Raw genomic sequence first — 57,671 nt, 5'->3', positions numbered from 1 at the left:
CGTAGTGCACGTCCGCGGTCAGCCAGATCGTGTTGCGGACCTTGCGCCGCTTGAACTGGCTCAGCACCCAGGCGATCTCGTGCTCACGGCCGCCGGGCGCGCCGCTGACGCCGTTCGCGACGGCCTCGATCAGCGTGCCGTCCGGAACCAGCAGGCCGAGCGGCATGTCGCTGGCGATCACCTTCCAGGTCGCCTTCGACGCCGCCGCCTCGCGGACCAGCCACGCGGCCTGCTCGGCACCGAGCATCGCGACCGGGCCGACGGTGTCGGGTGTCGGGTTCGCGCCGCGGTACGTCCGCATGTCCAGGCAGAACACGTCGAGCAGCGGGCCGTAGCTCACCTTGCGGTAGATCCGGTTCCGGCCGGCCGGGTGCACCATCGGCAGGTATTCGAGGAACGCCTTCCGGGCTCGGGCCGCCAGGACGTCGACCCGCTTCTCGGTGTAGCGGTCGTCGGTCAGGATCTCACCGGGGTACCAGTTGTTCAGCGTCTCGTGGTCGTCCCACTGGCTGACGATCGGAACGTCGGCGTACAGCGCCCGGACGTTGTCGTCGAGCAGGTTGTACTTGTACCGGCCGCGGTACTCGGCCAGCGTCTCGGCGACCTTGGAGACCTCCTCGGTCACCACGTTCTTCCAGACGGTGCCGTCGGCAACCTTCAGCTCGGCCTCGATCGGGCCGTCGGCATAGATGTTGTCGCCGGAGTGCAGGAAGAAGTCCGGCCGGGTCTGGTGCATGGCCTTGTACGCCGCCATGCCGCCGATCTCCGGGTTGATCCCGTACCCCTGCCCGGCGGTGTCGCCGGTCCACACGAACGACAGTCCGCGGTTGCGGCCCGGCGTACCGAACGACCCCTCGAGGGTTTCGCCGCGGTGGCCCCAGGAGTCCTCGAACGCGATCCGGTAGTCGTAGCGCTGGCCCGGGCGCAGGCCCTTCAGCGGCAGCTGAGCGGTGAAGTCGTCGTCGGGTCCGGTGATCGGGCCACGCAACCGGATAGCGGTGTCGAAGCGGCCGTTGCTGGTCAGGTCGACGACCAGCCGGGCGCGGCGGTCGGTCCGGGACCAGACGACGGCGGAGTTCTCGGTGACGTCGCCCGACATGATCCCGGACGGCAACGCGGGCCGGTCACGACGTACGACGTTGGGGGCCGCGGTAGCCACGCTGGACTGGATTCCGGGGACAGCCAGGGAGGCACCGGCGACGGTGGATGCGGCCAAGAGCTGGCGGCGGCTCAAGTTCATGCCCGCCAGCTTCCTACGCACCGGTGACGACCGGGTGAACCCCGGATGATCAGCGCCCGGTCTCACATTGACACCGCCGGTTGCGTCAGGTCCGTGTCCGTGGTTCCGTGGTGGTACCAGCCACAGATACGTGGCGCTGCCCCAGACCCGGTAGCGCATCGCGATCGATGCACTCCCGGAGCGGGGCGTTTCTCATGTCGCAACTCGTCGAGGATGACGACCATCCGCAGCAGCGGTACGCAAGCCTCTATACCGAGCTGTCCCGCACCGTGCGCGAGCTCGGGCTGCTGAAGCGGCGCCACAGCTACTACTGGATCCGGATCGCCCTGGTGACGATCGCGTTCGCGGCCGTCTGGGCCGGAGTCGCCCTGCTCGGCAACTCGTGGCTGGTACTCCTCCTGGCCGGCGGGCTGGCGCTCGTGCTGACCCAGGTCGCGTTCCTCAGCCACGACGGCGCCCATCGGCAGATCTTCGACTCGAACCGATGGAACGACTGGACCACGCGCCTGCTGGCCGCCGTACTGGTCGGGATGAGCTCCGGCTGGTGGCACTCCAAGCACAGCCGCCACCACGCCGCGCCCAACCAGCTCGACCGCGACCCTGACATCGGCCCAGGAGTCATCGCCTTCACGCCCGAAGTCTTTGCCCAGCGCAAGGGTCTGCGCGGCTGGCTGACCCGGCGTCAGGGCTGGCTGTTCTTCCCGCTGCTCACCTTGGAGGGCCTGAGCCTCTACGTGGCCAGCCTGCGCCACCTGCTCCGGCGTACGGCGACCTCGGTAGAGCGCATCGAAGCCGCGATCGTGCTGACCCGGCTGGCCGGGTCGGTGGCGGTGCTGCTGATCCTGCTGCCGGTCGGCAAGGCCGGAGCGTTCTTCGGGCTGCAGCTGGCCGTGTTCGGGATCTGCCTCGGCGGGTCGTTCGCGCCGAATCACAAGGGCATGCCGCTCGTCCCGGCGACGATGAAACTCGACTTCCTCCGCCGCCAGGTGATGATGTCGCGCAACATCCGGGGCGGGATGATCGTGGACTTCGCGCTCGGCGGGCTCAACTACCAGATCGAGCATCACCTGTTCCCGAGCATGCCGCGGCCGACGCTGCGCCAGGTCCAGCCGATCGTTCGCGAGTACTGCGACCTGCACGGGGTGAAGTACACCGAGGTCGGGCTGTTCACGTCGTACGGGATCGTCGTCGACTATCTGAACAACGTCGGGCTGAGGGCACGGGACCCGTTCCAGTGCCCGCTGGCCGCACAGTTGCGCTAGCCGGCACTTTGCCAACCGGACATCCGACCACGCGCTCACCTTCATGGCCGTTTGGCCGCGATGCTGGATGATGCACGAATGCGCACCCAGCAGCGGTACGTCAGCCTCTACACCGACCTCCTGCAGAACGTTCAGGAGCTCGGTCTCCTTCGACGCCGTCAGGGCTACTACCTCACGCGGATCAGTCTGGTCCTGATCGCCTTGCTGGCGGTGGCAGTGGGCGTCGTACTGCTCGGCGACTCCTGGTTCCAGTTGTTGCTGGCCGGTGCGTTGGCGCTCGTGCTGGTGCAGGTGGCGTTCCTCAGCCACGACAGCGCCCACCGGCAGATCTTCCACTCGGCGGCGCGGAACGACTGGACCTCACGAGTCCTGGCCGGCTGCATCGCGGGGATGAGCGTGACCTGGTGGCGGAGCAAGCACAACCGGCACCACGCCGCACCGAACCAGGTGGACAAGGATCCCGACGTACAGCTCGATGTGATCGCCTTCACGCCGTACGCCGTTGCGAAGCGCGGGCGACTCGGTCAATGGATCGCAGCGCGGCAGGGCTGGCTGTTCTTCCCGCTCCTGACGCTGGAAGGAATCGGCCTGCACTCGTCGAGCGTGCGGCACCTCCTGCGCCGCGACGCGAACCGGCTGGACCGGATCGAGGCCGTGGTTGTGATGTCCAGGATCGCGGGCTACGTGGCCGCGCTGTATCTGCTGCTCCCGATGGGCAAGGCCAGCGCCTTCCTGGGTCTGCAGCTCGCGGTGTTCGGCGTCTGCCTCGGTGCCGCGTTCGCGCCGAACCACAAGGGCATGCCCCTCGTCCCGGCCGGGATGAAGCTCGACTTCCTCCGCCGCCAGGTACTGATGTCCCGCAACATCCGCGGCGGTACCCTGACCGACTTCGCGCTGGGCGGGCTGAACTACCAGATCGAGCACCACCTGTTCCCGAGCATGCCGCGGCCGACGCTGCGCCAGGTCCAGCCGATCGTTCGCGAGTACTGCGCCCTGCACGGCGTCGCGTACACCGAGGTCGGCCTGTTCGAGTCGTACCGGATCGTCGTCGACTACCTGAACAACGTCGGGCTCAGAGCACGGGACCCGTTCCAGTGCCCGCTGGCGGCGGAACTCCGCTCAGCCGGTGGGCGGGATCTCGCCTGAGCCGCGGATCGTCAGCTTCACCGGGACGCGGACCGTGCGGCCCGGCCGGTGCGGCTCGGGCAGGCGCTCGGTCATCAACTGGATCGCGGTCCGCGCCATCACGTCGGCCGACTGCGCCACCGCCGTCAACCCGGGGCTGAGCAGGTCGCCGAGCGCGAGGTCGTCGAACGACACCAACGCGACCTTGTCCCGCCGGCCGGCCAGTCCACGGAGCACCTCGGCGGTGGTCATGTTGTTTGCCGACAGCAACGCCGTAGCCGGCTCTGCCCGGTCCAGTACGGCGGACAGCGTGATGCCGATGCCCTCCGTGGTGGGCTCGGACAGGTGGACCAGGTCCTCGTCCACGTCGATCCGGTGCCGGGACATCGCGGCCCGGTAGGCGACCACGCGCTCGCGGGCGGTGAAGATCCGCTCGTCGTCACCGAGGTACGCGATCCGCCGGTGCCCCTGCCGGACCAGGTGGTCGATCGCCTGGTCGATGCCGCCGGCATTGTCGGCCAGCACCGCGTCGGCCTCGATCCCGTGCGCCGGCCGGTCGATCGTGACGACGGCCATCCCGGCGTCGACGTGCGGGGCCAGGTAGTCCTGGGTCTCCCCGATCGGCGCCATGATCAGCGCGTCCGGTCGGCGGGCGACGAACTCCAGGCAGACTTCCCGCTCCCGCTCGGGGTCCTCGTCGGTCAGGCCGATCATCACGACCGAACCGCTCGAGCGGGCCCACAGCTCGACGGCGCGGCCGAGCGAGGCGAAGAACGGGTCGCCGATGTCGCGGATGACCACCGCGATCGTCCCGGTCTTGCCGCGGCGCAGCATCCGGGCGCTCTCGTTCGGGGTGTAGTTGAGCTCCTTGATCGCCGCCTGGACCTTCGCGGTCAGCTCGGGGCTGACGTTCGGCTCCTCGTTCACCACCCGGGAGACCGTCTTCAGCGCGACGCCCGCCCGGGCCGCGACCTCCTTCATCGTGGGCCGGCGCTGCCCCGTGCCGTTCACCCCGCTGATGCTCACCCGCCGGCCCACCCTTTCCTGTCTGCTCAGCTCTCGACGACGACCGGGATGATCATCGGGCGGCGGCGGTGGGTGTCACTGACCCACTTGCCCACCACCCGCCGGATCACCTGCTGCAGCTGGTACATGTCGTCCACACCGCCGCCGATCGCCTTCTCGATCTCCGCCTCGATCCGCGGCTTCAGGTCGTCGAAGACACTGTCGTCCTCGACGAACCCGCGCGCCTGGATCTCCGGCCCGGCAGTCAGTTTGCCGGTGACCGAGTCCATCACGGCGATCACCGAGATGAAACCCTCGTCGCCGAGGATCCGGCGGTCCTTCAACGAGGTCTCGGTGACGTCGCCGACGGTCGAGCCGTCGACGAAGACGTACCCGCAGTCGACCTTGCCGGCCACGACGGCCCTGCGGTCGATCAGGTCGACCACGACGCCGTCCTCGACCACGACCACGTTCTCCCGCGGTACGCCGGTCTGGATCGCGAGGTCGGCGTTCGCGTGCAGGTGCCGGATCTCGCCGTGCACAGGCATCACGTTGCGCGGCTTGACGATGTTGTAGCAGTAGAGCAGCTCGCCGGCGCTGGCGTGACCGGACACGTGCACCAGCGCGTTGCCCTTGTGGATCACGTTCGCCCCGTGCCGGGTCAGGCCGTTGATCACGCGGTAGACCGAGTTCTCGTTGCCCGGGATCAGGGACGACGCCAGTACGACGGTGTCCCCCGGCTGGATCTGGACCACGTGGTGGTCGTTGGCCGCGATCCGCGACAGCGCCGACATCGGCTCACCCTGCGAACCGGTCGAGACCAGCACGACCTGTTCCGGCGGGTAGTTGTCCAGCTCGCGCATGTCGATCAGCGTGTCACCGGGCACGTTCAGGAAGCCGAGGTCACGGGCCACACCCATGTTGCGCACCATCGAGCGGCCGACGTACGCGACCTTGCGGCGGTGCTTCACCGCCGCGTCCATCACCTGCTGGACGCGGTGCACGTGCGAGGCGAAACAGGCGACGATGATGCGCTGGTTCCTCGCGTTGGTGAAGACCCGGTCCAGCACCGGCGCGATGTCGCGCTCGTGCGTGGTGAAGCCGGGCACCTCGGAGTTGGTGGAGTCGACGCAGAACAGGTCCACGCCCTCCTCGCCGAGCCGCGCGAACGCACGCAGGTCGGTGATCCGGTTGTCCAGCGGCAGCTGGTCCATCTTGAAGTCGCCGGTGTGCAGGACCATGCCGGCCGGCGTCCGGATCGCCACCGCGAGCGCGTCCGGGATCGAGTGGTTGACCGCGATGAACTCGCAGACGAACGGGCCGATCTGGAGCTTCTCGCCTTCGACCACGGTCTGCTGCGGCACGTTGCGGTGCCGGTGCTCCTTGAGCTTGCCCTCCAGCAACGCGAGCGTGAGCTGTGAACCGATGACCGGGATGTCACCCCGCTCACGCAGCAGGTAGGGCAAGCCGCCGATGTGGTCCTCGTGGCCGTGGGTCAGAACCACCGCGACGATGTCGTCGAGGCGATCCCGGATCGGCTGGAAGTCCGGCAGGATCAGGTCCACGCCGGGCTGGTTCTCGTCCGGGAACAGTACGCCGCAGTCGACGACCAGCAGCTTCCCGTCGTACTCGAAGACCGTCATGTTCCGGCCGACCTCGCCGAGGCCGCCGAGCGGGATGACCCGCAAAGCGCCCGGCGTCAGAGGTCCGGGCGCGTCGAGATCTGGGTGGGGATGGCTCATGCAATCAGTCCTGCCGTCTTGAGGTCGGTGGTGAGCCAGTCCACTTGCTCCGCGGTCGCCTCAATCAACGGCGACCGGAGTGTCGCGTGCTCGATGACGCCGGCCAGCTTGAGCGCGGCCTTCACCATGATGGCGCCCTGGGTCCTGGTCATGATCGCCTCGACGGCAGGCACCACCCGTCGGTCGATCTCTCGTGCGGTGGCGAGGTCGCCGGCCACCACGGCGTCGATCAGTTGCCGGTACGGCTCACTCGCGACATGCGCGACGACGCTGGCGATACCCACCGCGCCGATCGCGAGCCAGGCGAGATTCAGCTCGTCCGCACCGCAGTAGTAGAACAGATCGGTGTTCGCCAGCACCTTGGTGGCCCCGGCCACGTCGCCCTTGGCGTCCTTCACCGCAACGATCCGCGGGTGCTCGGCGAGCGCGATCAGCGTCTCGGTCTTCACCTCCACGCCGGCCCGGCCGGGGATGTCGTAGACCATGTTCGGAAGGCCGGTGGCGTCGGCGACCGCGGTGAAGTGCGCGCGCAGCCCGTCCTGCGGAGGCTTGTTGTAGTACGGCGTGACGACCAGGAGCCCGTCGGCGCCCGCGGCCTCGGCCTGCTTCGCGCACTCGATCGTGTGCGCGGTGTCGTTGGTGCCGACCCCGGCGATCACCTTGGCCCGGTCACCGACCGCGTCGAGCACCGCCTTGACGAGCTGGACCTTCTCCGCGTCGGAGGTGGTCGGCGCCTCGCCGGTGGTCCCATTGATCACCAGCGCGTCGTTGCCGCGGTCGACCAGATAGGTGGCCACCTTCTGCGCGGCCTCGAGATCGAGCGCCCCATCGGGCCGGAACGGGGTGACCATGGCCGTCGTCAGGCGGCCGAAGGGCGGCGCCGACGAGGCAGAAGAATCTGGCGAGGACATGGGGCTCAGATTACCGCTCCGAAGCCTCGGGGAAATGAGTAGGCCTGATAGCTGTCCGCTCGGGGGTCCGGGCAGCTACCAGGCTCACTCGTCCTATCGGGCCGGGCCCAGCAGTCGTTACAGCTTCGACCAAAAAAGTCCGGAAAAATTTCTGCGAGTACTCTCGGTAGTTTCAGGCTTGCGCACCGTCGAGGATTCATCATCGACCGGCCAGCCAGATCGAGGTGGCGTCGAAGAGTCGCTCCACTGCTTGGACCGCGCCAGGGAGCAGCAGTACGCCGCCGGCCAGGAGCAACGGCGCAATGAGGATGCGCTCGACCCAGCCGCCGGTGCGGAAGCGCAGTGGACGCGGGAGCCGGATCTCGTACCAGGTCTCGCCGCGGATCGGCAGCGGCCACAACCACGGGCAACCGGAGCGGGTCAGGCTGTCACCAAGGCAATGCGTGAACATGCCGAGCGACACCGCGACACCGATCCACCCGCCGATCCCGGTCAGACCCGCTTGTACGGCGTCCGCGGTCGACGTACCGGGGACCGCCGTACCCAGGACTGACCAGCCGACGGCTGCGAGGACCGCGATGATCAGCCAGTCGCCCAGCACGTGGGCAGCCAGGAGGAGTCCGGTCGCGGCGATGGCGAGCACAGCCCACTTCCCGCGGTCGCCGAGGCTTGCCGCGAGTACGCCGAGCAGGATCGCGGCAGCCAGGGTGTGCGTGGCGTGGCGGTGCTTCCCGGTGCTGTCCTCGTCCCGTGGTCCCTTGGTGAGGTTGTAGAGCAGACCCGAGAACGTGCGGATCATCGCGGACACCAGTCCGGTCACGGGACCGAGCAGCCGGGACGCGCTCGCACCTGGGTGATCGAGGTCGGGGACGAGCGCGTAGCCGGCCGTGGCCGCCGCGAACGGCACCACCTCCGCCACCGACGTCAGACCCACCAGCGGTGCGACCGCCAGTCCCAGGCACCACCCCGACAGGGCATGCGACCGACCCATCACGTGCGCCTCACCACTCCCTCACTACGGCAACGACCCATCCTTTCAATGCGGATCCCGCCCGCCCGGGAGGCTCGCCCACGACGCCGTTTTGCATAATCATGCAGAGGGGTGCATACTTTTCCTGTGTCCAAGGTGCTTACGTCATTGCCGGTTGGTGAGCGGGTCGGGATCGCGTTCTCGGGAGGTCTCGACACGTCCGTCGCGGTCGCGTGGATGCGCGACAAGGGAGCGGTGCCCTGCACATACACCGCCGACCTCGGTCAGTACGACGAGCCCGACATCGCCTCGGTCCCCGGCCGAGCTGCGGCGTACGGCGCGGAGATCACCCGCCTGGTCGACTGCCGGGCGGCGCTGGTCGAGGAAGGGCTGGCCGCGCTGGCCTGCGGTGCGTTCCACATCCGGTCGGCCGGGCGGACGTACTTCAACACCACCCCGATCGGGCGGGCCGTCACCGGCACGCTGCTGGTCCGGGCGATGCTTGACGACGACGTCCAGATCTGGGGCGACGGGTCGACGTTCAAGGGCAACGACATCGAGCGGTTCTACCGCTACGGCCTGCTGGCGAACCCGCAGCTGCGGATCTACAAGCCGTGGCTGGACGCGCAGTTCGTGCATGAGCTGGGCGGGCGCAAGGAGATGTCGGAGTGGCTGGTCAAGCACCAGCTGCCGTACCGGGACAGCACCGACAAGGCCTACTCCACCGACGCCAACATCTGGGGCGCCACCCACGAGGCGAAGACGCTGGAGCACCTCGACACCGGGATCGAGAACGTCGACCCGATCATGGGTGTGAAGCACTGGGATCCGGAGGTCGAGATCCTGCCTGAGGAGGTCTCGATCGGCTTCGAGCAGGGCCGGCCGGTGACCATCAACGGCAAGGAGTTCGGCTCCGCGGTCGACCTGGTGCTGGAGGCGAACGCGATCGGCGGCCGGCACGGTCTGGGGATGTCGGACCAGATCGAGAACCGGGTGATCGAGGCGAAGAGCCGGGGCATCTACGAGGCTCCCGGGATGGCGCTGCTGCACGCCGGGTACGAACGGCTCGTCAACGCGATCCACAACGAGGACACGCTGGCGAACTACCAGAACGAGGGACGGCGGCTCGGCCGGCTGATGTACGAAGGCCGCTGGCTTGACCCGCAGTCGCTGATGCTGCGGGAGTCCCTGCAGCGGTGGGTCGGTACGGCGGTGACCGGTGAGGTCACGCTGCGGCTCCGGCGGGGCGAGGACTACTCGATCCTCGACACCACCGGCCCGGCGCTCAGCTACCACCCGGACAAGCTGTCGATGGAGCGGATCGAGGACTCGGCCTTCGGCCCGGTCGACCGGATCGGCCAGCTGACGATGCGGAACCTGGACATCGCCGACTCCCGCTCCAAGCTCGAGCAGTACGCCGGCCTCGGCATGTTCGGCAGCTCGAACCCGGCGCTGGCCTCCTCCACCGACCTCATCGGCGCCATGCCCACCGGCGGAGCCGAAGCCATCGCCTCCCGAGGCGAAGCCACCGAAGAAGACGAGCTCCTCGACCGCGCCGCCATGGAATCCGGCACCGACTGACTCGATCCCGTACCGCCGTCTGATGGGCTGACCCACCAGACCGCCTGACCGCTGCACCGCCGTCTGATGGGCTGACCCACCAGACCGTGGGTTCACCCACCGCACGCGGCCGGCCAACCCACCGGCGCATGGGCTGACCCACCACACCGTGGGTTCACCCACGACAGGCGGCTGGCCAACCCACCGGCGCATGGGCTGACCCACCAGAGCGCGGGTTCACCCACGCACGCGGCCGGCCAACCCACCGGCGCATGGGCTGACCCACCAGAGCACGGGTCCACCCACCACACGCGGCTGGCCAACCCACCGGCGCATGGGCTGACCCACCAGAGCGCGGGTTCACCCACCGCAGGCGGCTGGCCGACCCACGGGCGCGTGGGCTGACCCACCAGACGGCGCGCTCCCTGCATTTGGGTGGTCAGGTGGGGTGGTGGGTGGTGACGGCGTTCAGGAACTCGGTGGGTCGGGTTTGGTGGACGACGTGGCCGGCGCCTTCGATGGTGGTGAGGGTGGCGTTGGGGATGCGGCGGGCGACTTCGGGGAGCACGTGTGGCGGGACGGGGCTGGTCGAGCCGCCACTGATGACCAGGGTCGGGGCGGAGATGCTCGGCAGGTCTGCCCACCAGGCGGGATCCGGGTCGGCGAGCTGACGGAAGATCGCCACGAAGCAGTCCCAGTCGTAGTCGAGCTCGCCGTCGGGTCGCGGAGGCACGGTCCAGTCGCCCTCGCCGTCCGGCGGCGGGCTGTCGACCAGGACCAGCCCTGTGAGCCGTTCGGAGTGCTGCTCGGCGAAGATCGCCGCGACGCTGCCACCCATCGAATGACCGACCAGCAGGAACTTGTGCAGCCCGAGCCGGTCCACGAACTCGAGCACGTCGTCGCGCATCGCCTCGAACGAGTACTCCGTTGTCCGCGCACTCGCTCCGTGCCCGCGCTGATCCAGCGCGAAAACCCGCCACCGCTCGGCCAACCCTGGCGTCACCGGCTCCCAGGTCGCCGCACTGGACCGCAGGCCATGCAGCAGCACCATCGGTGGTGCCGACGAATCGCCGGTCTCGACGTACTCGAATTCACCTGCGGACAGAGCGACTCGCATGCCGTCATCCAAACCCGGCGGAGGGTCAGGCGTCGTAGTCGAGGGTGACGGTGGGGGTGGTGGGGTGGGATTGGCAGGTCAGGACGTAGCCGGCGCGGATCTCGTCGGGTTCCAGGGCCCAGTTGGTGTCCATGCGGACGGAGCCCCCGAGGACCTTGGCGCGGCAGGTGCCGCAGACGCCGCCTTTGCAGGCGAAGGGGGCGTCGGAACGGACGGCGAGGGTTGCGTCGAGGACTGCCTTCGAGTGCTCGGCCAGGGCGAACGTCGATCGACGGCCGTCGAGGATGACCGTTACCTGAGCCGCGTTCTCGTCGGTCGGAGCCTCCTCGACCGGAGCCGCCGGAGCCTCATCGCCGACATGGAAGAGCTCGGCGTGGACGTGCTCGCGCGCCACGCCCTCCCCCAGCAACAACTCCTGCGCGCCGACGACCATCGCGTACGGACCGCAGAGGAACCACTCGTCCACGGACTCCAGCGGCAGGATCGTCGCGAACATCCGTCCCAGCCTGTCCGCGTCGATCCGCCCGCTGAACAGCTCCACCTCGGTCGACTCGCGCGACAACACGTGCACCAGATGGAACCGCTCGGCGTACCGATCCTTGAGGTCGGCGAGTTCGTCCGCGAACATCACCGATCCTGCGGTCCGATTGCCGTAAAGCAGAGTCACGCGCGACGACGATTCGACCGACAAGATCGTCGCGACCAGCGAGAGCACCGGCGTGATTCCACTGCCCGCGGCCACGAAGGCGTAGTGCTTCGCGTTCGCCGGATCGAGCGTCGTACCGAACCGGCCGAGCGGTGTCATCACCTCGAGCTCGTCGCCGACCTTCAACCCGTTCGCCGCGTACGCCGAGAACTCGCCCCCGGGGATCCGCTTCACGCCGATCCGCAACACGCCCGAACCGGCCGGCGAGCAGATCGAGTAGCTGCGGCGTACCTCCTCACCAGCACGGCGGATGGTGAGATGCTGCCCGGCACTGAACTCGTACTCCTCCGCCAACTCCGGCGGCACCTCGAACGTGATCGCCACCGAGTCGTCGGTGATCGCCTCGATCGCCGCCACCTTCAACGGGTGGAAGACGGCCCGTCGGCGCGGCGCCACAGTCGTCGTCATCTAGATCGCCTTGAAGTGATCGAAGGGTTCGCGGCACGAGTTGCACCGCCACAACGACTTGCACGAGGTCGACCCGAAGTGGCTCAACTCGGTCGTGTCCGGCGACCCGCACAACGGGCACCGCACAGTCAGACTCAGCATCACGGGACCGCCAACGGCGCGGCGGCCGGTCGGTGGGGCGATGCCGTACTCGGTGAGCTTCGCCTTGCCCGACTCACTCATCCAGTCCGTAGTCCAGGCCGGCGACAACACGGTCTCGACCCGGCCGTCCACCTGCAGCGCCTGAAGCGTGAGCTCCACCTCGTGCCGGATCAGATCCATCGCCGGACAGCCGGAGTACGTCGGTGTGATCGTGACGACGACACCCTCGCCCTCGTGCCGCACACCCCGCAGCACACCGAGGTCAGCGATCGTCAGCACCGGTACCTCAGGATCGGCGACCTCGCCCACTGCTTCGAGGATCGCGGTGTCGGTCACCATGTCGCCCCCGGGTGCGAGCGAGCCACATGCTGCAGTTCCGCGAGCAGATATCCCAGATGCTCCGCGTGCCGACCCTGACGGCCGCCACTGTGCTGGTACGACGCGTCCGGCCGGCTGCACGTCGATTCGTCGACGACAGCCATCACCCGGCGCGTCCACTCGTCCTGCAGCGTCGCCGGATCCACTGCGACCGCGAGACGACGTACGAGCTCGTCGGACTCGAACATCTCGGCGGTGTAAGGCCAGAGTGCGTCCAGCGCCTGCTCCATCCGGCGGTGGCTCTCCTCGGTGCCGTCGCCGAGGCGCAGCACCCACTGGGTCGCGTGGTCGACGTGGTACGCGACCTCCTTGACCGCCTTACCGGCCACACCGGCCAACTGCTCGTCGTCACAGCTCCGAAGCTCGTCGTACAGCAGGTGCTGGTACGTCGCGAAGTACAGCAACCGCGCCATCGCGTAGGCGAAGTCGCCGTTCGGCAGCTCGCACATCTGCAGGTTGAGGAAGTCGCGCTCGTCCCGGAGGTACGCGAGATCGTCCTCCGAGCGTCCGGCACCCTCGACCGTACCGGCGTACTGCAGCAGGGACCGGGCCTGGCCGAGCTGGTCCAGCCCGATGTTGCCGAGGGCAACGTCTTCCTCGAGCTGCGGCGCGGCCGCGATCCACTCGGCAGTGCGCTGCGCGGAGATCAGCGCGTCGTCGCCGAGGCGGAGCGTGTAGACGAAGAGGTCGTTCACAGATGCTCGACGCCTTCCGGGACCTGGTAGAAGGTCGGGTGCCGGTAGACCTTGTCGCCGGCCGGGTCGAAGAACTCGTCCTTCTCGTCCGGGCTGGACGCGGTGATGTCGGCGGCCCGCACCACCCAGATCGACACGCCTTCCTGGCGGCGGGTGTAGACGTCGCGCGCGTTCCGCAGCGCCATCGTCGCGTCAGGAGCGTGCAGACTGCCCACGTGTGTGTGCGACAGCCCACGACGAGACCTGACGAACACCTCCCACAGTGGCTCGATCATGCCGCCCGCACCGCCTTCTTGGTCGCGTACGCCGCAGCCGCCTCACGGACCCAGGCGCCGTCCTCGTGCGCCTTGACCCGGTGCGCGAGCCGCTGCTCGTTGCACGGACCGTTGCCCTTCACCACGTCGTACAACTCGGTGTAGTCCGGCTCGCTGAAGCGGTAGTGCCCGGACTCCTCGTCGTACGACAGTCCGTCGTCAGGCACGCGAATCCCCAGTACGTCGGCCTGCGGGACGGTCATGTCGACGAAGCGCTGGCGCAGTTCGTCGTTGCTGTGCCGCTTGATCCCCCACGCCATCGACTGCTCCGAGTGCGTCGACGCGGAGTCCGGCGGCCCGAACATCATCAGCGACGGCCACCACCAGCGGTCCAACGCGTCCTGGGCCATCGCCTTCTGCCCATCGGTGCCGTTGCACAGCGTGTGCAGGATCTCGAACCCCTGCCGCTGGTGGAACGACTCCTCCTTGCAGACCCGCACCATGGCCCGCGCGTACGGCCCGTACGAGCAGCGGCACAGCGGCACCTGGTTGACGATCGCGGCACCGTCGACGAGCCAGCCGATCGCGCCGATGTCGGCCCAGGTCAGCGTCGGGTAGTTGAAGATGCTGGAGTACTTCTGCTTCCCGCTGTGCAGCAGGTCGAGCAGGTCGGCCCGGTCCACGCCGAGGGTCTCGGCGGCGGCGTACAGGTAGAGACCGTGGCCGGCCTCGTCCTGCACCTTGGCCATCAGGATCGCCTTGCGGCGCAGCGACGGCGCGCGACTGATCCAGTTGCCCTCCGGCTGCATGCCGATGATCTCGGAGTGCGCATGCTGCGCGATCTGCCGGATCAGGGTCTTGCGATACCCCTCCGGCATCGCGTCCCGCGGCTCGATCCGGCCGTCGGCGTCGATGGTCGCCTGGAAGCTGTCCATGCCGGTCAGCATAGCCGAGATGTGACACTTTCTCGCCAGATCAACGTTAAGTGTCACAAAGTCGGACGCGGTGGTGCTAGGTCCACCCCGGGAAGTGGTGACAACGCGCTGGGTGCGGCCGTCGCGGCAGGCGAGGATTTCGAGTAACAGCTCAAGGACTACACAGTTTCTCGAAAGGGTGTCCCCGTGACTACGCAGACTCTCCCGGCCGTCGATCACCGCGGACCGGTCTCCGGCAAGGAGCGCGCCCTCGCGCCCGACCTGATCCGCGGCGCGATGCTGCTGCTGATCGGGCTCGCCAACGCCGCCAACTTCGCCTTCGCCGGCCAGCCCGGTGTGGAAAGCGCGCCGCACGGCCTCGAGCGGCTGCTGAACTTCGTCAAGCTCACCTTCGTGGACGCCCGGGCCTACCCGGTGTTCGCGGTGATGTTCGGCTACGGCCTCGTCCAACTCGCCCGGCGCCAGCGCTCTTCCGGCGCGACCACCGGCGCCGTCCGGCGGATCCTGCTGAAGCGGAACACGTGGCTGGTCGTCTTCGGCCTGATGCACGCGACGCTGCTGTACTTCGGCGACTTCCTCGGCGCGTACGGCATCGTCGGGATCATCTGCACGCTGTCCCTGCTCAACCGCGGCGACAAGTTCCACCGGATCGTCCTCGGCATCTGGGTCTTCGAGGCCCTCTATGTGTTGACCACCGCGGTCCAGGCCGTGATCGCCGGACTGAACAGCTCTGGCCCGGCGCACGCGCTGACCAACGAGCCGAACCCGTCGCTGGCCGCGGCGTCGTACGGCGCCGGCCTGGTCGACCGGCTGCACGAGTACCCGCTGCACACCGCCAGCGTGGTCGGATTCATCATCGTCGTCTGGCTGGGCATCTGGGCCGCCCGGAAGCAGATCCTGGAGAACCCGGCCGCGCACCGCACCCTGCTGACCCGTGTCGCCGCCGTCTGCATGGGCTTCACGATCCTCGGCGGCCTGCCGCTCGCTCTGGTCGGCGCCGGCTGGCTGCACGTCGACAAGGCCGCGGTCGACGCCATGAGCAACCTCTCCCACGTCAGCGGCATGTTCGGCGGTCCCGGGTACGTCGCTCTGTTCGGTCTGCTGGTCTCGCGCATCACCACGCTGTCGCTGCCGGTCCGGGCGATCTCCTCGCTGGGTCAGCGGTCGCTGTCGGGCTACCTGTTCCAGTCGGTCTCGTGGATGGTGCTGCTGGCGCCCTTCACCCTGGACCTCGGTCACCGCTTCGGCAGCACGGCGTACACCGCCTTCGGGTGCGCGGTCGCGGTGTGGATCGTGTCGGTGCTCGGCGCCTACGCGATGACGAAGCGGTCCTACCGTGGGCCGGCGGAGAACTTGCTGCGGCGGCTCGTGTACTGACCCCTCACCTGTTGCCGGCCGGACCTGGTGTCCGGCCGGCAACACTGTCTTGCGAGGATTGTGGATATGAGTGACTTCGGCGTACCGGAACCCGCCAACCTGTCGGAGCTGTCCGGTGAGAGCCCGGTGGCGGAGACGAGCGTGCGGCTGGCCCTTCCGGCCGAGGCCAACGAGATCGGCGAGATCCAGGTCGCCGCCTGGCGTGCGTCGTACGCCGGTCTGCTGCCGGCCGACGTGCTGGCCGACCTCAACCCCGCGCAGTTCGCCGCTCAGTGGCGGGCCGCGCTGCTCGCTCCGGGCGAGGCGCGCAACCGGGTGATGGTCGCGCTGGCCGGCCGGACGCTCGTCGGCTTCGCCGCGATCACTCCGTCGGACGACCCGGACGCGGACCCACAGCGCGATGCGTTGATCGCCGAACTCGCCGTCCAGCCGGACGCGACCCGCACCGGCCACGGCTCCCGGCTGCTGAACGCGGTCGTCGACACCATCCGCGCCGACGGCTTCGGTCGCGTCACGGTTTGGGTCAACTCCACCGACGACGTCCTGCGCGCCTTCTACACCGAGGCCGGCTGGGCCCCCGACGGCGCCCACCGCGAGCTGGACCTGTACGGCGACGAGTCGGTCCGCATCAAGCAGATCCGCCTCCACACCGACCCCGGCCCCACCGACTGAGCGTCACGCCAGACAGAACTCGTTCCTCAAACGCGGGCATGGCGGTTGCTCCCCACCTGGGCGCGGAACAGGTCGCGGAGCAGGCAGATCTCGGCACCGTGGTGCAGGACCTCGCGGTTGATGTGCGTGATCAGGCCGAGCATCGGGTCGTCGGCGAAGTACGCACCCTTCGGGCCCAGCGGGCTCCACAACGCGTCCTTGTCGAGACCGCGAATCGAGTCGTGCCAGCGCCCGTACCAATGCCGCAGGAACTCGAGTCCGTCGGCCGCGGTCGCGGGGATCTCGGCCGGGATGTGCCGCGGGTCGAACATGTCGGCGTCGTCCGGACCATCACCGAAGAACGCATTCACGCGGATCGCGAAACAGCCGACCCCGATGTGCACCATCCGCCAGGCGATCGTGGTCATCGGAGGTGGATCCGGCACCGGGTTCGTCAGCTCGTAGACCATCTGCCCGTCGTCGTCCGGCCGCACGGACCACATCCCGTCCACCGGCTCCCAGAGGTACTCCTCGTCGGTCAACCCCTGCAATCGCGGCCAGAGGTGGACGTCCCAGTAGAACTCCAGCTGTCCGATCAGTAGGTCACCACAACCGGCCATCGACGTCTCCTCGTCTCTCGTGGGCAGAACCCTAGAAGCCCGCACCGACAGTCCCGAGCCTCGATCCGTGGATCCTGGCAGCAGCGAGCAGGTGCTCGGCGGAGTGCAGCGCAAGGCGGAGGGCGAGGCTCGGAGTGGGGTTCTCCGTGCCTTGTCCTCCAACGCCGCGATGTGCCCGCCGAGTGCCGCGCAGCGCGTCAGGATCCACGGATCGAGGCTTAGCACGTCGCGGATCCGCGACGTGCCGGGGGTGGTGCTCGACCGGGAACGGCGGGCATGACAGATTGCGACGGTCCGATTACGCAAGGCCATTCGCTGGAGTTTCCATGAAGTACCTCGCCCTGGCCGTCGGTCTGGGGATGTCCGCTGCCGCCGTTCTCGTCATCCCCGGATCGGGGGCGACCGCCTCGACCGAAGCCACGACGGCGGTCGACCGGCCGCATCCCGTGGCCAACAAGTACCTGAAGCAGAGACCGGCCTGGAAGCAGTGCGGCGAGCCGTCGCTGCGGACGTACTGCGCGAAGATCACCGCGCCACGCGACTGGGCGAATCAGTACTCGGGCAACGACATCCAGCTCGCGGTCAGCAAGGTCGCGCCGGCCAAGGGAAAGCCCAGCCGGGTCGTGTTCGGCAACCCGGGCGGCCCGGGTGGCGCCGGCCTCGGCATGGCGCCGTACCTGGCCGGTCAGGCGCCGCTGCAGAAGGACTTCCTCGCCGTGGGCTTCGATCCGCGCGGCACTGGCGACAGCACCAACGTCACCTGCCAGGGCGCGCCCGGCTACACGATGGACGCCCGCGACCGGGACCCCGCCAACCTCGCTCTGGTCGCCGCGGCGTCGCAGCTCAGCCAGTCGTACTGCGACCGGCAGTCGCGCGGCCTGCTGCCGTACGTGAACACCGCGCAGACCGTGCAGGACCTCGATCTGATCCGCCAACTGCTCGGCTTCGACAAGATCGACTTCGTCGGGTACTCCGGTGGGACCTGGATGGGCGCGTACTACCAGACCTACTACCCCGAGCACGTCGGCCGGTTCGTGCTGGACTCGAACACCGACTTCACCCGGCCGTGGCTGGACACGTTCGCTGCCCAGCCACAGGCCTTCGAACGCCGGTTCCGCGAGGACTTCGCGACCTGGGCCGCGAAGTACGACTCCAAGCTGCACCTGGGCAGCTCGGCCGGTGCGGTCCTGCGGACCTACGAACACCTCCGGCGGGACCTGAAAAAGCAGCCGGCGGTCGAGGAGTTCCTGGACGGCACAGTGAAGATCAGTTATGACCAGAACACCCTTGACCAGATCGTCTCCGGGGACATGTATACAAAAATTGATTTCTATTCGTTGGCCATCGATCTGGCATTTCTGCGCGACCTTTCCGGAGCGCAGGCAAAGGGCGGCCCACGCGCGGCACAAAATCAGGTCGACGCTCTCTCCTTGACCCGCCAGCACGAACTGGTACGACGGGCCGCCCGGGGAACCGTCGGCCTGCCACCGATGGGTCGCGTCGTCGGTGAGGACGACGCCGAGGACGCGACCTTCACGGCAGTCACGTGCAACGACACCCCCTGGCCGCACGGTCGCGAGTACGGCGATCAACTGGCGGCGCGACTCGGCCCGCACTATCCGTTGGTCGGCTGGACGATGAACCAGAACCCGTGCTTCTTCTGGAACCGCCCGAATCTGACCATGCCGCAACCAACCGGCAAAGGCTTGCCCACAACGCTGATGGTGCAGTCGATCCACGACCCGGCGACCAGCTACGAGCTCGCGGTCTCCGCCCACCAGCGGTACGCCGGCTCGCGGCTCGTCACCGTCACGCACGAGGGCGACCACGGGGTGTACGGCGGTGTGAACGCGTGCGCCGACACGATCGTCAACACGTTCCTCACCACCGGCAAGGCGCCGGCCGAGGACGTCACCTGCGCCGGCCACGGCATCCCGGCACCGTCGATGCCGACCCCTGGCGACGAGACCGGCGCCGGACAGCCGGAGTACGGCGACAACGCGCCGCTGCGCCGGATCGCGGGATTCACCAAAGCGGTCTCCGGATATCTGCACTGATCGCGACGAGCGTTTGAGTGCTGCCCGATGAGACAAAGAAATGCGCTGAATTCCGCGGAATTTCCCTTACCCACGGGCAGTTTCCGGTCACCGTCGGCGAAATCCGGCCGGGACTTTCGTTGTCATGACATATTTGTCAGGGCGATGTCAGGGTTCCGTCCCTGTGCGACACAGCGTGATTTCGACAACCTTGAGTCAGCGCGGAGGAACGGGGCGTCGACCGGGAGGGCTCGACGGCACGGACGTTCGCCACACGGCTTCGGCCGGCTGTGAGGTGGGGGGACTGCCTGGGGGGTCAGACAGAGACACAGCCGGCCGGGTCCGTATCCCGCGCCCCTAGATCCCTCGCGGGGTACCGTCGATCCCCCAGGTCGTGGTGCTCCGCGAGGCAACCTTCCGATCAGCAGACCTGGTGGACTGCTGATCGGTTCGTTTTGCCCGGCCGGATCAGAGCCCGATCAGGGTCCGATCAGAGTCACAGCCGGCCGCTGTGGTCCGGGCTGGAGGCCGATCCCGGTGGCGGATAGCCGTCCGCCACGGCGGCGAGCGGTGCGGCCCGGCCGGCCGACCACGCGGTCCTGAAGGCCCGCCGCTCCAGCGACTCCTCGATCGCCGCCCGGGTCGAGGAGTAGTCGGGCTTCTCGATCTCCGGAATCGGTGCGCCGATCACTTCCCGCACCCCGTCCGCGGCACCGAGGAGGAAGGCGGCGTACTCGCTCCTCCCCCGTTGCTGGGCGACGGACGCGAGTTCCTCGAGCACACTGGCCGACCGCCACCGATCACCCAGGTCGCGATGCTCGGCCAGACTCTCGTCGAGGAGATGGACCGCGCGCTCGGTGACACCGCGGCGCCGTTCGATGATGCCGAGCTGGTTCAGCGACCACGCGACCCCTTCGCGGTATCCGAGCCGCTGCGACAGCGCCAGACTCTCCTGCAGCAGGTCCTCGGCCCCGGTCAGGTCGCCGCGGTACTGCGCGATCGTCCCCAAGCTGATCAGTGACCACGCCAGCCCCTCACCGTCACCCAGCATCCGGAAGCTGTCCCGTGCCCGCTGGCACCGCCGGGCGCCGATGTCCAGATCACCGCGTAGCCAAGCCACGAAACCGAGGTAGTTGTGCGCCCACGCCATCCCCGACCGGTCGCCGAGACTCTCGTAGAGGTCGTAACTCTGGCAGTGCAGGTCCTCCGCGGCCTCGTAGTCACCGCGTTCCCGCGCGACACCGCCCAGGCGCTGCATCACCAGCGCCGTACCGGCCGTGTCGTCGAGATCCTTGTACTGCGTCAGTGCGGTCTCCAGCCGGGCCGTCGCTGCGTCGTACTCACACTGCAGGAACGCGAGCATGCCGGCGCCAAGGTTCGCCTTCGCACAGAACGGCCCCAGTCCGTCGAGCTCGGAGGTCGGCACGTTGTGCGCAAGGGTCAGCGCACGCTCCAGCCACTGACTGCCCTCGGCGTAGTGGCCCCGTAGGTAGCAGAACGTCCACAGCGCACCGGACAGCCGCAGCGCTTCGCGGACCGAACTGGTGGCCAGCGACCAGGCCATGGCGGCACGCAGATTGCCCAGCTCGGCGTCGAGCCGTTCGAGCCACTCCTCCTGGTTCGGACCGCGCAACTGCCCTTCCGACTCTTCGGCCAGAGCGACGTAGAACTGCGCGTGCCGCTGCTTGGCTTCCTCTGCCACGCCGTCAGCGGCGAGGCGATCCGCGGCGAACTCACGGATCACAGCGAGCATGTAGTACCGCGCGACGTTGTGCCGCCGGATCACGCGGATCAGCGACTTGTCCACCAGGCGTCCGGTGACGTCGAGTGCCTCGGCGCGCTCCTGCGGACCCGGCGAGGCCCGGCCCGACATGACCGTCGCCGCGGCGGGCAACGTCCATCCGCCGACGAACACCGACAGCCGGGCGAACACCTCGCGCTCGGTCGGCGTGAGCAGATCGTGGCTCCACTCGATCGCGCCGCGCATCGACTGCTGCCGCGGCGACGCCGTCCGTGAACCACCGGCGAGGATGCCGAACGAGGTCTCCAACTCGGCAGCCAGTTCCTCGATGGTCATCACGTTCGTCCGGGCCGCGGCGAGTTCGATGGCCAGCGGCATGCCCTCCAGGCGCCGGACCACCCGGGCGACCTGGTCGAGTTCGCCGTCCGGGTCGTAGCCCCGCGCGACGGCCCGCTCGACGAACAACCGCACCGCCGCCGACGACTCGATCTGGTCCTGGTCATGCGGCAGTGCCAGCGCCGGCACGACGTACACGCTCTCGCCGGGGACCCGCAGCAACTCCCGGCTGGACGCGAGGATCGACAGGTTCGGGCAGTTCTCGAGCAACACCGCACAGACCTGGCCGACGGCCGCGACGACATGGGAGCAGTTGTCGAAGACCAGCAACATCTGGTTCCGGCCGATCTGCTCGGCGATCTCCTCCGCCAGCCGGCTGCCGTCCATCGGGTGCAGTCCGGCAGACGCGGCGACCGCCGGAATGACGGCGGCAGGGTCGGTCAGTGTCGCCAGCGGCACCCAACAGACCCCGTCCTGGAAGCTGTCAGTCAGCTCATTCGCCAGGGCGGCGGTGATGCGGGTCTTGCCGACTCCGCCGGGACCGGTCAGCGTCAGCAGGCGGGTGAGGCGCTGATCCAGCAAACGTTTGGTTGCGGTCATTTCGGTGGTGCGGCCGATCAGGTTGTTCGGCGGCGCGGGCGGCTGACGCATCGGCGGCCGGGGCGACTCGGTGTCGCGGCGCGCGGCCGCGGTGAGTTGCGCGCGCTCCGGATCCTCGAGCCGCAACGCATCCGCGAGCAGCCGCAACGTATGTGCTCGCGGCGCACGCCGACGTCCCCGCTCCAAGGCCGCGATCGCATCGACACTCAGACCGGCACGCTCGGCCAGTCCCTCCTGGGACAGCCCGGCCTCTCGCCGATGCCGTCGCAGCAAACCGCCGAACCCTGCGCTCTGCATGTCGTCCGAGCCGCGGCGAGACCCGTCTGATGGCACAGGACGGCTCCACCCAGTCTCCGACCTGTGCGTGGCGGTTGCCACGCACTTCCCCTGAAAGTATCCCGTTCCACACCGCGTTGTCAGTTACCGCGCTGTCCTTCACAGCCAACTCCCAGGTAACTCCCGGTCAGTTCACCGGCTTTTCATGCCCTTCATGCTGTGCGATCGCGGTCCGCATGGTGGCGCGGGCGCGCCTGCGATCACCTGCCGCGTCGTACGCCGTCGACAGTCGGAACCACACCCGCCAGTCCCCCGGCGCAGCCTCCGCCTCGGCCTTGTACTTCTCGAACGCCTCGTCCGCGGCCGCCCGGTCGATCCGCCCGGACGGACGGCGCGGGAGGTCGTCGACCGGCAGCCCACCGGCCGCCTCCAGCTCACGCGCCAAGACCTCGGTACGACGGCCGAACTGCAACTCCCGCCAGACCAGGAACGCACCGAGCACCGGGATCACCAGGACCGCGATCCCGAGTCCGACCGCGATCGGGTCGCCGGTGCCGATCAGCAACACCCCGCGCCAGCCGAGCAGAGCGGCGTACACGACGAAGACCGCCGCGATCACGATCGCCGCACGCTTGGCGTTCACCTAGTCGAGGTCCATGAAGTGTTCGAGCCCCACGGTCAGCCCGGGCGTGCCGCCGACGCGCCGGACACCGAGCAGTACGCCGGCCATGAACGAGACCCGCGCCATCGAGTCGTGCCGGATCGTCAGCGTCTCGCCGGTGTCGCCGAACAGGACCTCCTGGTGCGCGACCAGGCCGCGCAGCCGAATGCCGTGCACCCGGATCCCGTCGACGTCCGCGCCGCGGGCACCGTCCAGCGAGGTCGTGGTCGCATCCGGGATCGGGCCGGCGTTGGCCTCACGCCGCGCGGCGCCGATCAGCTCGGCGGTACGCCGTGCCGTCCCCGAGGGAGCGTCGACCTTGTCCGGGTGGTGCAACTCGATGATCTCGACAGACTCGTAGTACCGCGCGGCCTTGGCGGCGAACTGCATCATCAGCACAGCGCCGATGGAGAAGTTCGGCGCGATCAGTACGCCGGTGCCCGGGTTCTTCTCGAGCAGTCCGCGGAGCGTGGCCAGCCGCTCGTCGTCGAACCCGGTGGTGCCGACGACCGCATTGACCCCGTGTTCGATGCACCAGGCCAGGTTGTCCATCACCACCTCGGGCCGGGTGAAGTCGACCACCACCTCGGCGCCGGCCGCGGTCAGCTGCTCGAGCTCGTCGCCCAGGTCGAGCCGCGCGACCAGCTCGCAGTCCTCGGCCTCCTCCACCGCGAGGCACGTCTGAGCGCCCATCTTGCCCTTGGCCCCCAGCACACCGACCTTGATCATCCGCACCCTCTCAGCTGTGTGGTCGAAGGGCTACAGGATCTCATCCGGTCCCGGCGAGGCCATCACGGTGTCTTGACGAGGCGCTCGCGGCGCGGGACGTAGACCTGCAGATTCATGGTGTCCTTGGCGGGCGCGAGCAGCTCGTAGTCGGCCCGGAAGTCCAGCAAGCACGCTTGCAGGGCAGTGATCTCGACGTCGGAGATGCGGCGGTTGAGGATAACGATCGGCGGCCGGCCAGGGCTCCAGGGCTGGCCGTTCTGGCAGACCTCCTCGATACCGGCGGCCGTCCGCGGCCGTTCCTTCGGCGCGACCCAGGCCTCGCCGACCGGCTTGCCGCCCAGCATCAGGACCAGCCCGGCCATCTTGTCGAATGCCAGCATCGGTCGTCCGGCAGGTTTCAGGTACGGCTTGAGTTGGGCCTCGAGCGCGGTGTAGTTCTGCGCCGCGGTCTCGTCCAGGTAGAGGCCCTTCAGCGGCGGCATGGTCGCCGCCACGGTCAGGTCGGCGTGACCCTTCGACCGGTACGGGTACAGGAACAGGCCGGTGTACGAGAGCGATGCGACGGCGACCAGCGACGCGACCGTGACGAGCCCGACGAGCAGCCGTGCGGTGATCGGCGTCACCCAGATCCCGGTCACCACCGCGATCATCACCGCGGCCCACGCGGCGAAGGCGTTGAACCCGATGACGTAGAGCGGGTTGTTCGTCCCGAACGCCTGCACCATCGGCAACACCGCGAGCAGCGCGAGCACAACCCACCCTGATGCGTTCTCGCGGCTCAGCACCGACCGCCCTGTGAGCCGCACTCGTCCGGCGATTAACGCCGCGACGGCAACCACCAGTGCCACCAGTACGGCGGCCAGCAGGGTCACCGGGTAGTCGAACACATGCGCCGAGCCGCCGATCGCAGCGTCGTCGACGACAACCCGACGTACCGAGAGGACCAAGGCGGCCACGGCAAGGACCGCAGCGACAGCCTGGAGCCAGCGCCGGCGGGCGATCACCGCGATCACGGCGGCGACCAGGAGCGGCCAGTGGTCGCGGAGAGTCTGGCCGAGAAGGTCGACAGCAGTGGACCAATACATGTGCAACAGCTCAGTCGGCGAGTACGACGTTCCCGCGATGAACCTGTTCACGGTCATGATCCCGGGCACCGCGACGTTCAGCTTGATCACGAACAGTTGCACGACGAGGGCGGTGAGTGCGACCCCGGCGACAGCGAAACCGATGCCTCTGGCAACGGCTTTCACACCCTGCCCGGCCAGTACGACCAGCGCGGCGATCACGGTCAGGCCGATCACTACGACTGATGTCCACTTCGCCAGCAGCATCGCGGCAATGATCACACCGGCGACCATCAGCACCCAGAACGGCACCGGCTTACCGCGGTCGACTGCGGTCGCCATCCACAGCACACACGAGACCAGCGCGAGCGCGCCGATCAGGATCACGTCGTTGTAGCCGGGCGACTGTGGCATCCAGGTGTAGGACACCCCACCCGCGGCGAGGATGACGGCCATCCCGGCCAGCTCCCACAGCTTCGTCGGCGCCGCGTTCGGCCGGCGGCCGCGCAACCAGCGCATGAAGCTGTAGCCGAACAGAAGGTGGACCACGACCAGCGTCAGCAACCGGAACAGCCGCAGGCTGACGATGTCGTACCCGAGCCACTGGAACACCGGCCCGTAGAGGTACTGCACCCCGGTCAACGCCAGCGGATTCTGGGCCCACCACCGATACGACAGCAGGTAGTAGCCCTCATCGGTGATGTCGAACCCCTCGTTCGCGGCCCGGACCGCGGTCAGGATCCACCACGCGGCCAACGCTCCCGCCACCACGACCACGCCGGCGAGCACCACGGACCGCCCCGGCGGCGCACCCGTTGGGTCGCTCGTCCTTCCCCTCACGGCGGCCACCCTAGGCCATCGCAGTCAGGTAAGCCGTTTCGCGTAGCACCGCGCCAGCGGATCGTGAACGTACCTCCCGTACGGCGAGGTCGCCTGGTAACCGAGCGATTCGTACAGGGCGACCGCCTCCGGCTGGCGGGTGCCTGTGGCGAGGCGGAGCGCCGTCGCACCCCGGTGCCTGGCCACCGCCTCGATCGACGCCACCAACCGCCGGGCAATCCCGCGGCCGCGGTGGTGCTCGTGCACGAACATCCGCTTGATCTCGCCGACCCCGTCCTGCACCGGCATCAGTCCGATGCAGCCGAGCCCCTCACCGTCTTCCAGCGCGACGAGGAAACTGGTGGCTGGATCGACCCAATGGGTCGAGGGGCTGTCCGGGTAGCGGGTGAACAGCTCCTTCAGGGCGAGGTCCAGCAGCAAGGTCAGCGCCGGATCGTCCGACGGCCGGGGGTCGATCAGCATCAGACCGAGGCCGCAGAGGCGTAGGTGGATTGAGCTTCCTCGGCGAAGTGGCAGGCGACGGTCTGGCCGGAGGTGAGGTCCCGCAGTTGTGGTTCCTCAGTGCTACAGCGTGACTGCGCACGGAGACAGCGAGTGTGGAAGCGGCAGCCCGATGGCGGCAGGACCGGGGACGGCGGATCGCCGGCCAGGACGATGCGCTGGCGGCCCTGCCGAGCCAGGCCGGGCTCTGCGGACAGCAGCGCTTGCGTGTACGGATGCGCGGGTACGTCGTACACCTGCTGGTGCTCGCCCAGCTCGGCGACACGGCCCAGGTACATGACCGCGACCCGGTCCGAGACGTGCCGGACCACGGACAGGTCGTGGGCGACGAAGATGATGCTGAGACCGAGCTCACGCTGCAGCCGCATCAGCAGGTTCACCACCTGCGCCTGGACCGACAGGTCCAGCGCGGACACCGGCTCGTCGCACAGCAGCACGTCCGGGTTGAGCGCGATCGCCCGCGCGATCCCGATCCGCTGCCGCTGCCCGCCGGAGAACTGGTGCGGGAACTTCGACTCGTCCTCGGCCCGCAGGCCGACCAGGTCGAGCAACTCCCGCACCCGGGCCCGGATGTCGATGCCCCTCGAGACGTCGGGGTGAACCTCCAGCGGCTCGGCCACGATCTCACCGACGCGCATTCGCGGGTTCAGGCTCGAGTACGGATCCTGGAACACAACCTGCACGTTCTGGCGCCACCGGCGCAGTTGCCTGCCGCGCAGTCTGCTCACGTCGACACCGTTGTACTCGATCTGGCCCGAGGTCGGCTTCTCCAGGGCGGCGAGCAGCCGGACCAGCGTCGACTTGCCACAGCCGGACTCGCCGACGATGCCGAGCGACTCGCCCTTGCGCAGCGTCAGATCCACGCCGTCGACGGCTCGGACCAGTGTCTTGGCGCCGAAGGACAGCGCCGGGCTGATGTCGTAGTGCTTGACCAGATCCGTTGCCACCAGCAACTCTTCGGCCATCAGACCGCCTCCCGCTCGGAGATGGACGTACGAAGGATGCACGCGGCGTCTCGTCCTGGTGCGACGGTGAGCAACGGCGGGACCTCCTTGGCACAGTCGTCGATCGCCATCGGGCACCGGGTCCGGAACGCGCAGCCGGACGGGATCGCCCGCAGCGACGGCGGCGTACCGGGGATCGTCGGCAACTCTTGGCCCTTCAGGTCCGCCGACGGCATCGAGCCGAGCAGACCTTCGGTGTACGGATGCACGGGATGGTCCAGCGCTTCCGCGGTCGATGCCCGCTCGACGACATGGCCGGCGTACATCACCACCACGTTGTCCGCGACGTCCGACACCACGCCGAGGTCGTGGGTGATCAGCACGACGCCCATGTCCCGCTCGGCCTGCAGGTCCGCGATCAGCTCCAGGATCTGGGCCTGCACGGTCACGTCGAGCGCGGTCGTCGGCTCGTCCGCGATCAGTACATCGGGATCCAGCGCGAGCGCCATCGCCAGCATCACCCGCTGCCGCATGCCGCCGGAGAACTCGTGCGGGTAGTCGCGCACCCGTCGCGCCGCGGCCGGGATCCGTACCTGGTCGAGCATCTCGGCCGCCCGCTTCAGCGCGTCCGACTTCGACAGGCCGCGGTGCACCCGGTAGCACTCGGCGATCTGGGTCCCGACCGACTGCACCGGGTTCAGTGCCGACAGCGAGTCCTGGAACACCATCGTGATCCGGTCGCCGACAATCTTGCGGCGTTCCTTCATGGTCATCGCGATCAGGTCGGCGCCGCGGTACTCCGCCGTACCCGACACGATCCGGCCGGGCGGCATCTCCAGGATCCCGGTCAGCGCCTGGGTCGAGACGCTCTTGCCCGAGCCGGACTCCCCCAGGATCGCGAGCGTCTCGCCGGCCCGGACCTGCCAGGACACTCCGTCGACGGCCCGGACCGGGCCGTGCGGAGTGTCGAACTCCACGGTCAGGTCCTCGACCTTCAGCAGTACTTCACCAGTTGTCGTCATCTCAGCAGCTTCGGGTCCAGGGCGTCGCGGATCGAGTCGCCGATGATCATGAACGAGATCGTCATCGTCGAGATGAACAACGCCGGCCAGAGGAACAGGTGTGGGGATTCCCGGTACGACGAGGCCACGCCGAACTGCGACCCCCAGGAGATCGACGGCGGTTGCAGGCCGACGCCGAGGAAGGTCAGCACGGCCTCCAGCCCGATCAGGCCGCCGATGCCGAGCGTGGTCATCGCGAGCAGCGGCGCCATCGCGTTCGGGAACACGTGTTTGCGCAGGATCCGCAGTGGTGGCACGCCGACCGACCGAGCCGCCAGCACGTACTCGCGGTTGCGGACCGAGAAGACCGTGGAGCGCATCACCCGCATCCCCTGCGGCCACCCGGTCACCAGGATGATCGCGACGATGATCCAGATGCTGCGGTTCGGCACCGAGTTCAGGATCACGATCAGCGCGATCAGGCCCGGCAGCGCGAACAACACGTCCGCGACCCGCGAGATCGCGGTGTCCACCAGTCCCGGGAAGTAGCCGGCCAGCAGGCCGAGGATGCCGGCCACCACGAACCCGCCGATCCCGGCGACCAGGCTGACCAGCACCGACGGCCGGGCACCATAGATCACGTTGGCGAAGTAGTCGCAGCCCTGGATGTCGAAGCCGAACGGGTGCCCCGGCTCGCGGCTGTGTGCGCTCTTGGCGAGCGCACAGAAGCGCGGGTCGACCGAGGTGAACAGCCGCGGCACCGCGGCCATCAGGAAGAACGTCAGCACCAGCACCAGGCAGATGACGAACTGCGGTTTGCGCAGCAACGCCCGGAGCAGCTGGGTGTTCGACAGGGTCCGGCCTTCGAGGTCCTGCGTCTCGGCCCCGAAGACCTGCGAGGTCTCAGACATTGCGCACCCTCGGATCGATCGCGCCGTAGATGACGTCGACGGCCAGGTTGATCAGGATGAACATGAGGAACGCGAGTGTGGACAGCAGCACCACCACGCCACCCTCCTTCAGCTTGATCGCCTGGAACATGAACTGGCCGAGCCCGGGCAGGTTGAAGATGCTCTCCGCCAGCACCGCGCCGGCGAAGATGCCGGCGAAGTCGATGCCCATCAGCGTCACCACCGGCAGCAGGGCGTTCGGCAGCACGTGCCGCCACAGGATTCGCTGCTCGCCGAGACCCTTGGCCCGGGCGGTCTTGACGAAGTCGGAGTTCGCGGTGTCGACGATCGACGTCCGGGTCAGCCGGGCCAGCCCGGCGAACCCGGTGATGCCGATGCAGATCGCCGGCAGCAGGTACGACATCGGCCAGCCGTCGCGGGTGCCGGAGACCGGCAGCCACTTCAGCTCGACGCCGAACAGGTACTGACCGGTGAAGTACAGCACCAGACCCGGCACCGCGAGCACCACGAGTGTTGCCAGCAGCAACAACCGGTCCATCACGCCGTTGCGCTTGAAGCCGGCGTACAGGCCGAACAGCAGGCCCGCGATCCACTGGAAGACCAGGCCCAGGGTGGCCAGCTTCAGCGTGACCGGGATCCGCAGCCGCAACTGGTCGGCGATGTCCGCACCGGCGAACGTCGTACCGAAGTTGCCGGTGAACATGTCCTTCATGCTCAGCAGGTACTGGACGATGAAGGGATCGTCGAGGTGGTACTGGGCCCGCTTGGCCGCCAGGACGGCGGCCGGGATCGGTTTGTCGCCGGCCAGTTCCCGCAGGGGGTCCCCGGGCATCGCGAAGACGAGCGCGAAGACCCCCAGCGTGACGATCAGTCCGATCGGAATCGCCGCCAGGATGCGGCGCAGGATGAACCGGATCACTTGAACGTGGCGTAGAGGGCCGACACCCCGACGTACTTCGAGACGCGCGGCTCGATCTTGGCCGAGTGCAGGTACGCGTTCGACTTGGTGTACAGCGGGATCAGCGGCATGTCCTCGAGCGCGATGTCCTCGGCCTGCTGGTAGATCTTGATCGCCTTCTCCTGGTCCGGCTCGGCGTCACCCTTGGCCAGCAGGGCGTCCAGCGCCGGGTTGTTGTAGCCGGCGAAGTTCGCGTCACCGTTGGACTTGAACATCGGCGTCAGGTAGTCCTCGATCGACGGGTAGTCGTGACCCCAGCCGCTGAACCGCAGGCCGTCCAGCTTGCGGGTGTCGGCCAGCGTGGTGATGTCCGAGCCCGCCTTGCCGGCGTACTTCACGGTCAGGCCCAGGTTCTGCCGCAGCATGTTGCCGATCGCCTCGGCGAAGATCTGGCCGGTCGCCGACGTGGTGTTGTAGCTGATCATGACCGGGTCGGAGAACCCGCCGGCCTCCTGCAGCAACTGCTTGGCCTTGGCCGGGTCGTAGTCGCAGTACTTGCAGGCGTTGTCGCGGTACCCGTCGATGTCGGGCGCGATCAGGCCCTTGGCCGGGTCGGACAGCCCGACCAGGTCCGCGAACGCCTTCCGGTCGATCGCCATCGAGAACGCGTGCCGCAGCTTCGGGTTCTTGTACCGCGCGTCCCAGGCCGGGATGACCAGGTAGTTGGCGCCGGAGCTGACCGCCGTGACCCAGCCGTCGGGGGCGTCGGTCTTGAAGGTCTTCACCTTGGTCGGGGGTACGTCGACGAAGTCCACGTTGCCGGCCAGGAACTCGTTGTACGCCGTGTCCGCGTTCGGGATGAAGCGGTAGGTGATGGACTGCGCCTCGGGCGCGTTCGGGCCCTTGTAGCCGTCCCACTTGGCCAGCTTGATGTCGTCACCGGCGTTCCAGTCGGCCGCCATCTTGTAGGGGCCGTTGCCGATCGGCTTGCGCTTGTAGGCGTCAGGGTTCTTGCGGACCTCCTCCGGCAGCGGCGCCAGGCCGAAGTACTGCAGGGTCAGCCCGAACTGCGAGAACGGCACCTTGAGCTTGACCGTGAAGGTCAGGTCGTCGACCTGCTTGAGTCCGCTCAGCGTCTTCACCGAGGTCGGCTTCGGGGTGGCGCCGTCCGGGGTCGGCGGGTTCAGCGCGTCGTACCCGTCGACCTTGGAGAAGAACCCGTTGTTCTTCCAGGCGTTCGAGCCCTGCGCGGTCATGTTCCAGCTGTCGACGTAGTCCTTGGCGGTCAGCGCCTGGCCGTTCTGGAACGTGTTCCCGGGCTTCAGCTTGATCGTCCAGGTCTGGCTGGTCTTGTCAGGCGTGATCGAGTCCGCCATCACGTTCAGCAGCTTGCCCGTGTTCGGATCCGTGGTCACCAGCGGCGCGAACACCGCCATTGCGACCTGGATCCCCGGGCTGCCATTCTCGTTCAGCGGGTTGATGTACTCCAGCGGATCGGCGGCGATCGCGATGATCTCGCTCTTGTCTCCGGAACCAGAGCCACTGCTGCTCTTACCGTCACCACAGGAGGACAGCAACAGCGCAAGGCCGACTGTCACCCCCACAACCCCAGTCAGACGTCGCACGGTAGAACCAACTTCCTCGGCAAAGCGCCGCTAGGCGGGCGGATCAAGCGTCATGCTCTCTGGTCGAAACTGCGCATGTCAACGTTGTCAGGCACAAAGCGGCGGCGCGTAACGCAGGCGTTACTTTCCCAAGACCTCAGACGACCAGTGATCCGATGGGCAAGCCCGGGCTACCTTAATCCGATAAGCGCGACGAGTCATCAGACGTCACGTCAGATCTCGGCCAAAACCTCAGGTGCTCACAAATGCTCAGTCACCGCCTGCGGCCCATCCGGTCACGTGTGCACTGAGTGTTCGTCCGCACGCATGCTGTGGTGGAGCACCGAACCCGCGCACCAGAGCAGCTGGCCCGCTCACTCCGGTTGTCTTGCGAACAGCCGCGCGAAGCGGTCGTTCGGTTGGGCCATCAGCTCCGGATACGTCCCCTTCTGGACCACCGAGCCGGCGTCGATGACGTAGATGCGGTCCATCTCCATCAGGGTCCAGGCGCGGTGCGAGACGACGATCGTGATCCGGCTGTGGCTGCTGCGCCGGAGTTCGGCGAAGATCTCCCGCTCGGCCTCCGCGTCGATCGCCGACGTGGGCTCGTCGAGGATCCACACGCCCGCGTTCCGCAGCCGAATCCGCGCCAGTGCGAGCCGCTGCCACTGCCCGCCGGAGATTCCGGTGCCGCCCCACTGTTGGCCCAGTTGCGTGCCGAGCGGGACGTCCGCCGCGAAGGTGCCCGCCAGCGCGGCCCGGATCTCGTCATCGGACACCGGCTCCGGCGAGCCGAGGGCGACTGCATCGCGGAGCGTGAACTCGAACCGCCCGAACTCCTGCACGAGCAGCCCGAAGTGCCCGAGCCGCTCGCTCTCGCTCAGCTCCGCAGCGTCCCGGCCGTCGATCAGCACCCGCCCGGCATCCGGCGCCAGGCTGCCGAGGAGGAGATTGACCGCGGTCGACTTGCCGGCCCCGTTCACGCCGACCAGGGCGACGAGCTCACCACGCCGTGCCTCGATACAGACATCCCGCAGGGCTGGCTCCGGCACGCCCGGATAGCGGAAGGTGACGTTGTCCAGGGCAACAGAATCGACCCTCGGTACGACGAGCTGCGGCTCCCGCTCGGGAGCGCTCCGGACGAACCGGCGATAGATCCGGGCCTGCGGCGCGGTCGTGACGATCGTGCCGAACGCGTAGCCGCACAGCCGGATCGCGTTCAGTCCTGAGATGGTTCCGGCAACGGCCGCGGCAGCCGCTCCCCCAGTCGCCCCGCCGAGCACCAGGGCGACCAGCGCGCCGCCGAACAGCAGGACGGTCGCGACGGCAGCCACGAGCTCCGCCGTCATGGCCGTCCCGATCATCCCGTCCTGGATCCGGGTCGCGCCGGCCCGGCGTTCGGTGACCAGCCGTGCGACCTTGACGCCGGAGCCGAGGGCGGCCAGCTCGGTCGCAGGGCGCTGCTGGATGAGCTGTTCGGTGGCGTACCCGGCGACGCGGTCCTTCTCCGCGACCTTCGGCCACTTCTCGGACTCCATCCGCGCGATGGCAGTGAATGCGACCACCGTCGGTACGAGCGCGGCCAGCACGAGTCCTCCGGACCACGGATTGATCGACCAGATCGCCGCGCACAGCACCACCGAGGTCACGCCCGCCCCCAGCACCTGGACCGGTCGTCCGGGCACGTCCGCCATCGGCCATGTCGCCGACTGGGCGGCTTCCAGATCCGTCGTCACGTCAGGGCGGGCCAGGCGGCTCGGGCTCAGCCTGGCGGCGACCTGCGCGAGCTCGGCGCGGTAGTGCAACCTCAACCGCAGCATCATGCGCTGGCCACAGCCGGTCGCCACCTGCGCGAGCGGATACATCAGGCCCACCACCGCCGTGAGCCCGATCAACGGCACCCAGGCGTGGCCTCGGTCCAGGCCCTCGATCAGACTGCGGAGCAGGACGACCTGGGCGCCCGGAAGGACGGCTTGGCCGAGGACGAGAGCCGAGTAGAACAGCAACCAGCCCGGAGCGACCCGGACGGCGTCGGACAGGGATTCGCGGGCGGTGCGGAACGCATCCCACAACGGAGCGAGCACGGTGATCCTCTTTCGCAGACGGCAGGCCAAACCGCGCTGGGTCGATCCAGCGCGGTGCGGCACGTCGGCCGTCAAGTGCGTGCGATCCCGTTCAGCGAGGGATCCAGAGGCAGATCACGTGGTGACGCGACACAACGTCGGTCACTTTACCGCTCAGTGTGGCCGGATGTTCTGGTTCAGGTGGAACAGGTTGCCCGGGTCGTACTTCTGTTTGAGGTCCCTCAGCCGGTCGTACGTCGTGGCGCCGTACGCGGACCGGATCCGGTCGGTGCCCTCGTCGCTCAGGAAGTTGACGTAGACGCCGGACTGATGCGGCTCGAGCGCCTGCCACGAGTCACGGACCCATTGCCGCTGCTCCTCGAACCCGTCCGGACCGAGCGTCACTCCGACGAAGTTGAACGTGTGCCCGCTCGATCGCGCACCGAACGCCGTACCGTCCGGGCTCACCCGGGAGATCGCGCCGCCCAGCTGGAAGATCGGGTACGACGTGTACGGCGAGTCGATCGCCATCCCGCGCGCGGCGGCGATGTCGATCACCTCGTCGGACAGTTCGGTGACGTCGGAGGAGCGCATGTAGTACCACCGGCCGTGCGGGAAGCTCGGGTCGAACATCGCCTGCAGATCGACGTACGGCTTCGGCGCGCACAGGTCCAGCAGCGGCGGTGCGAACGCCTTGAGCGGCGCCACGACGCGTTCGCCGTCCTCGACCGAACCGGCGTAACAGGCCAGCACGACCACAACTGGACGGCCGTGCAGTTCGGCCGGAATCGCCGGCAGCGGCGGGATCCACCGATGCATCACCGCGGTGGTGAGGTCGTCGGGTACGTCGGTGATCCAGTCGCGGTAGAACCGCATCAGGTCCGGCGACTTCTCCATCGGCCACATGATGGGGCCGCCGTAGATGATCGGCCCGACCGGATGCAGCCGGAACTCGAACTCGGTGACGATGCCGAAGTTCCCGCCGCCACCGCGGATGCCCCAGAACAGATCCCCGTTGGCGTCTTCACTCGCGGTCACCAGTTCGCCCTCGGCGGTGATCACGTCGGCGGAGATCAGGTTGTCGATGCTCAGCCCGTACTTCCGCATCAGCCAGCCGATCCCGCCGCCGAGCGTGAGTCCGGCGACCCCGGTGTGAGTGACGATGCCGGACGGTGTGGCCAGACCGAAAGCCTGCGTCTCACGGTCCAGCTCGCCGAGCAGGACGCCCGCCTGCGCACGCGCCGTACGGCGAACCGGATCGACCCGGATCCCCTTCATCCGTCCGAGGTCGATCAGAATGCCGCCGTCGCAGGTCGAGTGGCCGGGGAAGCTGTGGCCGCCACCGCGGACCGCCACCTGCAGGCCGGTCCGGCGAGCGAACGCCAGCGCGGCCCGGATGTCGGCGGCTCCGGTGCAGCGGGCGATGAGTGCGGGCCGTCGATCGATCGATCCGTTCCAGACTTTCCGCTGCTCGTCGTACGACGGATCGCCCGGAGAAACCAGGTCACCGCGGAAGTCGTCCGCCAATGCTTGTGTTGCCGATGTAGTTGTCGTGGTCATGCTGGGACCCCCTCCCAGCTCGACAGTCTGCTCCTGCGCCGGGGGGCTGTCGAGGGGGGAACCTCAGACCGCGAAGGCCGTGCCGTCCTCGTCGAACGGACCCATCACGGTAAGGGCCGGGGTGCCGGCGTAGAGATCGGCGGCGAGTGCGGAGACGTCGTCGAGGGTGACGGAGTCGATCCGGTGCAGGATCTCGTCGACGGTGGGCAGTTCGCCGTACACGAGCTCGGCCTTGGCGATCCGGGTCATCTTGGCGCCGGTGTCCTCCAGGCCCATCACGACCGATCCGCGCATCTGGCCCTTGCCGCGGAGCAGCTCGTCCGGCGTAATGTTGCCGCTGGCAATCGACTGCAGCTCGGACCGGACCACGTCGAGCACCTCGGTGGCCTTCTTCGGCAGGCATCCGGCGTACACGCCGACCATCCCGGAGTCCGCGTACGCCGAGCCGAACGTGAAGACCGAGTACGCCAGGCCGCGTTTCTCCCGGACCTCCTGGAACAGCCGCGACGACATGCCGCCACCGACGATCCCGTGCAGTACGCCGGCCACGTACCGGCGTGCGTCGCTGCGGACCAGACCCGGCATCCCGAGCACCAGGTGCGCCTGCTCGACGTCGCGGTGGTGCACGCGCACCCCGCCGTACATCGGCACCTGCTTGGCGATCGGCCGGCGTACTGCGGCCGGCTCGGCCTCGGTGGTGACCCAGTGGCGCTCGAACGCCTTACGAACAAGGCGAACGACGTCGACGTGGTCGACGTTGCCGGCGACCGAGACGACGATGTTGGCCGGCTTGTAGCGGCGGCGGTACCAGCCCACCACCTGCTGGCGGGTCAGTCCTGCGACCGACTCCGGCGTCCCCGTGATCGAGCGGCCGAGTGGCGACCTGCCCCACAGTTGCTCGGCGAAGAGATCGTGGATGTGGTCCGACGTCTCGTCGGCGTGCATCGCGATCTCTTCGTCGATGACGTCGCGCTCACTCTCGACGTCCTCGCTCGTCAGGGTGGCGGAGGTGATCATGTCGCAGATGACGTCGACGGCGAGCGGGAGATCGGAGTCGAGCACCCGCGCGTAGTAGCAGGTGTACTCCTTGCCGGTGAACGCGTTCATCTCGCCGCCGACCGCGTCGAGCGCGGCGGAGATCTCCAGCGCGTCGCGGCGCTCGGTGCCCTTGAACAACAGGTGTTCGAGGAAGTGCGTCGCACCGGCCAACTGCTCCGGTTCGTCCCGGGAGCCGACGCCGACCCACAGGCCGAAGGTGACCGAGCGGAAGCCCGGCACGGACTGGGTCAGCACACGAAGCCCGGAGGGCAGGACGGTCCGTTTCACCGGACCGCCCGCCTCCGGGCTCAGCAGTGTGCTGGTGATCGCTCGGGTCACTCGGCGGACTCGGCCTCTGCCTTCTTCTCCTCGGCGGAGCCCTTCTTCTCGTCCTCCTCGAGGACGGGAATCAGGGAGAGCTTGCCGCGGTCGTCGATCTCGGCGATCTCGACCTGCAGCTTCTGGCCGACCGAGAGCACGTCCTCGACCGCCTCGACCCGCTTGCCACCGGCCAGGCCACGCAGCTTGCTGATGTGCAGCAGGCCGTCCTTGCCCGGCAGCAGGCTGATGAACGCACCGAAGTTGGTCGTCTTCACGACCGTGCCCAGGTAGCGCTCACCCTTCTCCGGCATGGTCGGGTTCGCGATCGCGTTGATCGCAGCCCGCGCCGCCTCGGCCGACGGACCGTCGGTCGCGCCGATGTAGACGGTGCCGTCGTCCTCGATCGAGATGTCGGCGCCGGTGTCCTCGGTGATCTGGTTGATCATCTTGCCCTTCGGGCCGATGACCTCGCCGATCTTGTCGACCGGGACCTTCACCGAGATGACCCGCGGCGCGAACTCGCTCATCTCACCCGGCGCGTCGATGGCCTTGGCCATCACGTCCAGGATCGTCAGCCGCGCGTCCTTCGCCTGGGTCAGCGCACCCGCGAGCACGCTGGCCGGGATGCCGTCCAGCTTGGTGTCCAGCTGCAGGGCGGTGACGAAGTCCTTGGTGCCGGCGACCTTGAAGTCCATGTCGCCGAACGCGTCCTCGGCGCCGAGGATGTCGGTCAGCGCGACGTACTGCGTCTCGCCGTCGACCTCACCGGAGATCAGACCCATCGCGATACCGGCGACCGGGGCCTTCAGCGGCACACCGGCGGACAGCAGCGACAGGGTGGAGGCGCAGACCGAACCCATCGAGGTGGACCCGTTCGAACCGAGCGCCTCGGAGACCTGGCGCAGCGCGTACGGGAAGTCCTCGCGGGACGGCAGCACCGGCACCAGGGCCCGCTCGGCCAGCGCGCCGTGACCGATCTCGCGGCGCTTCGGCGAACCCACCCGGCCGGTCTCACCGGTCGAGTACGGCGGGAAGTTGTAGTTGTGCATGTAGCGCTTGCGGGTCTCCGGGGACAGCGTGTCCAGCTGCTGCTCCATCCGGAGCATGTTCAGCGTGGTGACACCCATGATCTGGGTCTCGCCGCGCTCGAACAGTGCTGAACCGTGCACCCGCGGGAGCACCCGCACCTGCGCCTTGAGCGGCCGGATGTCGGCCAGCCCGCGGCCGTCGATGCGGACCTTGTCCTTCAGCACCCGCTGCCGGACCAGCTTCTTGGTCAGCGACCGGAACGCCGCGGACAGCTCCTTCTCGCGGCCCTCGAAGTCGGCGGCCAGCTTGTCCACCGTGGCGGCCTTGACCGCGTCGGTGGCGTCCTCGCGCTCGTGCTTTCCGGCGATGGTCAGCGCCTGCGCCAGCTCCTCGGACGCGGCGGCCTCGACCGCGGCGAACGCGTCGTCGGCGTAGTCCGGGAAGACCGGGAACTCACCGGTCGGCTTCGCGGCCCGCGCGGCCAGGTCGGCCTGCGCCTCGACCAGCGTCTTGATGAAGGCCTTGGAGGCCTCCAGGCCCGCGGCGACGATCTCCTCGGTCGGCGCCTGGACTCCGGCGGCGACCTTCTCGAAGGTGCCCGGGGTCGACTCGGCCTCGACCATCATGATCGCGACGTCACCCGTCTCGGTGACCCGGCCCGCGACCACCATGTCGAAGACCGCGTCCTCGAGCTCGGTGTGGGTCGGGAAGGCCACCCACTGGCCGTCGATCAGCGCGACGCGGACGCCGCCGATCGGGCCGGAGAACGGCAGACCCGCGATCTGGGTCGACATCGACGCGGCGTTGATCGCGAGAACGTCGTACAACTTGTCGGGGTTGAGCGCCAGGACCGTGATGACGACCTGGATCTCGTTGCGCAGGCCGGACACGAACGACGGCCGCAGCGGGCGGTCGATCAGCCGGCAGGTCAGGATGGCCTCCTCGGACGGACGGCCCTCCCGGCGGAAGAACGAGCCGGGGATCCGGCCCGCGGCGTACATCCGCTCCTCGACGTCGACCGTCAGCGGGAAGAAGTCGAACTGGTCCTTGGGCTTCTTGCTGGCCGTGGTGGCCGACAGCACCATCGTGTCGCCGTCGAGGTAGGCGGCGGCGGAGCCGGCGGCCTGCTGGGCCAGACGGCCCGTCTCGAAGCGGATGGTGCGGGTGCCGAAGCTGCCGTTGTCCAGCACGGCCTCGGCGAATTCGGTGCCCTCCATGGGCGTACCGGTGGATCCCGTCACGGGATACCCCTCTCTCACTGTGGGCGACAGCGAGGCGCGAGCTACCGGGGTGCCGGTCTTCGATCGAGGCCCGCGGGTGAACTGTGAGTTCTCCCGAAAGCCACTACCGAGGACCGGTCGTCCTCCCGCCACGCGCTTCGCGTCGCCTCGTTCGTCGGTCTTGCTATGTATTCAGTTGTTGAGCTCGTGCCTGGGCACGAATACGCCAGGAGCGGCCACCCGGGACTCGGGGGCCGCTCCTCGCGACGTCATCGGCGAAGGCCGAGCCGCTCGATCAGGGACCGGTAGCGGTTGATGTCCTTCTTCGCCAGGTAGTTCAGTAGCCGGCGGCGCTGGCCGACGAGCAACAGCAGACCACGACGGCTGTGGTGGTCGTGCTTGTGCTCCTTCAGGTGCTCGGTCAAGTCGGCGATGCGGTGCGTCAGCAGCGCCACCTGGACCTCAGGAGACCCGGTGTCACCCTCGGTCAGGGCGTACTCACCGATGATCTTCTTCTTCGTTGCAGCATCAACAGATGACACAGAGTTCCTCTCGATTTCGGTTGCGCGGCGCACCGGGGCATTCTTCACCCGAGCACTCTCTGTCCGCGGCCGTTCAGACGGCAGCAGCCAGCGTATCAGTCCGTGGACGCGTCACCCTAATTCCCCGTCAAGATGCGACGCGCACCGTCGACGTCGGCCTTCATCTGCACCAGGAGCTCGTCGATCGAGTCGAACCGGATCTGGCTGCCGCGCAGCCGGGCCACGAAATCCACCGCGATCCGGGCGCCGTACAGCTCCAGGTCGTCGCGGTCGAGCACGTAGGACTCCACCCTGCGGTCCATGCCGTCGAACGTCGGGTTGCTGCCGACGCTGATCGCCGCCGGCAGCGGTTCGTCGTACGCCGGAGCGCCGGGGGCCGGCTCGAGGACGGTCAGCCAGCCTGCGTACACGCCGTCCAGCGGGACCGCGGCCCGCGGGTCGGCGGGGATGTTCGCCGTCGGATAGCCCAGCTCGCGGCCGCGCTTGTCGCCCTCGACCACCACGCCGGTGACGCGCAGCGGGCGCCCGAGCGCCTCGGCCGCCGCCTCCACATCACCCTCGGCGATCCGCTCCCGCGTGTACGTCGACGACCACGGCTGCTCGTCGCCGGCCAGGCTCAGGCCCTCCACCTGGAAACCGGCCTCGGCACCGGCTGCGACGAGCGTGTCCACGTGCCCGGCCGCCTTGTGACCGAACCGGAAGTTCTCCCCGACCACGACCGCCTTGGCGTGCAGCGTCCGTACCAGCACCCGGTCGATGAACTCCTCCGGCGGCCAGCTGGACACCTCCTTGGTGAACGGGAGGATCAGCACGGCGTCGGCGCCGTGCTTGCCCAGCAGAGCGGCCCGCTCCTCGGGCTCGCTGAGCATCAGCGGCGCCCGATCCGGCCGCAGCACCATCATCGGGTGCGGGTCGAAGGTGAGCGCGACCACCGGCAGTCCACCCAGCTCGGCCGCCCGCGCCTTGGCGTGCGCGAGCACCTCCTGGTGACCCCGGTGCACGCCGTCGAAGTTGCCGATGGTGACGACCGACGGGCCGAAATCCGCACCCACCTCGTCCAAACCGTGCCAGACACGCATGAGAGCAGGATTCCATGTCCCGAGGGCGTCCCGTGCGGCAGGTCTGTGCTCACGGCCCGATCACCCCTTGTGATCAAGCGGTGACTCAACTTAGGGTGGGGCCGCACTGCCGAGCCTGGGGAGGGTCCTGTGAAGCTACGCCGCCTGGTCGCCGCCTGCGCGTCACTGATTCTGGTCGCCGCGCTGCCCGTGTCCAACGCCAGCGCCGAGCCCGCCTTCCACAAGTACGTCGCCCTCGGGGACTCGTACACGTCGGCGCCGCTGGTGCCGCTGCCCGACCTCCTGTCGCTCGGGTGCGCGCGCTCGTACAGCAACTACCCGAAGATGCTCGCCACGATGCTGCGGGTGCACCAGTTCACCGATGTGAGCTGCGGTGGCGCCGATACGACCAACATGACGCAGCCGCAGAGCACGATCCTCGGGACGGCCGCTCCGCAGTTCGACGCGCTGACGCCGGACACGGATCTCGTGACGCTAGGGATCGGCGGCAACGACTTCGGCGTGTTCGGCGACATCGTCGGCACCTGCCCCGGGCTGAGGGCCTCCGAACCGGCCGGGGCGCCGTGCAAGGCCCACTTCACGGTCGACGGCGTGGACACGCTGCGGGCGAAGATCGCGCAGACCCAGACGCGGATCGCGATCGTTGTCCAGGGCATCAGAGCACGGTCGCCGCAGGCAACGGTCCTGCTGGTCGGCTACCCGAAGATCGCGCCGGAGCATGGCACCTGCCCGTCGATCCTGCCGTTCGCCGACGGCGACTACACGTACCTGTACTCGATCGAGCAGGCGCTCAACACCGCGATCTCCGCGGCCGCGGCTGCAGGCGGAGCGACGTACGTCGACACGTTCGGGCCGTCGACCGGGCATGACGCTTGCGCACCGGATGGGCAGGCGTGGATCCAGGGCAAGGACATCAACGTGCTCCGGGCGCTGAACTATCACCCTCGCTTCGAAGGCCAGGCCGGCGTTGCGTCACTGACGTTCAAGACCTTGACCGGTGCCCCGGCTAGAGTGACCGCCGCGGAGCAGTCGGAGTGGGCCGCGCACGCTCGCGTGCTGGCCCGGCAAGCCGCCGCCTCTCCACAGGCCGTCAAGGCCTCCCTGAACCGCCTACGGACCAGCGCGCAACGCTGACCCTTTCCAATCCGTAGAGCGGCCCCCGGGCCGGACCACATCACGCGCGGTCCGGCCCGGAGGTGTTTCTACAGCTGATCGACGAGTTCGGTCAGGGCCCGGCCGAGCGGGAGGCTGACGCGGTGGTCGGCGTACGGGTCGCCGCGGGTGATGCCCTGGTTGATGATCAGCACCGACTTGCCGGCCTTCGCGGCGTGCCGGACGAACCGGAAGCCGGACATGACGGTCAGGCTCGAGCCGAGGACGAGTACGGCGTTCGCGTCGTCGATCAGGCGGTAGCAGCGCTCGACGCGGGACTTCGGGACGTTCTCGCCGAAGAACACCACGTCGGGTTTGAGTACGCCGCCGCAGACGGTGCAAGGGACCACGGTGAACGTGCGGACGATGTCGTCGGGCAGGTCCACGTCACCGTCGGGGTTGATCCGGGTCGCCTCGCCCTCGAACGTGGTGTTGGCGGCTCTGAGGCGACGGTCGAGGACTTCCCGTGGGGACGTCGTACCGCAGTCGAGGCAGATGACGCGGTCGAGGTTGCCGTGCAGTTCGATCACGTCGCGGGCGCCGGCCGCTTGGTGAAGGCCGTCGACGTTCTGGGTGATGACGCCGGTGAGGTAGCCGCGGGCTTGCATCGTTGCGACCGCGCGGTGGCCGGTGTTGGGGGCTGCTCGGGCGATCGTCCGCCAGCCGAGGTGGCTTCGCGCCCAGTAGCGTTGGCGGCCGGACTCGCTGGCGGTGAAATCGCCGTACGTCATCGGGGTGTGGGTGCGGAGGCTACCTGTCTCGCCGCGGTAGTCCGGGATACCTGACTCGGTGGAGATCCCTGCCCCACTCAGTACGACGACTCCCCCGCCGGCAACCACGTCCGCGACCGGCGTGACGTCCGCCGTACCCGGCTCAAGCGCCAACACGTCAGGCCCAGGAGCCCACTGCAAGGTCGGACGAGAACGCACCCCTCAAGAGTAGCCAGCCAGGCCCACCCGGATGTCAGTCCACGCGGGGTGGGCCGGCCATCAGGCGGCGTTCTGCTGCTGGGCGGACGGTGGCTGGGTCCAGGGAGGTCCAGTCGGCGTCTATCCACCAGGTGGCGCCGGCTTCTGCCCAGGGGCGGACTGTGTTGGCGGCTTTGGGGTCGTCGGCGGTGGTGCTGCCTTCGGCGACTATGTCGTAGCGGTCCATCGTCAGGCCGTGGGCGGCTCGCTCGTTGCGGATCCAGGTGACGCCTTCGGCCAGGAGGTCTGGCGTCCACTCGCCTGGCTTCTCGCCGGGTGGTACGACGTAGTTCGGGAGCCAGCCGTCCTGCAAAGCCGCGCGGCGCATGGACTTCGGTCGAGGCCAGGCGCCGACGACCCAGGTCTGGATCCTCGGCTGTTGCACCGGGGGTGGCGGCGCGGGCGGGACGAGGTCGGCGACCTTCTTGGAGCGGTAGTGCTTGCCGGCGTACTCGAAGGACTCGTCGCGCCACAGGTACTGCAGCATCTCCAGCGACTCGTCCATCAGCTCCGCGCGGACCTTGCGGCCCGGATCGTCCTCGAACAGCCAGAACCGATCATCTCCCGAGACCCCGAGCCCGACCGCCAGCGTCACGCGGCCGTTGCTAAGGTTGTCGACCGTCGACGTCTGCCCGGCGACGTCCCACGGCTTCCGGCGCGGCAACGGCGTCAGCATCGTCCCCAGCCGGATCCGCTGGGTCGTCATCGCCGCCGCACCGAGCATCACCCAGGCGTCGATCCCCCAGACGGCTTCCCACACGAAGAACCCGTCCCACCCGCTCTCCTCGGCGAGCGCCGCCAACTCCGCCGCATCCCGTGCATCCCCCATCGGCAACACGAACCCATATCTCATCCTCCGACCGTAGGACCGCCCACCGACAGAAACCGGCGCAAGCTAGCTGACGAAGACGGCGGTGGGTTTGGCTACCGGGCCGTGGGGTTCGTAGAGGGCCAGGAAGGTGCCGGTGGGGTCGAACATGGCGGTTTGGCCGAGGGCCAGTTTGAGGCCGGACAAGGGGCGACCGGTACGGATGGCGGCGGCCTGTTCGGGGCTGGCGTCGTACCGCGGGAAGGTTTCGGCGGCGACCTCGGAGATCGGGCGCCAGACGAAGTCCTCGGCCAGGGCCTCCAGCGTGTGTGCCGTCGAGAGGTCGAACGCGCCGACCCGGGTGCGACGGAGTGCGGTGAGGTGACCGCCGACGCCGAGCTCGGCCCCGAGGTCACGTGCCAGCGCACGGATGTACGTCCCGCTCGAGCAGTCGACCGACACATCCACGTCGATCCACTCCGCGCCGGGGCGGACGTCGAGGATGTCGTAGCGAGACACCGTGACCGCCCGGGCCTTGAGGGCGACCTCTTCGCCGGCGCGGACGCGTTCGTACGCGCGGCGACCGTCGACCTTGATCGCGGAGACCTTGGACGGCACCTGCGAGATCTCGCCGCGGAATCCGCCCACCGCGGCCTCGATCGCCTCCGCGGTGATGCCGTCGACCGGGGCCGTGGTGACGATCTCGCCCTCGGCGTCGTCGGTCGTGGTCGTCGCGCCGAGCCGGATCGTCGCGTCGTACGACTTGTCCGACAGCTGCAGGTGACCCAGCAGCCGGGTGGCGCGGTTGAGACCGACCACGAGGACGCCGGTCGCCATCGGATCCAGGGTGCCGGCGTGACCGACCTTGCGGGTGCCGGCGAGGCGCCGGATCCGGGCCACGACGGTGTGCGAGGTCAACCCCATCGGCTTGTCGACGACGACGACGCCGTCGGACGACGGGGTGAAGTCGGGACCGCTCACTCGGCCGGCTCGTCCTCGTCGTCCTCACGATGCTTGTACGGGTCGGCGTCGCCGGCCGGCTTGGCGCCCGCGGCGGCCTTGGCCACCTCGGCGTCGGCCTCCCGGGCCTTGGCCAGCAGCTCCTCGATCTGGCCGGCGTTCTCCGGCACGGCGTCCAGGAAGAACGCGACGCTCGGGCTGTGCCGTAGACCGAGGGACTTGCCGACCTCGCTGCGGATCAGCCCGCGCGCCGACTCCAGTGCGGCCGCGGTCGAGGCCCGCGCCTGCTCGTCGCCGTACACGGTGTAGAAGACGCTCGCCTCGCGCAGGTCGCCGGTCAGCCGGGCGTCCGTCACGGTGACGAACCCCAGCCGGGGGTCCTTGACGCGGCGCTCGAGCAACTCGGCGACGAGCACCTGGATCCGGTCGGCCAGCTGCTTCGCCCTTGCTTCACCCATCAGGGCTCACTCCCTCATTCATGAACAACGTCCGGAGAGAACACCGCCTCTCCGGACGTTACTCCGGTGGCCCGGCACAGTGCCGGGCCACCGTCGCGGATCAGTTGCGCGGCTTCTCGCGAAGCTCGAAGGACTCGACGATGTCACCGATCTTGATGTCGTTGTAGCCGTTCACAGTCAGACCACACTCGAAGCCCTCGCGGACCTCGGACGCGTCGTCCTTGAACCTCTTCAGCGACGACAGCTCGGTGTTGTCGACGACCACCGCACCGTCCCGGATCAACCGGACCTTCGCGTTGCGGCGGATCAGGCCACTGGTCACCCAGCAACCCGCGATGTTGCCCACCTTCGAGGAGCGGAAGATCTCGCGGATCTCCGCCTGGCCGAGGACCGCCTCCTCGTAGATCGGCTTCAGCATGCCCTTCAGGGCCGCCTCGATGTCGTCGATCGCCGCGTAGATGACCGAGTAGTACCGGACATCCACACCCTCGCGCTCGGCCACGTCACCGGCCTTGCCGGCCGGCCGCACGTTGAAGCCGATGATGACGGCGTTCGACGCGATGGCCAGGTTGACGTCGTTCTCGTTGATCGCACCGACGCCGCGGTCGATGACGCGGAGGTTGACCTCGTCGCCGACCTCGATCCGGACCAGGGCGTCTTCCAGTGCCTCGACCGAACCGGACACGTCGCCCTTGAGGATCAGCAGCAGCTCCTGCGTCTCGCCCTTCTCCATCGAGGCCATGAAGTCCTCGAGGGTCCGGCGCGCACGACGCTTGGCGTTGGCGGCCGCACGAGCCCGGGCTTCCCGCTTCTCCGCGATCTGCCGGGCCCTCCGGTCGTCGTCGACCACCAGGAACTTGTCACCCGCACCTGGTACGGCGGTCAGACCGAGGACCAGCACCGGACGCGAGGGAGTCGCCTCCTCGACCGGGTCGCCGTGCTCGTCGAGCATGGCCCGGACCCGGCCGTACGCCGGTCCGGCCACCATCGAGTCGCCGACCCGCAGCGTGCCGCGCTGAACCAGCACGGTCGCCACCGGACCACGGCCCTTGTCGAGGTTCGCCTCGATCGCGATGCCCTGGGCCGGCATGTTCGGGTTGGCCCGCAGGTCCAGCGCCGCGTCCGCGGTCAGGATCACGGACTCGAGCAGCCCGTCGATGTTGATCCGGGACTTCGCCGAGACGTCGACGAACATGGTGTCGCCGCCGTACTCCTCGGGGACCAGGCCGTACTCGGTCAGCTGACCGCGCACCTTGGCCGGGTCCGCGCTCGGGACGTCGATCTTGTTCACCGCGACCACGATCGGGACGTTCGCCGCCCGAGCGTGGTTCAGGGCCTCGATCGTCTGTGGCATCACGCCGTCGTCGGCCGCGACCACCAGGATGACGATGTCGGTGGCCTGCGCACCACGGGCACGCATGGCGGTGAACGCCTCGTGACCCGGGGTGTCGACGAAGGTGATGGCCCGCTGCTCGCCGTCGACCTCGGTCGTCACCTGGTACGCACCGATGTGCTGGGTGATGCCACCGGCCTCCTTCGCGACGACGTTCGCCTCGCGGACCGCGTCCAGCAGCTTGGTCTTACCGTGGTCGACGTGACCCATGACGGTCACCACCGGCGGCCGCTTGACCAGGTCGTCCTCGCCGCCCTCGTCCGAACCGAAGTCGATGTCGAACGACTGCAGCAGCTCGCGGTCCTCGTCCTCCGGGGACACGATCTGGACGTCGTAGTTCAGCTCGGTGGCGAGCAGTTGCAGGGTCTCCTCGTTGACCGACTGGGTCGCGGTCACCATCTCGCCGAGGTGGAACAGCACCTGCACCAGCGACGCCGGGTCGACGCCGACCTTCTCGGCGAAGTCCGTCAGCGACGCGCCACGGGCAAGGCGCACGACCTCGCCGTCACCGTGCTTGACGCGGACGCCGCCGACCGCCGGCGCCTGCATGTTGTCGAACTCCTGGCGCTTCGCGCGCTTCGACTTGCGACCACGGCGCGCCGGACCACCCGGACGCCCGAAGGCACCCTGTGTCCCGCCACGGCCACGGTTACCCGGACCCGGGCGGCCACCGCCGCCACCGGGCGGGCCGCTGGGGCCGCCGCCACCTGGACGGAAGCCACCGCCGCCGCCACCGCCGCCACCACCGGTACGAGCGCCGGGTCCACCACCCGGACCGCCACCACCGGGGCGACCACGGCCACCGCCGCCACCGCCACCGCCGCTGCCGCCACCGGGACCGGACGGGCGACCGGTGAACGTGCCCGCCGAGGACTTCGGCATCATCGCCGGGTTGGGGCGCGGAGCACCCGGAACGCCGCTCGGACGCGGCCGGTCGTTGCCGCCACCACTGCGGGCCTGCGGCGGACGCGGCGCCATCCCGGCCGGGCTCGCACCCTGGCCGGAGCCGCCCTGTCCACCCGGACCCGGGCGAGCGCCACCGCGCTGCATGCCCTGGGTGGAGCTGAACGGGTTGTTACCCGGACGCGGTGCGCCCGGACGGGGACCGCCACCTTGACCGCCCTGACGCGGAGCGCCGGGGCGCGGAGCACCCGGACGGGGCCCACCCTGACCACCCGGACGCGGACCGCCGGGACGCGGCGACGCCGGACGAGCCGGGCTGTCGGCGGCCGGACGTTGCTGCGCCGGACCAGGGGTCGGCCGGCTCGGAGCCGGAGTACGGCTCGGAGCGGGAGCAGCCGGTGCTTCGGAGGTGGCCGCCTTGGCCGCCGGAGCCTCGAACGAGGGCGCGGGTGTGGTCTCGGCCGGGGCCTCGACCTTGGCCGCCGGAGCGGACTCGACCGCAGCTGCCGGGGCCTCCTGCCGGGGAGCCGGCTTCGGGCCCGGACGCGGACCCGGCTTGACGCCCGGTGCGGGCGCCGCCTTGACCGGAGCCGGAGCGGCCTCGGCCTTCTCGCTCACGGTGGACTCGGCCACCGGAGCAGGGGTCGACTTCGGGGCCGGCGCAGGGCGCTCGGCCGGGGCTGCCGGTGCAGCCTTCTTCGCCGGCTCGGCAGGCGCGACCGGAGCGGTCGCCTGCGGCGCGGCAGATGTACTGGCGGCGGCCTTCTTGGCCGCGCGCTTCTTCGGCGGGTTCTTCTCGAACTCCTCCGCCAACCGCCGGACGACAGGTGCCTCGATCGTCGAGGATGCCGACCGGACGAACTCGCCCATGTCGTTCAGTCTGGTCAGAACGACCTTGCTGGTAACTCCGAGCTCCTTCGCGAGCTCGTAGACCCGGACCTTTGCCACTACTCTCCCTCTGGTCCGAGCCTGGGCGCGGACCGTTAGTTGACGTACATGCTCATCGCATTGCACTCATCGGTAGACACTCATCGAGTGGTCATGAGTCGATGACCCGCCTTCATGTCGTCACAGCGGTCTGGACCGCTGCGGGCGGCCGGGTGGCCGCCGTTTGCGTTGCACTTGCCTCTTGCTTATCACGCTGCGCGACGTACTCCTGCAGCCCGGTCACGTCGAGCGGCCCAGGGACCCGGAAGGCCCGTGGGAACGCCTTGCGCCGGACGGCGAGGTCGAAGCACTCGGCCACCGGGTGCAGATGCGCCCCACGGCCGGGTGCCCGACGATCGGGATCCGGGAGGACAAGCCCTCCGGAAACCGTCATCCGCAGCAGGTCAGCCGGACCGGACCGCTTCCGGCACCCGATACAGGTGCGCTCCCGGGGCTTGCCAGGGCGCGCGTCTGTAGTCACTGTCACGTAAAACCTCAGGGTGTGGTTGCGACTCAGTCGACCGACCGAGAGATCAGTCTACCTTCTCGGTCTCACGAGTCACACCAGAGGTCCGCCGCGCAGCAGGCCTCAGCTACTCGCCAGGCCTCTCGGTATCCGGCCTGATGTCGATCCGCCAGCCCGTCAGCCGGGCGGCCAGGCGGGCGTTCTGCCCCTCCTTGCCGATCGCGAGCGAGAGCTGGTAGTCGGGTACGACGACCCGTGCCGCGCGTGCCGCGGCGTCGACCACCTCGACAGACGTAACCTGCGCCGGGGACAGCGCATTCCCGACGAAGGTGGCCGGGTCGTCGCTGTGGTCGATGATGTCGATCTTCTCGCCGTGCAACTCGTGCATGATGTTGCGCACCCGCTGCCCCATCGGCCCGATGCAGGCGCCCTTGCCGTTCACCGACGGGTTCAGGGTCCGTACGGCGATCTTGGTCCGGTGACCGGCCTCGCGGGCGATCGCGGTGATCTCGACGGTGCCGTCGGCGATCTCCGGGACCTCGAGCGCGAACAGCTTCTTGACCAGGTTCGGGTGGGTCCGGCTGACCGTGATCTGCGGTCCCTTGAAGCCCTTGCGGACCCCGACGACGTACACCCGCAGCCTCGAGCCGTGCTCGTACTTCTCCCCCGGCACCTGCTCCGGGGCCGGCAGTACCGCCTCGATCTTGCCGAGGTCGACCATCACCGAGCGCGGGTCGCGGCCCTGCTGGATGACGCCGGAGACGATGTCGCCCTCCTTGCCGGAGAACTCGCCGTACCGGACCTCGTCCTCGGCGTCGCGCAGCCGCTGCAGGATGATCTGCTTGGCCGTGGTGGCCGCGATCCGGCCGAAGTCGGCCGGGGTGTCGTCGTACTCGCGGACCAGGGATCCGTCCTCGGCGAGCTCGCGGGCGTACACGGTGACGTGCCCGGTCTTGCGGTCCAGCTCGGCGCGGGCGTGTTGCTGAGCACCCTCGGTGCGGTGGTAGGCCACCAGCAGCGCCTGCTCGATCGCCTCGACGACCACGTCCAGGGAGATGTCCTTCTCCCGCTCCAGCGACCGCAGTACGGCCATGTCGATGTCCATGTCAGTTCTCCTCCACCGTGCCGTCGGCAGGTGTTTCTGTTTCGTCGTTGCCGGCAGCCCGGTTGAACTCGATCTGGACCTTGGCCTTGGCCACGTCGGCGTACGCGACGGTCTGGGCCTTGCCGTCCACGTCCAGCTCGGCCGCCTCGTCGGAGGCGGACTTGATCCGGCCGGTCACCTTGCCGCCGGCGGTCAGTGTGACCGCGACGAGGCGCTTGACGTTGCGGCGCCAGTGCCGGGGCAGAGTGAGTGGCCGGTCGACGCCGGGGCTGGAGACCTCCAGCGTGTAGGCGCCGGCGCCCATGATGTCGTCGGAGTCGAGCGCCTTGGAGATGGCTCTGGTGACCTCGGTGACGTCGTCGAGGCTGATCCCGCCGTCGCGGTCGACCAGCACGCGCAGCAACCGGCGGCGGCCGGCCGGCGCGAGGTCGGCGGCCTCCAGGTCGCAGCCGAACTGCTCGACGATCGGCCGCAGGAAGTTCTCGAGGCTCGTGGTGTCCGTGTGGTCAGTCCTTCGGCTCACAGGTTGACCTGCCTCTCTCTCCAGTTGTGCACCCGTTCCGCCACCCGGCGATCCGACCGAGGGCAGTAGCCCACCATATCCGGCCCGCGGCAGTGTCCACGTCACCGGCTCGTCCCAGGCCGGTCACCGGCGCGTCACCGGGTATCGTTCCGGCGTGCCGACCGAACCCCGCCTGTCCCGCCGCGCCGTCATCGCGACCGCCGCCGTGCTGCCCGGTGCTGTCGCGCTGGGCGGCTGCAAGGACGACGAGTCCGGCTCTGGTACGCCGGGCGCCATCGACCCGAAGACCGGTCAGGCGGTCGAGGAGACGCCGACCGTCGATCCGGCCGTGGTCGCCGCCCTCAGTGCGGCGGCGGCCCAGGTGACTCTATTGTCGCTCGGCTACGCCAGCACCAGCCGGAAGTTCCCGGCCCTGCGCACCCAACTGGCCGCCGGTGCGAAGTACCACGCGAGCCATCTGGCCAAGTTGAAGGAGACGGCCGGCGTGCAGGCCGCGACTCCGAAGGCCCCGGCAGCCGCCAGTACGTCGTCTGCCGCCCTCGCCGCACTGGCCAAGCAGGAGAAGGCCGCGGCGGCCGCCCACGCCACCGCGGCGGCCAAGCTGTCCGGGACCCCGGCCCGGCTACTGGCCATGATCGCTGCGTCCGAGTTGCAGCTCGGGACGAAGCTGACCCCAGCGAAGAAGAAGGCGGACGCATCGTGACCGAGGTGGAGGCCCTGCAGGCGGCGCTCGCAGGCGAGCACGCCGCGCTGTACGGCATCGGCGTTGCCGGCGGCAAGCTCAGCGGCGCCCGGTTCCGGTCTGCGACCGACGCCTACGAGCTGCACCGCTTGAACCGCGACCGCCTGAGCCGGCTGGTGGTCGCCGCGGGCGAGACCCCGGCCGCGGCTGAGCCGGCATACGACCTGCCGCAGGCCGTGACCAACGCGGCGACGGCAGCCGCGCTGGTCCTGCTGATCGAGCGGCGGCTGGCAGCGGTGTACGGCGATCTGGTCGAGTCGGCGGAGAAGCCGGCGGTGCGGTCTTTCGCCGTCAGCGGGCTGCTCGCGAACGCCGGCGCCCAGCTCACCTGGGGCGGTGCGCCGGTCGCCTTCCCCGGCGCCGTCTGATTCCCGGCGAAATTTCTCTGCGTATTCCTCTTTACTCGCAGCGCGACCTTCCTTATATTTTCGCCCACGGAGACTGGGGGGTCGCCGAGCTTTTCACGTAGCCGACGTTGGTGGCGTCGCGCGTGCTCGTTCCACGGCTGATCGCAGCGTGTTGTTCCGTACCAACATTTCCGCTGTCATTCAACTTCTTCAGCCGCGCCTGGCGCCGGCTACGGAGGGTGGCGAAGCATGCGCACTTTCGATCTGACCACCGGTGACGACCTGTACGTGAAGGACCTGCGGGTGGTCCGCTGGGAGCAGTACGGACTCGAGCGGGATCTGCCGTTCCAAGCGATGTGGTACTCCGTTCCCCCGGGCTCGGAGAGCCCGGTCGACCAGCACCCCGAACTGGAACTGTCGGTCGTGGTTGCGGGGACGGCGTACGTCGTCGTCGGCGGTCGCGAACACGTGGTCCCCCAAGGCAACGCCTTCCTGCTCAGCAGCACCGAGGCGCACGTCGTACAGAACCGGTCCTCCGACACCGAGCTGACCGTCTTCAGCGCCTATTGGATGCCGATCACCGCCGAGGCCGGCCATGGCTGATCCGGTCACGGTCTTCACTTCCCCGCAGCCGACCGTCAACGGCCCGTTGCACGTCGGCCATCTGGCCGGTCCCTACCTCGCCGCCGACATCGCAGCCCGGGCCGCGCGGGCCCGCGGTGAGCGCGTCGTGGTCACCACCGGCCTCGACGTACACCAGAACTACGTGCTGACCCGGGCCGAGCGCGAAGGTGTCGAGGTCGGTGTGATGACCGCGGAGTTCCGCGACGACATCAAGGACACCTACGACCTGGCCCGGATCGGGTACGACGTCTTCACCGATCCCCTCGGCGACGCGCACGGACCGATCATCCGCCAACTGGCGAACCACCTCGTCACGTCTGGCGCAACGCCGTTGCGCGAGGTCACCCTGCACGCCTGCGCGGACTGCGGCCGGACCCTGCACGATTCCTACCTGAGCGGTCTGTGCGGCGATTGCAAGGCACCCGCGGCAGGCGGCGCCTGTGAGCAGTGCAGCAGCCTCACCCAGGTCGACACCATGGTCGATCCGGTCTGCGGCCGCTGTGGTGGCGAGCCGCGTCCGTTCGCCGCGACGGTGCCCGTACTGCGGATGGAGGACCACCGCGAAGCCCTGATCGCGATGTGGTTGCGCGCCGAGCTGCCACCCGCGGTGCGCGACCTGATCAACCGGACCCTGCAGGCCGGACTCCCGCAGATCGCACTCGCCTGTCCGACCAACTGGGGTCTCGAGGGCGACGGCCCGCTCACCGGCCTGCGGATCGGCCCGTACACCGAGATCGCGCTCTCCGATCTGTATGCCGTTGCCCGCGGCATCGACCCCGAGGCCGCGGAGGTGCCGGCGTACCTGGCCGCGCTCGACCAGGTCGGATCACTGTGGCACTTCCTCGGCCTGGACAACGCGTTCTGGTATGCCCTGTACTGGCCGGCCGTCTGGGCCGCTGCCGGCGTCGCGCGACTGCCCCTTTCCGGCCTGGTGGTGAACGAGTTCTACACGTTTGCCGGGGAGAAATTCTCGACCAGCCGCAAACACGGGACCGGTGCCACGGAATTGCTCCGGACCGAAGACCCGTCAATCGTTCGCTTGTTTCTCGCGTGGGACCGTCCCGACCGCTTCCGCAGTGATTTCAGTTTCGATTCGTTCCGCGCCTTCGCCGACCGCGCCGGGCCATTGCTGGCCGGCGTCCGACGCGTTTCCGAGCCACTCGATCCGGACCTTGCCGCGCTCGAACTCACCCGCGGCGAGAGCGCATTGCGGCCGGAGGGGTTCGACCCACCGCTGGCGGTTCGCAGTCTGCTCACGCTGCTGGCCGGCGGCGTTCAGAAGACCGGGTCGCTGCGCGCGGCGCTGACCGGATCTGAACAGGAGTAGGGCGATGCGAGTCTGCGTCATCGGAGCCGGCATCGCCGGTGCCCTGCTGGCCTGGCGTCTGAGCGAGAGTGTCGAGGTCGACCTGGTGACCGGTTCGGCTGGGACGGATGCGACCGCGGCTTCGGGCGGCGGTGTGCGTGGGTTCGAGACCCATCCGGTCCAGCGTCGGCTGGCTATAGAGAGCCTGAGCGAGTTGTTCGAGGGTCTGCAGGAGAAGGCCGGCTACACCGAGACCGGCTGCACCTACATGTTGCCGTCGTACGCCGGGCTCGAGGCGGCGGTCGCCGAGGTCGAACAGGCTCACCCGGGCTCGACCGAGATCGTCGATGGAACCGACCTTCGCCGCCGGGGTTGGCACGGCCTGCCCGACGGCACTGTCGGCGTACTCGAGAGGCGGGCCGGTTTCATCCGGCCGGACCAACTCCGGACGGCCGTGATCCAACGACTCGCCGACAGCCCGAGCAGCAGAGTCCTGGCCGGCCCGGTTCTCCGGCTCGTCCCGCACCCGGACGGATCGGTGAGCTGCCGCCTCCCCGCGTCCAGCCATCGGTACGACGTTGTCGTCGTCGCGGCCGGGCCGTGGACACCGGGACTGCTGACCGGCAGTGCCCTCCCGGCCCAGCCGTATCGCACGAAGGCGATCCAGGTCGCCACCTATCGGGTGACCGGCGCCCTGCCGACGATGTTCGTCGACGAGACCAGCGACCTGTACGGGCGGCCCACCGCCGATGGCCGGTTGCTGCTCGGCGTCGACACCCATCACTGGTCCGTCACTCCCGGCAGCAGCCGGCCGATCCCGGACCTGGCCGACCAGGCCGTCCGGATCGCCGCCGAACGGCTGCCACACCTCAAGCTGTCGGCGCCCGACCTGATGGTCAGCCACGCCGACTGTTACGCCGATCCGCCGGTACTGACCCTCTGGTCGGTCCTTGGCAGCTCACATCGGCTCTACACCTTCACCGGTGGGTCCGGCGGCAGCGTGAAAACCGCGCTGGCCGCAAGCCGGACGGCCGCGAGCGACCTGATCGGCACATCGCGCACCACCACTTCGCGGACGGAGAACAAGCGCATGACCATCACGGAACCAGGCCCGCAGCGAGGAACGCCCCGCTACCACACCATCGGTATCGGGGCCGGTCCCTCCAACCTCTCGCTGGCGGCGCTCTACCAGAACGCCACCACCGAACCACTCGCGCTGTTCGACGCCCGACCGGGCACCGGCTGGCACACGCCCCTGCTCTACCCCGGGGTCCGGATGCAGACCGGCTGGATGAAAGACCTGGTGTCGCTGGTCGACCCGCGGCACGAGCTGACGTTCCTGAACTACCTGGTCACCTCCGGGCGGCTCTATGCGCTGATCAACTCCCAGTTCGACTCGCTCCCCCGGATCGAGTACGAGCGCTATCTCGCCTGGGCGACCGAGCGCCTCGGCGTCGTGCACTTCACGTCGCGGGTGGACTCGATCTCCATCACCGACGACGGCTTCGAGGTCAGCGTCGACGGTGTCCCCGCCGCCGTCTCCGAACACCTGGTCCTCGGCCTGGGCACGCGCCCGGTTCGGCCGGCGTACATCACCGAACTGCCCGCCGAGCGGGCGTTCATCGCCGACGACCTCGGCGTACGGATGGCCGGGCTGGACACGGCAGCGCCGACCGCGGTCGTCGGTGGCGGTCAGACCGGGCTGGAGTGTGTCCTGCGGCTGCTCGGCTCCGGATTCACCGACATCCGCTGGCTCGGCCGGAACCAGTGGTTCCGCAGCATCGACGACTCGCCGATGGCCAACGAGCTCTACCGGCCGTCCCACATCGAGTACCTGCAGGGTCTGAACCGCGGCAAGCGCCGCGAGATGATCGACGACTCCCGCTACAGCGGCGACGCCATCACCCCGGGCGGCCTGCGGGCGCTGTACCAGGCCAACTACGACGGCATGCTGACGCTCGGCCGCTTCCCGGTCACCTTGCTGCCCGGTCGCGACGTCAGGACGTCCGAGTTATTGGCCGACGGCAACATCCGCCTGTGCTGTACGACGACCTCCACGCCCGAGGAGCACGTCGTACGGCAGGTGGTGGTCGCGGCCGGACGGGAGCACGTCGAGGCACCGTTCGACGACGACCTGCGGGAACGGATCGAGGTCGACGACGACGGTCAACTGCTAGTCGAGCCGGACTACTCGGTGCGCTGGAAGGGCATGAACGGGCACCGGATCTACACGTTCAACGCGAGCCGGTACAGCCATGGGCTGACGAACGCCGGCCTGACGCAGCTGCCGGTCCGGGCCGCGATCGTGCTGAACTCCATGTTCGAGCGGGAGATCTACCCGATCTCCGACGAGTTGTGCGCGGTGCGGTGGTGACCGCGGCAGTCCCGGAACCGCTGGTCCCCGATGTCGACGGGGTGTGGTTCCGGCTCGAGGTCGACGATCCGGCCGGCGGCGCGCCGTACGGGCAGTATCACCGTGAGGACGACCTGGTCTGGGCGGAGTTCTACACCGGCGGCAGGCTGCGCAGCGGCCGGCTGGTCGGGTTGCTGCGGCTGGACGGCTCGTTCGACGCGGCGTACTGCCTGGTCACCGCGACCGGCGACCTGGTCAGCGGTGAGTGCCACAGCGTCCCCGAGTTCGATGCTCAAGGCAACATCCGGATCAGGGACCACTTCCGTCGCGCCGACGGCACCACCGGGATCAGTGCCATCCGGCAGATCCCCGCTCCGGTCAGGGAGGCCTGAGATGAACGACCGACCTCACCTGCTGGTGGTGGCCACCGGCATGCGGCTGTTCCGCGAGTACATCCTGCGGTCGATCGCGCCGCAGTACCGGATCCACATGTTCCTGCACGCCGAACCCACCTGGGAGACGGAGTACATCGAGAACTGGACCGTGCTGGAGAGCACGCTCGACGCCGACGCGCTCGTCGCCGCGGCGAACGAACTCAACGACAAGGAAGCGATCGACGGCGTGCTGTGCTGGGACGAGGCCCGGATCCTGCAGACCGCCCACATCGCCGAAGCGCTCGGACTGCCCGGCGGTGACGTCGCGATGGTGAACCGCTGCCGCGACAAACACCTGACGCGTACGGCGCTCGCCGAGCACGGAGTCCCGCAGCCGAAGTCGATCCTGGTGGACACCGTCGACGAGGCACTCGCCATCGCCGGCGATCTCGGGTATCCGGTGATCCTCAAGCCCCGCGCGCTGGCCGCCAGCCTCGGCGTGGTCAAGGTCGACTCACCCGAGGAACTGACGGCGAACTGGGACTTCGCCCACGACACGACCGTGCCGGAGGCGCCGCACTACGACGTCAAGGTGCTGGTCGAGGAGTTCGCCGACGGCTACGAGATCAGCATCGACGCCGCGGTGTACCAGGGTCAGGTGACCCCGTTCTGCCTGGCCCGTAAGGAGATCGGCTACCCGCCGTACGCCGAGGAGATCGGGCACTTCGTGGATGCCGCGGATCCGCTGCTCGCCGACGACCAGTTGCTCCAGGTACTCGTCGACGCGCACAAGGCGGTCGCCTTCACCGACGGCGTGACGCACACCGAGCTCATGATCACCGCCGACGGACCGAAGCTGATCGAGATCAACGCGCGGATCGGCGGCGACCTGATCCCGTACCTCGGTCTGCAGGCGACCGGTGTGGATCCGGGGCTGGCCGCCGCCGCGGTCGCGTGCGGACGTCAGCCCGCGCTGCTGCCGGACCGCACGATCGTCGGTGGGGTCCGCTTCTTCTACGTGGACGAGGACGACACGGTGCTGGACTCGGTCGGCTTCGACGCCGACGGACTGCCCGCCACGATCGACCAACTGGTGCCGCTGATGGAGGCCGGCGCCACGACCAGTCCCCCGCCGGCGGGCACGCTCTGGGGCCGGATCGCCTACGCCACGACCGTCGCCACGACGGTCGACGACTGCCGTGCCGGACTCGACGCGGCGGAGAAGGCGCTGCGCTGGTCAGGTCATCCGAAGGAGCCGACACCATGACGGCGACCGACGAGAGCACCGGCATCTGGGAGACCATCCGCGACGCTCCGGTACCGGTGAAGGCGCTGCTGGTCGGCGTCTTCGTGAACAAGCTCGGCTGGTTCCTGCAGGTCTTCCTGGTGCTGTTCCTGACCACCTCGAAGGGCTTCACGCCGGTCCAGGCCGGCACCGCGCTCGGCGTGTACGGCGGTGGCTCGGTGATCGGTCTGATCATCGGAGGATCGCTGTCGGACCGGGTCGGGCCGCGGGCCGCGGTGATGATCAGCATGTTCGGAATGGCGGGGTTCGTCCTCGCGATCGCCTACGTGCCGAGCTACACGGCCGTGGTGGTCGTGGTGGCGCTGGCCGGTGCGGTCGGCCAGTTCTACCGCCCGGCGTCCGCCGCCCTGCTGACCGAGCTGACGCCGAAGAACCGCCAGGTGATGATCTTCGCGGTCTACCGGCTGGCGATGAACCTCGGTACGACGGCAGCGCCGCTGATCGGCGCGGCCCTGGTCGCGGTGTCCTGGAACCTGCTCTTCATCGGCGAGGCGGTCGCCGCGCTGGCGTACGCCGCCGTGGCGATCGTCGCTCTGCCGAAGCGATCCGCAGCCGCCGTCGAGCAAACCCCGGAGGACCAACCGTCGGCCGGTGGATACGTCGCCGTACTGCGGGACCACAAGTACGTGCTGTTCCTACTGTGCATGTTCATCAACGCGGCGATCTACATGCAGTACCTGGCCGTGCTGCCGCTGCACATGAAGGCGGACGGGCTCTCGACCTGGTGGTACAGCGCGATCGTCGCGCTGAACGGCTTCGTCGTGATCACCTGCGAGTTGCTGGTGACGAAGGTGGTGCAGAACCGTCCGGCCCGCGTGGTCGCGATGACCGGGTTCGTACTGCTGGGCGGCGGGCTGGCGTTCTA

At 68.7% G+C, this 57,671-nt stretch carries 52 protein-coding genes and 1 tRNA gene (2 of these 53 running past the window's edge); 17 read left to right on the top strand and 36 right to left on the bottom strand.

The features are described from left to right. On the bottom strand, positions 1 to 1,240 hold the 5' portion of the coding sequence (locus tag ACIBG5_RS02310) for an alkaline phosphatase D family protein (RefSeq protein ID WP_396389621.1). It extends 299 nt beyond the left edge of the window; the window shows 1,240 of its 1,539 coding nt (coding positions 1-1,240); the start codon lies at positions 1,238 to 1,240; its stop codon lies off the left edge, out of view. A 194-nt stretch (positions 1,241 to 1,434) separates the two neighbouring features. On the opposite strand from ACIBG5_RS02310, the gene ACIBG5_RS02305 reads away from it, so the two are divergent. Then, positions 1,435 to 2,502 carry a fatty acid desaturase family protein gene (locus ACIBG5_RS02305; protein WP_396389620.1) on the top strand — a complete coding sequence of 356 codons (1,068 nt, stop codon included), beginning with the start codon at positions 1,435 to 1,437 and terminating at the stop codon, positions 2,500 to 2,502. Between the two features lie 78 nt (positions 2,503 to 2,580). Continuing rightward, positions 2,581 to 3,648, top strand: a complete 1,068-nt coding sequence (locus tag ACIBG5_RS02300) for a fatty acid desaturase family protein (protein WP_396389619.1) — start codon at positions 2,581 to 2,583, stop codon at positions 3,646 to 3,648. Here the strand turns inward: ACIBG5_RS02300 and ACIBG5_RS02295 are convergent. From ACIBG5_RS02295 to ACIBG5_RS02280, 4 genes are all read right to left on the bottom strand, one after another. Next, positions 3,622 to 4,653: a LacI family DNA-binding transcriptional regulator gene (locus ACIBG5_RS02295; RefSeq protein WP_396389618.1), complete on the bottom strand. Its 1,032-nt coding sequence runs from the start codon at positions 4,651 to 4,653 to the stop codon at positions 3,622 to 3,624. The genes ACIBG5_RS02300 and ACIBG5_RS02295 overlap by 27 nt on opposite strands. A 26-nt stretch (positions 4,654 to 4,679) precedes the next feature. Next, the gene (locus ACIBG5_RS02290) at positions 4,680 to 6,374 is read right to left on the bottom strand and encodes a ribonuclease J (protein WP_396389617.1); all 1,695 of its coding nucleotides are present in this window, start codon (positions 6,372 to 6,374) and stop codon (positions 4,680 to 4,682) included. Further along, entirely contained in the window at positions 6,371 to 7,285 is a 915-nt protein-coding gene (gene dapA / locus ACIBG5_RS02285) for a 4-hydroxy-tetrahydrodipicolinate synthase (protein WP_396389616.1), read from the bottom strand. The genes ACIBG5_RS02290 and dapA overlap by 4 nt, the downstream gene beginning before the upstream one ends. A 199-nt stretch (positions 7,286 to 7,484) precedes the next feature. Next, positions 7,485 to 8,276, bottom strand: a complete 792-nt coding sequence (locus ACIBG5_RS02280) for a metal-dependent hydrolase (protein WP_396389615.1) — start codon at positions 8,274 to 8,276, stop codon at positions 7,485 to 7,487. Between the two features lie 126 nt (positions 8,277 to 8,402). Between ACIBG5_RS02280 and argG the strand changes: the two genes are divergently transcribed. After that, complete coding sequence (gene argG, locus ACIBG5_RS02275; protein ID WP_396389614.1) at positions 8,403 to 9,836, top strand: argininosuccinate synthase; 1,434 nt, start codon at positions 8,403 to 8,405, stop codon at positions 9,834 to 9,836. A 418-nt stretch (positions 9,837 to 10,254) separates the two neighbouring features. Here the strand turns inward: argG and ACIBG5_RS02270 are convergent, their stop codons facing one another. Genes ACIBG5_RS02270 through paaA form a run of 6 tightly spaced genes read right to left on the bottom strand, consistent with a single transcriptional unit; the run spans position 10,255 to position 14,449 of the window. Continuing rightward, positions 10,255 to 10,932: an alpha/beta fold hydrolase gene (locus ACIBG5_RS02270; protein ID WP_396389613.1), complete on the bottom strand. Its 678-nt coding sequence runs from the start codon at positions 10,930 to 10,932 to the stop codon at positions 10,255 to 10,257. A gap of 25 nt (positions 10,933 to 10,957) precedes the next feature. Beyond that, positions 10,958 to 12,046 carry a 1,2-phenylacetyl-CoA epoxidase subunit PaaE gene (gene paaE, locus ACIBG5_RS02265; protein ID WP_396389612.1) on the bottom strand — a complete coding sequence of 363 codons (1,089 nt, stop codon included), beginning with the start codon at positions 12,044 to 12,046 and terminating at the stop codon, positions 10,958 to 10,960. Beyond that, positions 12,047 to 12,526 (bottom strand): 1,2-phenylacetyl-CoA epoxidase subunit PaaD, encoded by a 480-nt coding sequence (gene paaD, locus ACIBG5_RS02260; RefSeq protein ID WP_396389611.1) that lies wholly within the window; start codon positions 12,524 to 12,526, stop codon positions 12,047 to 12,049. It abuts the gene before it with no gap. Next, positions 12,520 to 13,260: a 1,2-phenylacetyl-CoA epoxidase subunit PaaC gene (paaC, locus tag ACIBG5_RS02255; RefSeq protein ID WP_396389610.1), complete on the bottom strand. Its 741-nt coding sequence runs from the start codon at positions 13,258 to 13,260 to the stop codon at positions 12,520 to 12,522. The genes paaD and paaC overlap by 7 nt, the downstream gene beginning before the upstream one ends. Continuing rightward, the gene (gene paaB, locus ACIBG5_RS02250; protein WP_131351625.1) at positions 13,257 to 13,535 is read right to left on the bottom strand and encodes a 1,2-phenylacetyl-CoA epoxidase subunit PaaB; all 279 of its coding nucleotides are present in this window, start codon (positions 13,533 to 13,535) and stop codon (positions 13,257 to 13,259) included. The genes paaC and paaB overlap by 4 nt, the downstream gene beginning before the upstream one ends. After that, positions 13,532 to 14,449 (bottom strand): 1,2-phenylacetyl-CoA epoxidase subunit PaaA, encoded by a 918-nt coding sequence (gene paaA / locus ACIBG5_RS02245; RefSeq protein WP_396389608.1) that lies wholly within the window; start codon positions 14,447 to 14,449, stop codon positions 13,532 to 13,534. Before paaA ends, paaB begins: the two co-directional genes overlap by 4 nt. 186 nt (positions 14,450 to 14,635) lie before the next feature. Between paaA and ACIBG5_RS02240 the strand changes: the two genes are divergently transcribed. Then, positions 14,636 to 15,826, top strand: a complete 1,191-nt coding sequence (locus ACIBG5_RS02240; RefSeq protein ID WP_396389607.1) for a DUF418 domain-containing protein — start codon at positions 14,636 to 14,638, stop codon at positions 15,824 to 15,826. A gap of 66 nt (positions 15,827 to 15,892) precedes the next feature. After that, positions 15,893 to 16,498, top strand: coding sequence for a GNAT family N-acetyltransferase (locus ACIBG5_RS02235; RefSeq protein ID WP_396389606.1), 606 nt, complete (start codon positions 15,893 to 15,895; stop codon positions 16,496 to 16,498). Between the two features lie 26 nt (positions 16,499 to 16,524). Here the strand turns inward: ACIBG5_RS02235 and ACIBG5_RS02230 are convergent, their stop codons facing one another. Next, on the bottom strand, positions 16,525 to 17,097 hold the full coding sequence (locus ACIBG5_RS02230) for a DinB family protein (RefSeq protein WP_396389605.1): 573 nt from the start codon (positions 17,095 to 17,097) through the stop codon (positions 16,525 to 16,527). A gap of 67 nt (positions 17,098 to 17,164) precedes the next feature. On the opposite strand from ACIBG5_RS02230, the gene ACIBG5_RS02225 reads away from it, so the two are divergent. Beyond that, complete coding sequence (locus tag ACIBG5_RS02225) at positions 17,165 to 17,377, top strand: hypothetical protein (protein WP_396389604.1); 213 nt, start codon at positions 17,165 to 17,167, stop codon at positions 17,375 to 17,377. 46 nt (positions 17,378 to 17,423) lie between these two features. Further along, positions 17,424 to 19,154, top strand: coding sequence for an alpha/beta hydrolase (locus tag ACIBG5_RS02220; protein WP_396389603.1), 1,731 nt, complete (start codon positions 17,424 to 17,426; stop codon positions 19,152 to 19,154). A 475-nt stretch (positions 19,155 to 19,629) separates the two neighbouring features. Here the strand turns inward: ACIBG5_RS02220 and ACIBG5_RS02215 are convergent, their stop codons facing one another. From ACIBG5_RS02215 to ACIBG5_RS02140, 16 genes are all read right to left on the bottom strand, one after another. Then, positions 19,630 to 22,143 (bottom strand): ATP-binding protein, encoded by a 2,514-nt coding sequence (locus tag ACIBG5_RS02215; RefSeq protein ID WP_396389602.1) that lies wholly within the window; start codon positions 22,141 to 22,143, stop codon positions 19,630 to 19,632. A gap of 130 nt (positions 22,144 to 22,273) precedes the next feature. After that, positions 22,274 to 22,729: a hypothetical protein gene (locus ACIBG5_RS02210; protein ID WP_396389601.1), complete on the bottom strand. Its 456-nt coding sequence runs from the start codon at positions 22,727 to 22,729 to the stop codon at positions 22,274 to 22,276. Continuing rightward, complete coding sequence (gene dapB, locus ACIBG5_RS02205; RefSeq protein WP_396389600.1) at positions 22,730 to 23,476, bottom strand: 4-hydroxy-tetrahydrodipicolinate reductase; 747 nt, start codon at positions 23,474 to 23,476, stop codon at positions 22,730 to 22,732. It abuts the gene before it with no gap. A gap of 62 nt (positions 23,477 to 23,538) precedes the next feature. After that, a complete protein-coding gene (locus tag ACIBG5_RS02200; RefSeq protein WP_396389599.1) occupies positions 23,539 to 25,380 on the bottom strand; it encodes a hypothetical protein in 1,842 nt (613 codons plus the stop codon). Between the two features lie 24 nt (positions 25,381 to 25,404). Next, the gene (locus tag ACIBG5_RS02195) at positions 25,405 to 25,842 is read right to left on the bottom strand and encodes a GNAT family N-acetyltransferase (RefSeq protein ID WP_396389598.1); all 438 of its coding nucleotides are present in this window, start codon (positions 25,840 to 25,842) and stop codon (positions 25,405 to 25,407) included. Further along, the gene (locus ACIBG5_RS02190; protein WP_396389597.1) at positions 25,842 to 26,846 is read right to left on the bottom strand and encodes an ABC transporter ATP-binding protein; all 1,005 of its coding nucleotides are present in this window, start codon (positions 26,844 to 26,846) and stop codon (positions 25,842 to 25,844) included. Before ACIBG5_RS02190 ends, ACIBG5_RS02195 begins: the two co-directional genes overlap by 1 nt. Continuing rightward, the gene (locus ACIBG5_RS02185) at positions 26,846 to 27,847 is read right to left on the bottom strand and encodes an ABC transporter ATP-binding protein (RefSeq protein ID WP_396389596.1); all 1,002 of its coding nucleotides are present in this window, start codon (positions 27,845 to 27,847) and stop codon (positions 26,846 to 26,848) included. The genes ACIBG5_RS02190 and ACIBG5_RS02185 overlap by 1 nt, the downstream gene beginning before the upstream one ends. Then, positions 27,844 to 28,737 (bottom strand): ABC transporter permease, encoded by an 894-nt coding sequence (locus tag ACIBG5_RS02180; protein WP_396389595.1) that lies wholly within the window; start codon positions 28,735 to 28,737, stop codon positions 27,844 to 27,846. Before ACIBG5_RS02180 ends, ACIBG5_RS02185 begins: the two co-directional genes overlap by 4 nt. Beyond that, complete coding sequence (locus ACIBG5_RS02175; protein ID WP_396389594.1) at positions 28,730 to 29,656, bottom strand: ABC transporter permease; 927 nt, start codon at positions 29,654 to 29,656, stop codon at positions 28,730 to 28,732. The genes ACIBG5_RS02180 and ACIBG5_RS02175 overlap by 8 nt, the downstream gene beginning before the upstream one ends. Further along, positions 29,653 to 31,233 (bottom strand): ABC transporter substrate-binding protein, encoded by a 1,581-nt coding sequence (locus tag ACIBG5_RS02170; RefSeq protein WP_396389593.1) that lies wholly within the window; start codon positions 31,231 to 31,233, stop codon positions 29,653 to 29,655. The genes ACIBG5_RS02175 and ACIBG5_RS02170 overlap by 4 nt, the downstream gene beginning before the upstream one ends. A gap of 380 nt (positions 31,234 to 31,613) precedes the next feature. Then, entirely contained in the window at positions 31,614 to 33,323 is a 1,710-nt protein-coding gene (locus tag ACIBG5_RS02165; RefSeq protein WP_396389592.1) for an ATP-binding cassette domain-containing protein, read from the bottom strand. A gap of 153 nt (positions 33,324 to 33,476) precedes the next feature. Further along, positions 33,477 to 34,862: an FAD-binding oxidoreductase gene (locus tag ACIBG5_RS02160; protein WP_396389591.1), complete on the bottom strand. Its 1,386-nt coding sequence runs from the start codon at positions 34,860 to 34,862 to the stop codon at positions 33,477 to 33,479. Positions 34,863 to 34,925: 63 nt separating this feature from the next. After that, the gene (locus ACIBG5_RS02155; protein WP_396389590.1) at positions 34,926 to 36,239 is read right to left on the bottom strand and encodes a M16 family metallopeptidase; all 1,314 of its coding nucleotides are present in this window, start codon (positions 36,237 to 36,239) and stop codon (positions 34,926 to 34,928) included. Beyond that, positions 36,236 to 38,467: a polyribonucleotide nucleotidyltransferase gene (locus ACIBG5_RS02150; RefSeq protein WP_396390753.1), complete on the bottom strand. Its 2,232-nt coding sequence runs from the start codon at positions 38,465 to 38,467 to the stop codon at positions 36,236 to 36,238. Before ACIBG5_RS02150 ends, ACIBG5_RS02155 begins: the two co-directional genes overlap by 4 nt. A gap of 272 nt (positions 38,468 to 38,739) precedes the next feature. Further along, positions 38,740 to 39,012, bottom strand: a complete 273-nt coding sequence (gene rpsO, locus ACIBG5_RS02145) for a 30S ribosomal protein S15 (protein WP_131351575.1) — start codon at positions 39,010 to 39,012, stop codon at positions 38,740 to 38,742. 116 nt (positions 39,013 to 39,128) lie between these two features. Continuing rightward, positions 39,129 to 40,091: a bifunctional riboflavin kinase/FAD synthetase gene (locus ACIBG5_RS02140; protein WP_396389589.1), complete on the bottom strand. Its 963-nt coding sequence runs from the start codon at positions 40,089 to 40,091 to the stop codon at positions 39,129 to 39,131. A 129-nt stretch (positions 40,092 to 40,220) separates the two neighbouring features. On the opposite strand from ACIBG5_RS02140, the gene ACIBG5_RS02135 reads away from it, so the two are divergent. Then, positions 40,221 to 41,225 (top strand): SGNH/GDSL hydrolase family protein, encoded by a 1,005-nt coding sequence (locus ACIBG5_RS02135; RefSeq protein ID WP_396389588.1) that lies wholly within the window; start codon positions 40,221 to 40,223, stop codon positions 41,223 to 41,225. A 68-nt stretch (positions 41,226 to 41,293) separates the two neighbouring features. Here ACIBG5_RS02135 and ACIBG5_RS02130 read toward each other — a convergent pair whose 3' ends face one another. The 8 genes from ACIBG5_RS02130 to rimP form a co-directional block, all read right to left on the bottom strand. After that, positions 41,294 to 42,172 carry an NAD-dependent protein deacetylase gene (locus ACIBG5_RS02130; RefSeq protein ID WP_396389587.1) on the bottom strand — a complete coding sequence of 293 codons (879 nt, stop codon included), beginning with the start codon at positions 42,170 to 42,172 and terminating at the stop codon, positions 41,294 to 41,296. A gap of 34 nt (positions 42,173 to 42,206) precedes the next feature. After that, positions 42,207 to 43,064: an LLM class flavin-dependent oxidoreductase gene (locus tag ACIBG5_RS02125; RefSeq protein WP_396389586.1), complete on the bottom strand. Its 858-nt coding sequence runs from the start codon at positions 43,062 to 43,064 to the stop codon at positions 42,207 to 42,209. Between the two features lie 42 nt (positions 43,065 to 43,106). After that, positions 43,107 to 44,000, bottom strand: a complete 894-nt coding sequence (truB, locus tag ACIBG5_RS02120; RefSeq protein ID WP_396389585.1) for a tRNA pseudouridine(55) synthase TruB — start codon at positions 43,998 to 44,000, stop codon at positions 43,107 to 43,109. Beyond that, complete coding sequence (gene rbfA, locus ACIBG5_RS02115) at positions 43,997 to 44,437, bottom strand: 30S ribosome-binding factor RbfA (protein WP_396389583.1); 441 nt, start codon at positions 44,435 to 44,437, stop codon at positions 43,997 to 43,999. The genes truB and rbfA overlap by 4 nt, the downstream gene beginning before the upstream one ends. 100 nt (positions 44,438 to 44,537) lie before the next feature. Further along, positions 44,538 to 47,681 carry a translation initiation factor IF-2 gene (infB, locus tag ACIBG5_RS02110; protein WP_396389582.1) on the bottom strand — a complete coding sequence of 1,048 codons (3,144 nt, stop codon included), beginning with the start codon at positions 47,679 to 47,681 and terminating at the stop codon, positions 44,538 to 44,540. A 112-nt stretch (positions 47,682 to 47,793) separates the two neighbouring features. Further along, a complete protein-coding gene (locus ACIBG5_RS02105; RefSeq protein ID WP_396389581.1) occupies positions 47,794 to 48,141 on the bottom strand; it encodes a YlxR family protein in 348 nt (115 codons plus the stop codon). Between the two features lie 112 nt (positions 48,142 to 48,253). Further along, positions 48,254 to 49,231 (bottom strand): transcription termination factor NusA, encoded by a 978-nt coding sequence (nusA, locus tag ACIBG5_RS02100; protein ID WP_396389580.1) that lies wholly within the window; start codon positions 49,229 to 49,231, stop codon positions 48,254 to 48,256. A gap of 1 nt (position 49,232) precedes the next feature. Next, the gene (gene rimP / locus ACIBG5_RS02095) at positions 49,233 to 49,754 is read right to left on the bottom strand and encodes a ribosome maturation factor RimP (protein WP_396389579.1); all 522 of its coding nucleotides are present in this window, start codon (positions 49,752 to 49,754) and stop codon (positions 49,233 to 49,235) included. Between the two features lie 154 nt (positions 49,755 to 49,908). On the opposite strand from rimP, the gene ACIBG5_RS02090 reads away from it, so the two are divergent. From ACIBG5_RS02090 to ACIBG5_RS02050, 9 genes are all read left to right on the top strand, one after another. After that, positions 49,909 to 50,457, top strand: a complete 549-nt coding sequence (locus tag ACIBG5_RS02090) for a cell division protein FtsK (protein WP_396389578.1) — start codon at positions 49,909 to 49,911, stop codon at positions 50,455 to 50,457. Further along, positions 50,454 to 50,864, top strand: a complete 411-nt coding sequence (locus ACIBG5_RS02085) for a ferritin-like domain-containing protein (protein ID WP_396389577.1) — start codon at positions 50,454 to 50,456, stop codon at positions 50,862 to 50,864. The genes ACIBG5_RS02090 and ACIBG5_RS02085 overlap by 4 nt, the downstream gene beginning before the upstream one ends. A 228-nt stretch (positions 50,865 to 51,092) precedes the next feature. After that, positions 51,093 to 51,446, top strand: coding sequence for a cupin domain-containing protein (locus tag ACIBG5_RS02080; RefSeq protein WP_360449327.1), 354 nt, complete (start codon positions 51,093 to 51,095; stop codon positions 51,444 to 51,446). Continuing rightward, positions 51,439 to 52,794, top strand: coding sequence for a class I tRNA ligase family protein (locus tag ACIBG5_RS02075; protein WP_396389576.1), 1,356 nt, complete (start codon positions 51,439 to 51,441; stop codon positions 52,792 to 52,794). Before ACIBG5_RS02080 ends, ACIBG5_RS02075 begins: the two co-directional genes overlap by 8 nt. An 87-nt stretch (positions 52,795 to 52,881) precedes the next feature. After that, positions 52,882 to 52,956 (top strand) — tRNA-Pro (locus tag ACIBG5_RS02070). Then, the gene (locus ACIBG5_RS02065; RefSeq protein WP_396389575.1) at positions 52,928 to 55,147 is read left to right on the top strand and encodes an FAD-dependent oxidoreductase; all 2,220 of its coding nucleotides are present in this window, start codon (positions 52,928 to 52,930) and stop codon (positions 55,145 to 55,147) included. Before ACIBG5_RS02070 ends, ACIBG5_RS02065 begins: the two co-directional genes overlap by 29 nt. Next, on the top strand, positions 55,144 to 55,518 hold the full coding sequence (locus ACIBG5_RS02060) for a hypothetical protein (protein ID WP_396389574.1): 375 nt from the start codon (positions 55,144 to 55,146) through the stop codon (positions 55,516 to 55,518). Before ACIBG5_RS02065 ends, ACIBG5_RS02060 begins: the two co-directional genes overlap by 4 nt. Before the next feature lies 1 nt (position 55,519). Beyond that, positions 55,520 to 56,767: an acetyl-CoA carboxylase biotin carboxylase subunit family protein gene (locus ACIBG5_RS02055; protein WP_396389573.1), complete on the top strand. Its 1,248-nt coding sequence runs from the start codon at positions 55,520 to 55,522 to the stop codon at positions 56,765 to 56,767. Continuing rightward, positions 56,764 to 57,671, top strand: the 5' portion of a protein-coding gene (locus tag ACIBG5_RS02050) for an MFS transporter (protein ID WP_396389572.1). The gene runs 352 nt beyond the window's last position; 908 of the gene's 1,260 nt are visible here — the first part of the coding sequence; it begins with the start codon at positions 56,764 to 56,766; its stop codon lies off the right edge, out of view. Before ACIBG5_RS02055 ends, ACIBG5_RS02050 begins: the two co-directional genes overlap by 4 nt.

Origin of the sequence: Kribbella sp. NPDC050241 (assembly GCF_044459685.1) — a bacterium.
GTDB lineage: Bacteria > Actinomycetota > Actinomycetes > Propionibacteriales > Kribbellaceae > Kribbella.
This window is presented reverse-complemented; position numbering and strand designations above follow the sequence as displayed.

Bases quoted from the DNA above. Each gene is read 5' to 3' on its own strand.
- dapB (WP_396389600.1), bottom strand. From the start codon at position 23,476: ATGATCAAGGTCGGTGTGCTGGGGGCCAAGGGCAAGATGGGCGCTCAG.
- rbfA (WP_396389583.1), bottom strand. From the start codon at position 44,437: ATGGGTGAAGCAAGGGCGAAGCAGCTGGCCGACCGGATCCAGGTGCTC.
- paaB (WP_131351625.1), bottom strand. From the start codon at position 13,535: ATGATCGAGCCACTGTGGGAGGTGTTCGTCAGGTCTCGTCGTGGGCTG.
- ACIBG5_RS02230 (WP_396389605.1), bottom strand. From the start codon at position 17,097: ATGGCCGGTTGTGGTGACCTACTGATCGGACAGCTGGAGTTCTACTGG.
- ACIBG5_RS02055 (WP_396389573.1), top strand. From the start codon at position 55,520: ATGAACGACCGACCTCACCTGCTGGTGGTGGCCACCGGCATGCGGCTG.
- nusA (WP_396389580.1), bottom strand. From the start codon at position 49,231: ATGGACATCGACATGGCCGTACTGCGGTCGCTGGAGCGGGAGAAGGAC.
- ACIBG5_RS02080 (WP_360449327.1), top strand. From the start codon at position 51,093: ATGCGCACTTTCGATCTGACCACCGGTGACGACCTGTACGTGAAGGAC.
- ACIBG5_RS02160 (WP_396389591.1), bottom strand. From the start codon at position 34,862: ATGACCACGACAACTACATCGGCAACACAAGCATTGGCGGACGACTTC.
- ACIBG5_RS02270 (WP_396389613.1), bottom strand. From the start codon at position 10,932: ATGCGAGTCGCTCTGTCCGCAGGTGAATTCGAGTACGTCGAGACCGGC.
- paaD (WP_396389611.1), bottom strand. From the start codon at position 12,526: ATGGTGACCGACACCGCGATCCTCGAAGCAGTGGGCGAGGTCGCCGAT.
- ACIBG5_RS02290 (WP_396389617.1), bottom strand. From the start codon at position 6,374: ATGAGCCATCCCCACCCAGATCTCGACGCGCCCGGACCTCTGACGCCG.
- ACIBG5_RS02235 (WP_396389606.1), top strand. From the start codon at position 15,893: ATGAGTGACTTCGGCGTACCGGAACCCGCCAACCTGTCGGAGCTGTCC.
- ACIBG5_RS02075 (WP_396389576.1), top strand. From the start codon at position 51,439: ATGGCTGATCCGGTCACGGTCTTCACTTCCCCGCAGCCGACCGTCAAC.
- ACIBG5_RS02180 (WP_396389595.1), bottom strand. From the start codon at position 28,737: ATGTCTGAGACCTCGCAGGTCTTCGGGGCCGAGACGCAGGACCTCGAA.
- ACIBG5_RS02125 (WP_396389586.1), bottom strand. From the start codon at position 43,064: ATGAGATATGGGTTCGTGTTGCCGATGGGGGATGCACGGGATGCGGCG.
- ACIBG5_RS02195 (WP_396389598.1), bottom strand. From the start codon at position 25,842: ATGCTGATCGACCCCCGGCCGTCGGACGATCCGGCGCTGACCTTGCTG.
- ACIBG5_RS02185 (WP_396389596.1), bottom strand. From the start codon at position 27,847: ATGACGACAACTGGTGAAGTACTGCTGAAGGTCGAGGACCTGACCGTG.
- ACIBG5_RS02300 (WP_396389619.1), top strand. From the start codon at position 2,581: ATGCGCACCCAGCAGCGGTACGTCAGCCTCTACACCGACCTCCTGCAG.
- ACIBG5_RS02280 (WP_396389615.1), bottom strand. From the start codon at position 8,276: ATGGGTCGGTCGCATGCCCTGTCGGGGTGGTGCCTGGGACTGGCGGTC.
- ACIBG5_RS02190 (WP_396389597.1), bottom strand. From the start codon at position 26,846: ATGGCCGAAGAGTTGCTGGTGGCAACGGATCTGGTCAAGCACTACGAC.
- ACIBG5_RS02305 (WP_396389620.1), top strand. From the start codon at position 1,435: ATGTCGCAACTCGTCGAGGATGACGACCATCCGCAGCAGCGGTACGCA.
- dapA (WP_396389616.1), bottom strand. From the start codon at position 7,285: ATGTCCTCGCCAGATTCTTCTGCCTCGTCGGCGCCGCCCTTCGGCCGC.
- paaA (WP_396389608.1), bottom strand. From the start codon at position 14,449: ATGGACAGCTTCCAGGCGACCATCGACGCCGACGGCCGGATCGAGCCG.
- paaE (WP_396389612.1), bottom strand. From the start codon at position 12,046: ATGACGACGACTGTGGCGCCGCGCCGACGGGCCGTCTTCCACCCGTTG.
- ACIBG5_RS02220 (WP_396389603.1), top strand. From the start codon at position 17,424: ATGAAGTACCTCGCCCTGGCCGTCGGTCTGGGGATGTCCGCTGCCGCC.
- ACIBG5_RS02150 (WP_396390753.1), bottom strand. From the start codon at position 38,467: ATGGAGGGCACCGAATTCGCCGAGGCCGTGCTGGACAACGGCAGCTTC.
- ACIBG5_RS02140 (WP_396389589.1), bottom strand. From the start codon at position 40,091: ATGCGTGTCTGGCACGGTTTGGACGAGGTGGGTGCGGATTTCGGCCCG.